Origin of the sequence: Vibrio rumoiensis, from assembly GCF_002218045.2 — a bacterium.
Taxonomy (GTDB): domain Bacteria; phylum Pseudomonadota; class Gammaproteobacteria; order Enterobacterales; family Vibrionaceae; genus Vibrio; species Vibrio rumoiensis.
Map to the genome: position 1 here is coordinate 1,436,695 of NZ_AP018685.1, position 57,671 is coordinate 1,494,365.

The 57,671-nt window shown below is 41.0% G+C and carries 51 protein-coding genes (2 of these 51 only partly in view); 32 read left to right on the forward strand and 19 right to left on the reverse strand.

All coding sequences use genetic code 11. The annotated features are described in order from the left end of the window. A protein-coding gene (locus tag VRUMOI_RS06700) for a D-alanine--D-alanine ligase (protein ID WP_089138214.1) crosses the window boundary here: on the forward strand, positions 1–152 show its final stretch. The gene continues 847 nt to the left of window position 1, outside the view; 152 of the gene's 999 nt are visible here — the last part of the coding sequence; the start codon falls outside the window, past its left edge; it ends in the stop codon at positions 150–152. A 39-nt stretch (positions 153–191) separates the two neighbouring features. Here the strand turns inward: VRUMOI_RS06700 and VRUMOI_RS06705 are convergent, their stop codons facing one another. Beyond that, on the reverse strand, positions 192–1,160 hold the full coding sequence (locus VRUMOI_RS06705) for a tyrosine-type recombinase/integrase (RefSeq protein ID WP_089138213.1): 969 nt from the start codon (positions 1,158–1,160) through the stop codon (positions 192–194). A 123-nt stretch (positions 1,161–1,283) separates the two neighbouring features. Between VRUMOI_RS06705 and yciH the strand changes: the two genes are divergently transcribed. The 7 genes from yciH (at position 1,284) to phnE (VRUMOI_RS06740) (ending at position 7,492) form a co-directional block, all read left to right on the forward strand. After that, entirely contained in the window at positions 1,284–1,595 is a 312-nt protein-coding gene (yciH, locus tag VRUMOI_RS06710) for a stress response translation initiation inhibitor YciH (protein WP_089138212.1), read from the forward strand. 35 nt (positions 1,596–1,630) lie between these two features. Next, the gene (locus VRUMOI_RS06715) at positions 1,631–3,049 is read left to right on the forward strand and encodes an MATE family efflux transporter (protein WP_089138211.1); all 1,419 of its coding nucleotides are present in this window, start codon (positions 1,631–1,633) and stop codon (positions 3,047–3,049) included. Positions 3,050–3,093: 44 nt separating this feature from the next. Next, on the forward strand, positions 3,094–3,501 hold the full coding sequence (locus tag VRUMOI_RS06720; protein ID WP_089138210.1) for a cystatin domain-containing protein: 408 nt from the start codon (positions 3,094–3,096) through the stop codon (positions 3,499–3,501). Between the two features lie 276 nt (positions 3,502–3,777). Continuing rightward, positions 3,778–4,653: a phosphonate ABC transporter ATP-binding protein gene (gene phnC, locus VRUMOI_RS06725; protein WP_089138209.1), complete on the forward strand. Its 876-nt coding sequence runs from the start codon at positions 3,778–3,780 to the stop codon at positions 4,651–4,653. 46 nt (positions 4,654–4,699) lie between these two features. Continuing rightward, entirely contained in the window at positions 4,700–5,620 is a 921-nt protein-coding gene (gene phnD, locus VRUMOI_RS06730) for a phosphonate ABC transporter substrate-binding protein (protein WP_089138208.1), read from the forward strand. Between the two features lie 98 nt (positions 5,621–5,718). Further along, complete coding sequence (gene phnE, locus VRUMOI_RS06735) at positions 5,719–6,594, forward strand: phosphonate ABC transporter, permease protein PhnE (protein ID WP_089138207.1); 876 nt, start codon at positions 5,719–5,721, stop codon at positions 6,592–6,594. Position 6,595: 1 nt separating this feature from the next. Further along, entirely contained in the window at positions 6,596–7,492 is an 897-nt protein-coding gene (phnE, locus tag VRUMOI_RS06740) for a phosphonate ABC transporter, permease protein PhnE (protein ID WP_089138206.1), read from the forward strand. 35 nt (positions 7,493–7,527) lie between these two features. Here the strand turns inward: phnE (VRUMOI_RS06740) and VRUMOI_RS06745 are convergent, their stop codons facing one another. Next, positions 7,528–8,202 (reverse strand): glutathione S-transferase, encoded by a 675-nt coding sequence (locus tag VRUMOI_RS06745; protein ID WP_089138205.1) that lies wholly within the window; start codon positions 8,200–8,202, stop codon positions 7,528–7,530. Between the two features lie 108 nt (positions 8,203–8,310). Here VRUMOI_RS06745 and VRUMOI_RS06750 point away from each other — a divergent pair, with 108 nt between their 5' ends. From VRUMOI_RS06750 to phnP, 11 genes are all read left to right on the forward strand, one after another. Next, positions 8,311–10,608, forward strand: coding sequence for a peptidase U32 family protein (locus VRUMOI_RS06750; protein ID WP_089138204.1), 2,298 nt, complete (start codon positions 8,311–8,313; stop codon positions 10,606–10,608). Positions 10,609–11,040: 432 nt separating this feature from the next. Continuing rightward, complete coding sequence (gene phnF, locus VRUMOI_RS06755; protein ID WP_089138203.1) at positions 11,041–11,736, forward strand: phosphonate metabolism transcriptional regulator PhnF; 696 nt, start codon at positions 11,041–11,043, stop codon at positions 11,734–11,736. Beyond that, positions 11,737–12,198 (forward strand): phosphonate C-P lyase system protein PhnG, encoded by a 462-nt coding sequence (gene phnG, locus VRUMOI_RS06760; protein ID WP_089138202.1) that lies wholly within the window; start codon positions 11,737–11,739, stop codon positions 12,196–12,198. It begins immediately after the preceding gene. A 54-nt stretch (positions 12,199–12,252) separates the two neighbouring features. Continuing rightward, complete coding sequence (phnH, locus tag VRUMOI_RS06765; protein ID WP_089138201.1) at positions 12,253–12,933, forward strand: phosphonate C-P lyase system protein PhnH; 681 nt, start codon at positions 12,253–12,255, stop codon at positions 12,931–12,933. After that, positions 12,924–14,033 carry a carbon-phosphorus lyase complex subunit PhnI gene (locus VRUMOI_RS06770; protein ID WP_089138200.1) on the forward strand — a complete coding sequence of 370 codons (1,110 nt, stop codon included), beginning with the start codon at positions 12,924–12,926 and terminating at the stop codon, positions 14,031–14,033. The genes phnH and VRUMOI_RS06770 overlap by 10 nt, the downstream gene beginning before the upstream one ends. Continuing rightward, positions 14,026–14,907: an alpha-D-ribose 1-methylphosphonate 5-phosphate C-P-lyase PhnJ gene (locus VRUMOI_RS06775; RefSeq protein ID WP_089138199.1), complete on the forward strand. Its 882-nt coding sequence runs from the start codon at positions 14,026–14,028 to the stop codon at positions 14,905–14,907. Before VRUMOI_RS06770 ends, VRUMOI_RS06775 begins: the two co-directional genes overlap by 8 nt. After that, positions 14,901–15,758 (forward strand): phosphonate C-P lyase system protein PhnK, encoded by an 858-nt coding sequence (gene phnK, locus VRUMOI_RS06780; RefSeq protein ID WP_089138198.1) that lies wholly within the window; start codon positions 14,901–14,903, stop codon positions 15,756–15,758. Before VRUMOI_RS06775 ends, phnK begins: the two co-directional genes overlap by 7 nt. 6 nt (positions 15,759–15,764) lie before the next feature. Further along, complete coding sequence (phnL, locus tag VRUMOI_RS06785) at positions 15,765–16,511, forward strand: phosphonate C-P lyase system protein PhnL (protein ID WP_231897427.1); 747 nt, start codon at positions 15,765–15,767, stop codon at positions 16,509–16,511. A 12-nt stretch (positions 16,512–16,523) separates the two neighbouring features. Further along, complete coding sequence (gene phnM / locus VRUMOI_RS06790) at positions 16,524–17,657, forward strand: alpha-D-ribose 1-methylphosphonate 5-triphosphate diphosphatase (RefSeq protein ID WP_089138197.1); 1,134 nt, start codon at positions 16,524–16,526, stop codon at positions 17,655–17,657. Then, a complete protein-coding gene (gene phnN, locus VRUMOI_RS06795) occupies positions 17,657–18,292 on the forward strand; it encodes a ribose 1,5-bisphosphokinase (RefSeq protein WP_089138196.1) in 636 nt (211 codons plus the stop codon). Before phnM ends, phnN begins: the two co-directional genes overlap by 1 nt. Next, complete coding sequence (phnP, locus tag VRUMOI_RS06800; RefSeq protein WP_089138195.1) at positions 18,289–19,071, forward strand: phosphonate metabolism protein PhnP; 783 nt, start codon at positions 18,289–18,291, stop codon at positions 19,069–19,071. Before phnN ends, phnP begins: the two co-directional genes overlap by 4 nt. Before the next feature lie 106 nt (positions 19,072–19,177). On the opposite strand, the gene VRUMOI_RS06805 is transcribed toward phnP, so the two are convergent. After that, complete coding sequence (locus VRUMOI_RS06805; protein WP_089138194.1) at positions 19,178–19,546, reverse strand: DUF3693 domain-containing protein; 369 nt, start codon at positions 19,544–19,546, stop codon at positions 19,178–19,180. Between the two features lie 170 nt (positions 19,547–19,716). Here VRUMOI_RS06805 and VRUMOI_RS06810 point away from each other — a divergent pair, with 170 nt between their 5' ends. From VRUMOI_RS06810 to VRUMOI_RS06845, 8 genes are all read left to right on the forward strand, one after another. Then, on the forward strand, positions 19,717–19,935 hold the full coding sequence (locus VRUMOI_RS06810) for a hypothetical protein (RefSeq protein ID WP_089138193.1): 219 nt from the start codon (positions 19,717–19,719) through the stop codon (positions 19,933–19,935). Next, entirely contained in the window at positions 19,935–21,194 is a 1,260-nt protein-coding gene (locus tag VRUMOI_RS06815; protein WP_089138192.1) for a replication initiation factor domain-containing protein, read from the forward strand. Before VRUMOI_RS06810 ends, VRUMOI_RS06815 begins: the two co-directional genes overlap by 1 nt. Then, complete coding sequence (locus VRUMOI_RS06820; RefSeq protein WP_089138191.1) at positions 21,184–21,489, forward strand: hypothetical protein; 306 nt, start codon at positions 21,184–21,186, stop codon at positions 21,487–21,489. The genes VRUMOI_RS06815 and VRUMOI_RS06820 overlap by 11 nt, the downstream gene beginning before the upstream one ends. A 330-nt stretch (positions 21,490–21,819) precedes the next feature. Then, positions 21,820–22,062: a major coat protein gene (locus VRUMOI_RS06825; RefSeq protein WP_089138190.1), complete on the forward strand. Its 243-nt coding sequence runs from the start codon at positions 21,820–21,822 to the stop codon at positions 22,060–22,062. A gap of 69 nt (positions 22,063–22,131) precedes the next feature. After that, positions 22,132–23,661: a hypothetical protein gene (locus VRUMOI_RS06830; protein ID WP_089138189.1), complete on the forward strand. Its 1,530-nt coding sequence runs from the start codon at positions 22,132–22,134 to the stop codon at positions 23,659–23,661. A gap of 4 nt (positions 23,662–23,665) precedes the next feature. Continuing rightward, positions 23,666–24,031 carry a DUF5455 family protein gene (locus VRUMOI_RS06835; RefSeq protein ID WP_089138188.1) on the forward strand — a complete coding sequence of 122 codons (366 nt, stop codon included), beginning with the start codon at positions 23,666–23,668 and terminating at the stop codon, positions 24,029–24,031. Then, on the forward strand, positions 24,031–25,107 hold the full coding sequence (locus VRUMOI_RS06840) for a zonular occludens toxin domain-containing protein (RefSeq protein ID WP_089138187.1): 1,077 nt from the start codon (positions 24,031–24,033) through the stop codon (positions 25,105–25,107). Before VRUMOI_RS06835 ends, VRUMOI_RS06840 begins: the two co-directional genes overlap by 1 nt. Beyond that, on the forward strand, positions 25,088–26,296 hold the full coding sequence (locus tag VRUMOI_RS06845; RefSeq protein ID WP_089138186.1) for a secretin N-terminal domain-containing protein: 1,209 nt from the start codon (positions 25,088–25,090) through the stop codon (positions 26,294–26,296). The genes VRUMOI_RS06840 and VRUMOI_RS06845 overlap by 20 nt, the downstream gene beginning before the upstream one ends. A 326-nt stretch (positions 26,297–26,622) precedes the next feature. Here the strand turns inward: VRUMOI_RS06845 and VRUMOI_RS06850 are convergent, their stop codons facing one another. The 3 genes from VRUMOI_RS06850 to matP all read right to left on the reverse strand — a co-directional run bounded on the left by VRUMOI_RS06850 (position 26,623) and on the right by matP (position 28,371). Beyond that, the gene (locus VRUMOI_RS06850; RefSeq protein WP_089138185.1) at positions 26,623–26,997 is read right to left on the reverse strand and encodes a phage protein; all 375 of its coding nucleotides are present in this window, start codon (positions 26,995–26,997) and stop codon (positions 26,623–26,625) included. A gap of 474 nt (positions 26,998–27,471) precedes the next feature. Continuing rightward, positions 27,472–27,774, reverse strand: a complete 303-nt coding sequence (locus VRUMOI_RS06855) for a c-type cytochrome (RefSeq protein WP_089138184.1) — start codon at positions 27,772–27,774, stop codon at positions 27,472–27,474. Positions 27,775–27,921: 147 nt separating this feature from the next. Beyond that, positions 27,922–28,371: a macrodomain Ter protein MatP gene (matP, locus tag VRUMOI_RS06860; protein ID WP_089138183.1), complete on the reverse strand. Its 450-nt coding sequence runs from the start codon at positions 28,369–28,371 to the stop codon at positions 27,922–27,924. A gap of 225 nt (positions 28,372–28,596) precedes the next feature. Between matP and VRUMOI_RS06865 the strand changes: the two genes are divergently transcribed. Continuing rightward, the gene (locus tag VRUMOI_RS06865; RefSeq protein ID WP_089138182.1) at positions 28,597–30,270 is read left to right on the forward strand and encodes a S16 family serine protease; all 1,674 of its coding nucleotides are present in this window, start codon (positions 28,597–28,599) and stop codon (positions 30,268–30,270) included. Positions 30,271–30,334: 64 nt separating this feature from the next. Beyond that, positions 30,335–30,859: a bifunctional 3-hydroxydecanoyl-ACP dehydratase/trans-2-decenoyl-ACP isomerase gene (fabA, locus tag VRUMOI_RS06870; RefSeq protein WP_089138181.1), complete on the forward strand. Its 525-nt coding sequence runs from the start codon at positions 30,335–30,337 to the stop codon at positions 30,857–30,859. Between the two features lie 178 nt (positions 30,860–31,037). Here the strand turns inward: fabA and rmf are convergent, their stop codons facing one another. The 13 genes from rmf to VRUMOI_RS06935 form a co-directional block, all read right to left on the reverse strand. Further along, positions 31,038–31,211 carry a ribosome modulation factor gene (gene rmf / locus VRUMOI_RS06875; protein ID WP_027695907.1) on the reverse strand — a complete coding sequence of 58 codons (174 nt, stop codon included), beginning with the start codon at positions 31,209–31,211 and terminating at the stop codon, positions 31,038–31,040. Positions 31,212–31,355: 144 nt separating this feature from the next. Then, entirely contained in the window at positions 31,356–33,317 is a 1,962-nt protein-coding gene (locus VRUMOI_RS06880; RefSeq protein ID WP_089138180.1) for a DUF3466 family protein, read from the reverse strand. Positions 33,318–33,336: 19 nt separating this feature from the next. Beyond that, positions 33,337–35,265 carry an ABC transporter ATP-binding protein gene (locus tag VRUMOI_RS06885; RefSeq protein WP_089138179.1) on the reverse strand — a complete coding sequence of 643 codons (1,929 nt, stop codon included), beginning with the start codon at positions 35,263–35,265 and terminating at the stop codon, positions 33,337–33,339. Continuing rightward, on the reverse strand, positions 35,243–35,566 hold the full coding sequence (locus tag VRUMOI_RS06890) for a glutaredoxin family protein (protein WP_089138178.1): 324 nt from the start codon (positions 35,564–35,566) through the stop codon (positions 35,243–35,245). Before VRUMOI_RS06890 ends, VRUMOI_RS06885 begins: the two co-directional genes overlap by 23 nt. Before the next feature lie 47 nt (positions 35,567–35,613). After that, complete coding sequence (gene rlmKL / locus VRUMOI_RS06895) at positions 35,614–37,752, reverse strand: bifunctional 23S rRNA (guanine(2069)-N(7))-methyltransferase RlmK/23S rRNA (guanine(2445)-N(2))-methyltransferase RlmL (RefSeq protein WP_089138177.1); 2,139 nt, start codon at positions 37,750–37,752, stop codon at positions 35,614–35,616. Positions 37,753–38,395: 643 nt separating this feature from the next. After that, positions 38,396–38,938, reverse strand: a complete 543-nt coding sequence (locus VRUMOI_RS06900; protein WP_089138247.1) for a cell division protein ZapC — start codon at positions 38,936–38,938, stop codon at positions 38,396–38,398. A 164-nt stretch (positions 38,939–39,102) separates the two neighbouring features. After that, entirely contained in the window at positions 39,103–40,113 is a 1,011-nt protein-coding gene (gene pyrD / locus VRUMOI_RS06905; protein WP_089138176.1) for a quinone-dependent dihydroorotate dehydrogenase, read from the reverse strand. Positions 40,114–40,278: 165 nt separating this feature from the next. After that, a complete protein-coding gene (locus tag VRUMOI_RS06910) occupies positions 40,279–45,123 on the reverse strand; it encodes an NAD-glutamate dehydrogenase (RefSeq protein ID WP_089138175.1) in 4,845 nt (1,614 codons plus the stop codon). 469 nt (positions 45,124–45,592) lie between these two features. After that, positions 45,593–48,199 carry an aminopeptidase N gene (gene pepN / locus VRUMOI_RS06915; RefSeq protein WP_089138174.1) on the reverse strand — a complete coding sequence of 869 codons (2,607 nt, stop codon included), beginning with the start codon at positions 48,197–48,199 and terminating at the stop codon, positions 45,593–45,595. A gap of 289 nt (positions 48,200–48,488) precedes the next feature. After that, positions 48,489–49,163: a hypothetical protein gene (locus VRUMOI_RS06920; protein WP_110410652.1), complete on the reverse strand. Its 675-nt coding sequence runs from the start codon at positions 49,161–49,163 to the stop codon at positions 48,489–48,491. Positions 49,164–49,342: 179 nt separating this feature from the next. Continuing rightward, positions 49,343–51,349, reverse strand: coding sequence for a carboxy terminal-processing peptidase (gene prc, locus VRUMOI_RS06925; RefSeq protein ID WP_089138172.1), 2,007 nt, complete (start codon positions 51,347–51,349; stop codon positions 49,343–49,345). Between the two features lie 16 nt (positions 51,350–51,365). Then, positions 51,366–52,001, reverse strand: coding sequence for an RNA chaperone ProQ (gene proQ, locus VRUMOI_RS06930; RefSeq protein WP_089138171.1), 636 nt, complete (start codon positions 51,999–52,001; stop codon positions 51,366–51,368). Positions 52,002–52,171: 170 nt separating this feature from the next. Beyond that, a complete protein-coding gene (locus VRUMOI_RS06935; protein WP_089138170.1) occupies positions 52,172–52,642 on the reverse strand; it encodes a GAF domain-containing protein in 471 nt (156 codons plus the stop codon). A gap of 68 nt (positions 52,643–52,710) precedes the next feature. Between VRUMOI_RS06935 and VRUMOI_RS06940 the strand changes: the two genes are divergently transcribed. The 3 genes from VRUMOI_RS06940 to VRUMOI_RS06950 form a co-directional block, all read left to right on the forward strand. Further along, positions 52,711–54,531 (forward strand): ABC transporter ATP-binding protein, encoded by a 1,821-nt coding sequence (locus VRUMOI_RS06940; RefSeq protein WP_089138169.1) that lies wholly within the window; start codon positions 52,711–52,713, stop codon positions 54,529–54,531. 73 nt (positions 54,532–54,604) lie between these two features. Then, positions 54,605–55,876 (forward strand): PqiA/YebS family transporter subunit, encoded by a 1,272-nt coding sequence (locus VRUMOI_RS06945; protein WP_089138246.1) that lies wholly within the window; start codon positions 54,605–54,607, stop codon positions 55,874–55,876. After that, positions 55,869–57,671: the 5' portion of an MlaD family protein gene (locus tag VRUMOI_RS06950; RefSeq protein ID WP_231897429.1), read on the forward strand. Its footprint extends 834 nt past the window's final position; the window shows 1,803 of its 2,637 coding nt (coding positions 1–1,803); it begins with the start codon at positions 55,869–55,871; the stop codon falls past the right edge of the window. Before VRUMOI_RS06945 ends, VRUMOI_RS06950 begins: the two co-directional genes overlap by 8 nt.

Below are 57,671 nucleotides of genomic sequence, written 5' to 3' on the forward strand. Positions count from 1 at the left end.
TTTTCTTAACTGAAGATGGCGAAATCTACTTAAATGAAGTCAACACCTTCCCGGGAATGACGCCAATTTCTATGTTCCCTAAATTAATGGAGCATAACGGCCACAAATTCAGCGACTTTTTAGAAAGCTCGATTAAAAGAAGCGTAAAATAAGCAAAATTATCGACGTATTGCGTATCAATAAAAAGCTGGTTAATCCCAGCTTTTTATCTTTTTAAACAATAATTGTTCTGACTCAGATAGCGCATGCTTACCAATATATTGAGCAGGCATTACCGCGCTGGTCCAGCGGCCTAGTTGCTGAATCTGACGCAAATTATAACCTTTTTTGTATAAATCCTGAGTTGCGCCCACACGACTAGATTGCCCAGAAAAAGCTAAATGATCCGGCAACTTTAAAATCTCACTCGCTCGTCGAAACACACGATAAATAGACGAATCATTTAATGATTCACTCCCTAAATTGCCATGTTTATCAATTCGGCAAAATAATGCCCCTTGATAATCATCACCCAATACCGCAAACCAGCGTTTAATCAATAAGCTCGTTCTTCGACTCAGTTTATATGTATTTTCTTCCACTAATAATTGAGCACATTGTTCCGATATTAAATCGATTTGATTAACCCTCAGATCTCGCAGCTGACCACGCTTTAAAATGCATTCAAACATCAAGCTATAAATCAACAAGTCACGTAAATCTTTCACCGAATCACTTTTTTCTAAACAGTGGAAAATCTCATTTAGATGTTTCTCGGTAAAAGGTGTCGCTTGGGCCGCATCACCTTTTTTCATATTGCGTAACGCAGATAAGGTAAAGTGAATTTGTCGGTGGTTCACTGGATCTGGCAGTGAATGTAGCCGATGAACTAAACCGATGGTTAAGCTATAACGACGTATCGAAGCAAATTTTCGCTGTCGACTCTCTTGCTCCAAAAACAACCTAATTGCGGTAATAGAAGCCGGTAAAGGACTCACATGACGAGAAGAACAAAATGCAACGAAGCGATTCCAATCATTGACCATTGAAAGTAACGAATTATGTGAATATAAGTCATGAGTGATGTCTAGAAAATCCTGATAACCAATAGGGTTCGAAAACAATACGGTACTTTTCTTTATTTCAACCGGATCAGACATCAATGGAATATTCTTTCTCATCACTTCACCTTACTAAATGGATGGTTCAAATACGGTTTTATTGATACTGAAAATAGCATCTTGTAGTGACTTCTTATACTATTAGTGCATAGAGAAAATCAAAAAATCGTAATTAGAGGTTCTATGTCACTCGTATATTCTACCGAAGTCGGTCGTATTAAACCGGAAGAAGAAATCAAACAACGTCCAAAAGGCGATGGGATTGTTCGAATCCAGAGAGAAACAAAAGGACGTAAGGGCAAGGGCGTTTGTATTGTCACAGGTCTTGATATGAGCGATACCGAACTCAAGTTAATAGCCGCAGAACTAAAAAAAGTGTGTGGCTGCGGTGGCAGTGTCAAAGATGGCACGATTGAAATCCAAGGGGATAATCGTGAAAAAATCAAAACTCACTTAGAGAAAAAAGGACACACCGTTAAACTCGCTGGGGGTTAACAGCGCATTTATTCTTTTCACGGACACCCCATACTATGAATCGTCAGCACATCTTTGAAGGCTCTATCAATAGAGCCTTACTTTCCTTAGCTGTTCCAATTGTTTTTGCCCAAATTCTTCAGTCTGCTTATCAACTTACCGATGCGTTTTGGGTTGGACGACTTGGCGCTGCAGAAGTGGCGGCAGTCTCAATTAGTAACCCTGTCACTTTTTTGGTTATTGCACTCGGTGCAGGACTTGCTATGGCTGGGGCAACCTTATCCGCTCAATATATGGGGGCGGGTAACAAAAAAATGGTCAACCATGTAGCGGCTCAAACTATGTTGATGGTAGTGGTCACCGCTATCCTTTTAGGCTTAACGGGTTATGCACTGTCTTCTTCCTTTTTAATTCTGCTTGGCGTAGAAGAAACCGTATATCAAGACGCATTAAATTACATGCATGTTTCATTTATAGGCGTCATATTTGTTTTCACTTATGCGATGTTCCAATCCATTATGCGTGGAATTGGACAAGTAAAAATCCCACTTATTATCGTATTCGGTACCGTTTTATTAAACTTTATACTGGATCCTTTATTCATCTTTGGCTTTGCTCAATTTGACGGATTAGGCGTCATGGGCGCGGCATTAGCGACTCTCGTCACTCAAGCGATCGCGGCGACGGTTGGGATGTATGTTTTCTTTCGTGGTAAACATGGAATTCATTTAACTTTAAAAAGCTTCAAGCCCGATCTGTCATACATCAAAAGGGCATTCTTTTTAGGGGCACCTGGTTCTGTTGAGCTATCGGCTAGGGCATTAGGATTAATGATCATGTCATTTTTGGTCGCCAGTTTTGGAACGGTCACTATTGCGTCTTATGGCGTCGGTTCGACCATCCTACAAATTGTCACCATACCTGCGATGGGGCTATCAATGGCGGTATCAACGCTTGTTGGACAGAACATTGGCGCTAAAAACATTGAAAGGGCATCTAAAATTACCATTCTAGGTACTGTTTGGGGATGGGTAGCATTAACCATACTGGGTATCATCGCCTATCTTTTAGCACCGTTATGCGTAGCGTTTTTTATCCCCGATGATCCAGAAGTGATAGAGCACGGTGCGCAATTCGTGAGAACGATGTGCTTAACATGGGGCTTTATTGGAGTACAATTATGCGTGGTATCAGCATTTAGAGCATCAGGTAACATGTTGAATACCATGCTTATTTCATTATTATCTCAATGGGTAATTCAATTCCCTCTCGCTTATATACTTTCAAAACATACGCACCTAGAAGCATCTGGAATTTGGTGGTCATTTGCGATTACCAATATTCTTGTCGCGTTATTCTCCATTTCATGGTTTGCAAGAGGAAGTTGGAAAAACAAAAATCTGACCGAAGATGATAAGCAAATAGCTAAAATCACCGACGAAGCGTATATAGAAATCGATGAACATCGTCCATAATGTTTAACAATATTAATTAATGAGAAAAATTTAAGGTTTTTACTATGTATAAGAAGTTATTTGCTGTGTCTGCAGCAGCACTTGTTTTATCTGCGTGCAGTTCAACAGAGCCGGAGACTAATACAGAATTGAAAATTCAATGTGAAACGACTCAGTCATTAGTCGGTGGCTGGAAAAACGCTGAGGTTACACCTGAAGCCACACAATCAGCACAACTTGCGATTGCCAGTATGGAAGGCACACACACTCTAAAAGATATTCAATCAGTACAACAACAAGTTGTCGCAGGCATGAACTATCGAGTGACATTCACCATCGAAGACGATACCGCCTATGTCGCAAAAGTATTCCGTAATTTGCAAGGTGAATACAAGATCGCAAGCCTTCAACCAAAAACGCTGGTTAACGAATGCACTCAAGAGCAATCCAAAGACGCTCAAGACCAAGAGTAAAAATAGCCTCTTCTAAAAAGAATAAAGCCTAGCGATGAGTTAGGCTTTATTACTTCAGTGCTGAATATCACAAAATCATTCATTTTTACGGCAAAATATTCAAAAAATATATCCATCCGCTCACTCATTAGCTTTCCTCACTTACCCAGTACTTGTCGATCTAATTTCTCTACTCACAACACTTAACATTTCAATTTATTCATTTTTTTGTATTCAAACTGTCACAGTTATTCTTCTTAATTCATACTAGGTTTAAGCATTAAGAAGAATGAAATCATGTACCAATCTAACAATAACAGCGCGCGAAATTACTTTATCGCCCCCGAACCATTATTTGAACAAAAAATTGAATGTAGTGACCTAAAATCACCAAGCATTAAAACTAGAAAACAAGTATTGAGCGTCAAGCAACTGACCAAAGCCTACAAAGGCGGAAAGAATGTATTAAACAATATTAGTTTTGACTTGTACGAAGGTGAGTTCGTTGCCGTTATTGGTCGCTCTGGGGCTGGAAAATCGACAATGTTGCACACACTCAACGGGACAATCAGTGCCAATTCAGGTGAAATTTTAGATGTCAGTGGTGAACAAGCCAATGTCGTGACGATGCCGCGTAAACAATTACGACACTGGCGTAGCCAATGCAGCATGATTTTCCAAAACTTCTGCTTAGTGCCTAGGTTAGATGTTATTACAAATGTATTGCTTGGGCGTTTGAGCTATACCCCAACGTGGAAATCCATGTTTAAAATCTTTGATGATAAAGATCGCGTCAAGGCCATTGAACTCTTGAAGTGGTTAAAGATCCTTCCTCACGCTCTGCAACGAGCTGAAAACCTATCCGGCGGCCAACAACAACGTGTCGCCATTTGTCGGGCATTAATGCAAGAGCCTAAAATTCTACTGGCAGATGAGCCAGTGGCATCACTCGATCCTAAAAATACGACCCGCATTATGGATGCCTTGCAAAAAGTGAGTAATGAAGGGATTGCCGTGATGGTGAACTTACACTCTATCGAACTAGTAAAACAATATTGCACCCGTGTGATTGGTCTTGAAAAAGGCCAAGTGGTGTATGACGGTGCCCCAAGTGGGTTGACCGACGACATTCTACATGCGCTCTATGGTGATGAAGTTGAGCAGTTATCTTAATTAATCATTTACTACACACTTAAATTCAATTGGAAAGGAACACACAATGAAAAAAGTATTACCCCTTGTCGCGCTCATCTCTGGAATATTCGCCGCATCAGTGCAAGCGGCACCAGAAATTAATCTGGGCGTATTAGGAGGCGAAAACTCGACCGCTCAAGTAGGGAATAATCAATGCGTAAAGTCATTCCTTGAAGAGGAAACCGGGGCAACGGTCAATATTCGTAATGCTTCTGATTACAGTGCAGTGATACAAGGCTTACTTGGTGATCAAGTCGATTTAGTTTTAAACATGTCACCAAAATCATTTGCCTCAGTCTATTTAAAAGACAAAAGTAAAGTCGAACTCGTAGGCATCACTACCGATGATACAGACAACTCAAAAGGCTATCACTCGGTCATTCTCGTCAAAGCCGACAGTCCATATCAAAAGCTTGAAGACTTAAAAGGTAAAGTGTTCTCCTTTGCAGATCCCGATTCAACCTCAGGCTTTTTAATCCCAAACAATCAGTTTGAACAAAAGTTAGGTGGCAACATGGATAACCGATTTAATGGCTTCTTCAAAAAAGTCGGTTTTTCTGGTGGTCATGAACAAGACATTCTCGGTGTACTGAATGGCCAATTTGATGGGGCAGTTACCTGGACATCAATGGTTGGAAATCGTGAGGATGGCTATTCAGCAGGCGCATTGCGAAAAGTCAAAAACAATGGTTTCGATGACCTAATGTCTAAGGTCCGTATTATTTGGGAATCGCCTTTAATTCCTAATGGACCAACTATTGTCCGTGGCAATATGGATCCTGCATTAAAGCAAAAACTCGTTACCGCCGTTAAGAAGTTGGATAAAGAAAACCATTCTTGTTTTGTTAAAGCATCGGGTGGCAAGTTGCACCTAGAAAATACATCCATCGAAGAATACCAATCGGTGATTGATTTAGTCAAAGCACAGCAAAAAACGGTTCGTTAATCACACTGAATCTGGCCACTTATTCATTCGTCTGATAATAGGACATTTGTTAGTGGCCAATTTTTCATACCTAATAACATTACAACGGAAAGACTATTTTGGATAAGCAGTTTGAACATTATTATCACCAGGTGCGTTCAAAGCAAAAACGTGATGCTTTAATGTGGTCAGGTTTATTTATGTTGTTTTATCTGACATCTGGTTATTACGCTGAATTTAATTTGGTAAAAGTGATCAACAGTGCACCACATTTCTTTGATTACCTCACCGATACCATTCCAGTTCTCAAGTGGAATGTTCTATTCGATGGTCGCGATGCTAACGGTCATGCGGTTCAGGGATCGCTACTGTATTGGGGATATAGGTTGCCAATTCAGCTTCCTTTATTGTGGGAAACATTTTGTGTAGCTATCGCTGCAACCGTCGTCTCTGCGATTATCGCAAGCTTTCTGGCTTTCTTTGCAGCCAATAACACTTACGCACCAGCAGGGCTTCGCTGGGCGGTACGTTCCTTTGTCGCCTTTTTACGTACCATGCCAGAGTTAGCTTGGGCGGTGATGTTTGTGATGGCCTACGGTGTTGGTGCTTTACCCGGTTTTATCGCGTTGGCGCTACACACTGTAGGCAGCTTAACCAAACTTTTCTATGAAGCGATAGAAACCGCATCAATGGAGCCAGTAAGAGGCTTACGTGCATGTGGTGGCAATCGCTGGGAAAGTGTTCGCTTTGGTATTTGGCCGCAAGTAAAGCCCATTATCATGTCATACAGCTTTTTAAGACTAGAAGTTAACTTCCGCTCCTCCACAATTCTTGGTTTAGTCGGAGCGGGCGGAATAGGCCAAGAGTTAATGACCAATATAAAACTCGACCGCTACGATCAAGTTAGTATGACACTACTACTCATTATCATTGTGGTATCGGTTCTCGATTCCGTTTCAGGGTATTTACGCCAAAAAGTTTTAGAGGAATCATAATATGATAATCAATACTCCACTCGCTAATGATGCAAACCTAGATAGTTGGCGTGAAGAGCATCGAGTCATTTTTTCTCAGCAAAAATGTTATCTCAATAAGCTTGCAATAATTAGTGTTGCCATTGTGCTGTTCTACGTGTTCTTTTTTAACTACTTTGGGGTCAGTAGCCAAACCTTTATCAATGGCAGCAAACAGTTAATGCGTTACTTTTCAAATATGTTTATTTGGAAAGATTTCATCAATTGGCCATTTAGTTATTATTACAGCCAGATCTTACTCACTTTAGCCATTGTTTTTGGTGGAACGATTACTGCCTCGTTAATCGCGTTACCACTCTCATTTTTGGCTTCACGCAACATCATGAAAGGGCCATTTTCGATTATTGCTTATGCGATGCGTAAATTGTTCGATGTGTTGCGCGGCATTGATATGGCAATATGGGGCATGATTTTTGTTCGAGCGATTGGTATGGGGCCGTTAGCGGGGATCATGGCGATATTTATTCAAGATCTGGGGTTACTTGGTCGTTTATACGCCGAAGGCCATGAAGCGGCTGATGAAAAGCCTTCACGCGGATTAACAGCCTTAGGCGCGGCAAGTTTACAGAAACACCGCTTTGGTATTTTTACGCAATCATTTCCAACATTCTTAGCCCTAAGCCTATATCAAATTGAATCAAATACTCGCTCTGCCGCTGTACTTGGTTTTGTTGGAGCAGGTGGCATTGGTTTAGTTTATGCCGAGAATATGCGTTTATGGCATTGGGATGTCGTGACTTTCATTACCTTAAACCTAGTGGTGATCGTGATGACGATGGATATGATCTCATCCAAACTGAGACAGAAATACATTGTCGGGGAAGACGTTCCTCTGTTTGAAAGAAAAAAGAATCAATAACCGATATCCGAGAGAGGTATATTCCTCTCTCAACCTTAACTCGATTTTGATTCCATCAGCACATCTTGCCGATTCACAAGCCATAACTCATGCTTTGCCATCACTTTACTGAACATTCTGCTTTGTAGATATTGATTGAGCCATTGACGGAGCTTTGGGTAGGGCGATTGTAAATACCACTGTCTTTCCACTCTGGCAAACTGACGAATAAAGGGCAATAGCGCTAAATCAGCAAGGCTTTCTCGATCGGCCATTAAAAAGGAATGCTGAGTTAACCGGTCTTCTAATTCATCAATATAATGCTCACAAGCTTGGCGACATTCCACCAGGTTTGGTTCGTGGTAACGCTTGGCGGCTCTGTAGGCTTCAAGGCAAGGTTTAAATCCCGTATCAAATTGATCAATCAAGCCCCGCATCGCACTTAACATATCAAGATCGGTGCTAAGCAATAAATCGTCAGGATCACTTTCGCTCAATGCCCACAGCATCACTTCAGCACTTTCTTCAATCACAGTGCCATTACGGGTCACTAATACCGGTACCGTGCCTTTAGGTGAGACGGCTAACATTTCGGCCGGCTTGTCACTCAAAACAATATCTCTCAATAATACCGGGAGTTGGGAGCGGTAGATCGCAAGCCTTGCACGCATGGCAAAAGGGCAGTTTCTTAGAGAGTAGAGAACGGGTAACGAACTCATTTTATTTGTCATGATTGCTTTTTCCTCTACGCTAAAATATCGATTATCTTAATTAATTCCCTTAAATGGTACTCAGTCAGGTATCATTCCGCCTTTAAATGTAAAATGAGACCCTTTGTGATGACCCAAAAGATTGAATTATTAGCTCCTGGTGGTGATATTGACGCCATTAAAGCCGCCATTATTGCTGGCGCTGATGCCGTGTACTGCGGCCTTGATACGTTTAATGCCCGTAATCGTGCGTCTAATATTTCCTTCGATCAACTGGTTGGTGCCATCCGACTTGCTCATCAATATGATTGCAAAATTTTCTTAACACTTAATATTGTGATTTTAGAAAGCGAGTTCAAAACGGTCGTTAAATTACTTAATCGTTTAGTGAATACCACGTTAGATGGGGTCATTGTACAAGACATCGGTTTATTGTACGTATTACGTGAATATTTCCCAACGCTGGATATTCATGCTTCAACCCAGCTCACAACGCATAACGCAGGGCAAATTCCGTTCCTCAAAAAACTAGGGGCGAGCCGCGTTAACTTATCACGTGAAATGAACCTACGTGAGATCACCACGCTAGCAAAAGTCGCACATGAACATGATACGTTACTAGAAGTCTTCGTGCATGGCTCGCTGTGTATTGCTTTCTCGGGTTTATGTTATTCAACCTCAGCCAGCGCCGGCAACTCAGGTAACCGCGGACGTTGTAGCCAGGCTTGTCGTGAAGAATATGAAACCACCGAGTCAGGTAACAACTTCCCACTGAACATCAAAGACAACTCTGCCTTTTTTGATTTACCGGCATTGATTAATGCCGGCGTTTACTCATTTAAAGTAGAAGGGCGCATTAAAGGCGCTAACTATGTTCATACGGTGATTGATAGCTTCCGTAAACAAATTGATGGTTACGTGGAAACCGGCGAATTAACTCAAGACGGTGAGCGTTTATACAAAGTCTTCAACCGTGACTTTACGAATGCCTTCTTACGTGGCGACTTAAACCAATCTATGTTTATCGATAATCCACGTGATAATTCAAAAAATCACGCTATCGACAAATTTAAAGCCGATAAGAATGAAATCATTTCTGTCGTGCAGATCTTTGATGTGAAAAAACAATTACACGAAGATAAACAACAAATTAATGCAACCGTTGATGAAAAGATCGCTCAATTAAGCATTGAAAAAATTAGCCTTAAGTTGCACTTTAGCAGTCAAAAAGATAAGCCATTAACGTTAACGGTAATAACGGAACCCAATAGCGGACTTATTGGTGACAATGTAACTGAAACTAAGACTGCCGTGTTTACCTCTAGCAGTCAGATGGCTGTCAGTGAAAAATTAAGCGTTGATAAAGAAGCAATAGAGAAACGCTTTAAGAACATTAATAACGCTAATTATGAATTGGTGGATTTCAATGTAGATCAGGTAGAAGACGGATTAAGCATCCCATATCGTGAAATCACCACCTTGAAAAATGACTTATTGGCCTACTTAAACGAAGGCATTAAGCCAGTTGCAGAAGTCACATTACCTAAACTGGATCGTTATGCAAAACCTGCCGATCTGAAACCTGAACTGTCGATTTTAATTTGTGATCAAGAAGATGCCGCGTTGGTAGATGAAACCGATGCTGACATCTACTTTAAACTACCGGATGCCTACAAACGTGGTTGCACAAAATTTGTGGCATTCTTCCAAGAGAATCCACGCTTAATCCCATGGTTTCCGCCAGTGCTAATTGGTAAAGATTTCGATGTAGCACTGAACATTTTAGAAGAAGTGAAGCCTGCGCTGATTGTAACCAACAACACAGGTATTGCGTATCACGCGCAGCGATTAGGTATAAAATGGATTGCTGGGCCATTATTGAACACCACCAACTCTTATGCGTTATTATCATTCCAGCAAAACTTTGGCTGTAGCGGTGCATTTATCTCGAACGAGATCAGTCGTCAGCAGATCCGTCACATAGCTAGACCAAAGAATTTCAAAATGATGTACAGCATCTATCATCCGATCTTGTTAATGGCAAGCCGTCAGTGCTTCTTCCAGCAAAGTGTCGGTTGTGAAAAGCCGCGTATCGATAATGGCTGTATGTTGTCGTGCGATAAGAAAACCAGTATCAAAAATTTAAAAGGTGATTCTTTCGCCATTGATAAGCAAAAGGGCGGATATCCAAGCATTTACAACCAAGATCAGTTCTTAAACACCGAGATTATCGATGACTTGAGCGACCTGTTTGATGGCTTCATGATTGACCTCACCGAGATTGGTGCAGGTGACAAACCGCTGCCAAATAAAATAGAACTGATTAAACAATTTGAAGCCGCGCTTGAGGGTGAAACAAAAGCGAGTAAAACACTTTATGAAATGGTGCCAAGCTCGACTAATCTGCAATACCACAATGGGCTATAACCTATAAACCTATAAACCTATAAACCTATAGATTAGCGTTTAACCATACTTTGTAAAAATAGAAAGCCAGTGACCAAATAGGTGCTGGCTTTTTGTTGTTTGAATATATAGCGAAAGTAAATCCTACCGTTTTAATTTTTTAATCCCTCTAACTCTCATCAAAACCCACCAACATTAATCTATCTTATGAATCTTGTATGACATAGAGATCTAGACAAGTTGATCAAAATGACTACACATAACCATCTAAATAAATTAAATCAAATAGTTAGCCATACCAACAAGTCACCACTCGACATTATTTCGACATAAATCAGCCATGTAATTGTCATATTTCGTCATCAATATGGACATTAACAGCAAGTGAGAATCTGTTTTATTTTCACTTGTCTAGATGAATAGCAAGGTCTATGGCCTTAGGGAGCAAGCGCCATGTCGATGTATTTAGATATTGCCCACACATTGGAGCAAGAGATTAGCAATCAATATTCGGGTGGGGATTATCTTCCCTCAGAAAAAATGTTAGCTGAACGATTTGAAGTAAATCGCCACACGGTGCGACGCGCGGTAGATGAGTTAATCATGATTGGTAAAGTACATCGTCAGCAAGGTAAGGGCTGCATGGTTTTAGCCCAACCAATGAGTTATCCAATTCATGCTAAAGCCGCTTTTACGCGCAACTTATTAGACCAAGGCTCCCAGCCACGCAGTGAAGTGCTAAAAGCCCATTTAATCACCGCCAATTCTGATTTGGCTCAGCAGCTTAATGTTGAACTAGATAGTCGCATTATTCACATCCGTACACTACGTAAAGTCAATGGCCGCCCAATGGCAGTGATTGAGCAATACCTTGCCAATCTTAACTGGTGGCCAGTATTACAAAACTTTAAGTCGGGCTCTTTACATCAATTTTTACGAGACCATTTGGGGGTGAACTTAACACGCAGTAAAACCCGTATTAGTGCTAATCCGCCCAATAATCAATCTTGTCGACTATTGCAAATGACACCTTCATTGCCGTTACTGACGGTAAAAACCCTTAATGTGATCAGCGGAACGGAAACTGTCGCGGAATATTCCTGCTCCAGTACACGTTCTGATCTGATGGAACTTGTTGTGGACCATTAAATGAAAACTGATGAATTAACCACCCAAAATCAACGCCAGCAATGGATGTCTACCTTGGCGACAGCAGATTTCGAGCAATTGAATCAGCTATGGAAAACCCAATCTTTTACGCCGAGTTATCAACTGATCCGCGCACCAGAAATCGGGTTAGCTCAAGTTCAGGCTCGTATGGGCGGAACCGGCAACCGCTTTAATGTTGCTGATGTCACCGTGACTCGCTGTGTAGTCAAACTAACAAGTGGCGTTCTTGGTTACAGCTACTTATCAGGCCGTAATAAACCCCATGCAGAGCTCGCGGCAGTGATTGATGGTTTGATGCAATCGAAGCGCTACCAACAAGAACTCATGCTAAGTATTATTGAGCCATTACACGCCACTCGCATGCAAAAGCATCAAATGCGCCAGCAGCAGGTAGCCAGCAGTAAAGTGGATTTCTTCACTCTGGTTCGAGGGGAAGACTAAGCACCCGTGAACACTAAAAAACGAAATACAGACACTTATTAATGAGGAATCCACATGAGCGCAATAGCCGCTGGTTTTAGCGACACGATACATGACAGTCAATACTGTTTTAGACACTTGCTCACCGCAATGTCACAACCCGGTACTTTGGTTGAACTGAATTTAGCACAAGGGTTTGGCAGTATGATGCCAGCATCTACTCAGGTGTTACTCGCGCTGGCCGATAACAGCACACCGGTATGGTTATCAAATCAATTTGCCAATGATATAGCCGTTAAAGAGAATCTAAATTTTCATCTCGGTTGTTCCATTTTATCAAGCCAAAAGAATGGCGTTCAATTATCAGGAATTCAACAGAAGCCGAGCTTTGGTGTGATTAGTCAGCAAGATTTGGTGAACTTTGATTGGTCACAAACCTCATTTTTTGTCGGATGTGAAGAATACCCAGACCGTAGCACTACCGTGATCGTAGAGGTTGCCGGGTTATCGACTGTGCCTTGCTCGTTACCTGAAACTGATGCTGACTCTCCAGTCGTTCTACGCCTTTCAGGGCCAGGAATTGAACACGAGGCCAGGGTAGTCGTGCAATCTTTATCCTCGACAGTCATTAGCGTCATGTTATCGCAGCGAAAAACGCACAAATTCCCACTAGGGTTAGATTTTATCTTGGTTAGTGGCGAGAAAGTCGTTGCTCTGCCTCGCTCAACGACTGTGGAGGTGATGCCATGTATGTAGCCGTTAAAGGGGGCGAAAAAGCGATTAAAGCCGCCCATCATTTACAAGCACAAAAACGCCGTGGTGATACCTCAATTAATGAATTATCAGTGGCACAAATTCGTGAACAGTTATCCGGCTCCGTTGATCGAGTGATCAATGAAGGGGGTATTTACGATAAAGATCTTGCCGCATTAGCCATTAAACAGGCTGCCGGTGATTTAGTCGAAGCGATTTTCCTATTACGTGCCTATCGAACTACTCTGTCTCGCGTGATTGTCTGTCAGCCGATTGATACCACTCAAATGCGAATTGAACGTCGAATTTCCGCCGCTTATAAAGATATTCCCGGTGGGCAAGTACTTGGGCCTACTTACGATTACACTCATAGATTACTCGACTTCTCGCTCTTAGCTGAAGGGGAAACCTCACAAGCCCAGCAGGGTGAAATTCACTGCTCTCAAGAACAAGCTCCAGAAGCCGCCCCACAAGTATTATCCATCTTAGAACATGCTGACTTGATGGTTACAGAAGCCGATAATCAGCAAGCACCTGAAGATATCACGATGCAGCCGGTCAATTATCCAAGTGATCGTTCGGCGCGTTTGCAAAATCTAGTACGAGGCGATGAAGGTTTTCTACTGTCGCTCAGTTATTCCACTCAACGTGGCTATGGGCGCAATCACCCATTTGCTGGTGAGATTCGTAGTGGTGAAGTCACGTTGTCGGTTTGCCCAGAAGAACTCGGTTTTAATATTGAAATTGGCGATATTGAGTTAACCGAGTGCCAAATGATTAACGGCTTTGTGGGTAATAAACAAGACAAAGCGAAATTAACGCGAGGTTATGGATTAACGATGGGATTCACCGAGCGTAAAGCTATGTCAGTCGCGCTGATGGATCGTGCCTTACAAGCGCCAGAATACGGTGAAGCGGTTGATGGGCCGGCTCAAGATGAAGAGTTTGTATTAGCACATGCCGATAACGTTGAAGCATCAGGGTTTGTATCGCACTTGAAACTGCCTCACTACGTCGATTTTCAATCTGAGTTGTCATTATTACGTGAAATGCATAGAGAGTACGAATCCAAGTCACAGCAAGGAGACAAGAATAATGTCTAATCAAATCAGTTCGCTAACCGTGACTAAAAGATCCCAAAACTCTGGTTATAACTATGGTTACTTGGATGAGCAAACTAAGCGAATGATCCGTCGTGCATTACTAAAAGCGGTGGCCATTCCTGGTTATCAAGTGCCGTTTGCTGGCCGTGAAATGCCGATGCCTTATGGTTGGGGAACCGGTGGGGTACAAATTACCGCGACTATTATTGGTCAATCCGATACTTTAAAAGTAATCGACCAAGGCGCGGATGACACCACCAATGCGGTTTCGATTCGCTCATTCTTTGAAAATATCGCCGATGCCAACACCACAGAAAAAACGGTTGAAGCGAGCATCATTCAAACCCGCCACCGTATACCTGAAACGCCATTACAAGCTGGGCAGATCCTAGTTTATCAAGTGCCGATTCCTGAGCCTCTACGGTTTATTGAACCAAGGGAAACGGAGACTCGAAAAATGCATGCATTACAAGAATATGGCGTGATGCAAGTAAAGCTATATGAAGATATTGCTCGCTTTGGTCATATCGCGACTTCTTATGCTTATCCGGTGAAAGTCAATGATCGTTACATTATGGATCCTTCACCGATTCCTAAGTTTGATAACCCGAAAATGGACAACATGCCTGCGCTGCAATTATTTGGTGCAGGACGTGAAAAGCGAATTTATGCCGTTCCTCCTTTTACCAAAGTGCAAAGCTTAGATTTTGATGATCATCCATTTGAGATTCAGCAGTGGGATGAGCCATGCAGTATTTGTGGTGCTACCGATACCTTCTTAGATGAAATCATTATTAATGACCAAGGGGAAAGTACCTTTGTTTGTTCTGATACCGATTACTGCCGTCAAAATGGAGAGCAAGCGCCATGTTAACTTCAACTCAGTCTCAAGATTTATCAAAGACCCAGGTTTCATCAAAGAGCAGCTCACCAAGCTCTGAAAGCGCGTTATTACGCGTGCATAAACTCAGTAAATTATACGCACCCGGCAAAGGGTTTAGCGATGTGTCTTTCGAGCTTTATCCCGGAGAAGTGCTAGGCATTGTCGGTGAATCAGGTTCAGGTAAAAGTACCTTATTACAATCAATATCAGGTCGTTTAACACCGGATAATGGTGAAGTTTTATACCTACAATCCGGTAGTGAAGACAGCATAGAACAACTCGAAAGCTTATATCAAATGGCAGAAAGTCAGCGTCGCCATCTACTGCGTACCGAATGGGGTGTAGTGCATCAACATCCAATGGATGGTTTACGTGCGCGTGTTTCAGCCGGTGGCAATATTGGTGAGCGATTAATGGCCGTCGGCGAACGTCATTATGGCGACATTCGAGACAAAGCATTGCAGTGGTTGCAGGATGTTGAGATCCCAGCGGATAGAATCGATGGCATGCCAACCACTTTTTCTGGCGGTATGCAGCAACGGTTGCAAATTGCTCGTAACTTAGTCACTCACCCTAAATTGATTTTTATGGATGAACCGACCGGAGGCTTAGATGTTTCCGTACAAGCGAAGTTATTAGATCTATTGCGCCGTTTGGTCAATGAACTCGATTTGGCAGTAGTGATTGTTACCCATGATTTAGCCGTGGCTCGTTTATTAGCACACCGCTTAATGGTGATGAAACAAAGCAAAGTGGTGGAAAGCGGTTTAACCGACCAAGTATTAGATGACCCACAGCATCCATATACCCAATTATTAGTCTCTTCAGTATTACAGGGATAACGGCACATGAAGAATCAAAATACAATCATGCTTAAGGTCAATGATGTCAGCAAAACCTTTGTGCTGCATAACCAAAGTGGGATCCGTTTACCCGTATTAAACCACGCAAGCCTCAATGTAGAGCAGGGCGAATGCGTTGTGTTACACGGTCACTCTGGTTCCGGTAAATCGACATTATTACGCGCTTTGTACGCCAATTATTTAGTTGATAGTGGTTCGATTGAAGTTCGCCATAACCAGCAATGGATCGATATGGTTCAAGCATCTCCACGCCAAGTACTTAATATTCGTCGCCATACTATTGGCTGGGTCAGCCAGTTCTTACGAGTGATTCCACGCATCAGTGCGCTTGAAGTTGTGATGCAACCTATGATGGAGATGGGCGGTGATCGCATTGAAGCAGAACAGAAAGCCAAAACTTTATTAAGTCGTTTGAATGTTGGTGAGCATTTATGGCATTTAGCGCCAGCCACGTTTTCTGGTGGTGAGCAGCAGCGAGTGAATATTGCACGCGGCTTTATTTGGGATTATCCCATTTTATTACTCGATGAACCCACCGCCTCACTAGATGCAAAAAATAGTGCAGTCGTGGTGGAATTGATTCAAGAGGCTAAGCAACGTGGCGCGGCAATTGTGGGCATATTCCATGATGAAATAAACCGTAATCAAGTCGCGAATCGCTTATATCACATGAGTACTCAGGCTGTTTTTCACACTAATCAAACCAATGCGACAACGACTACGCCAGTTTAAGGACCAAATAAAATGATCATTACCAATGTAAATTTAGTGCTCAAAGATGAAATCGTTAAAGGTTCAGTTGAAGTTGTAGATGGTGTGATTCGCAGTATGTCGAATACCTCAAGCCAATTACCACAAGCGATTGATGGTAATAATGGCTTTTTAATGCCGGGCTTGATTGAGCTGCACACTGATAATCTTGAGAAGTATTTTGCTCCTAGACCCAAAGTGGATTGGCCACCATTATCAGCCATGAAAGCCCATGATACTCAACTTATTGGCGCAGGAATTACTACGGTATTAAATGCGCTTTCCTTAGGAGACCACCGCGGTGAACTTCGTCATGAAATTCTCGATAGTCAAATTGATACCGTAGTACAAAGCCAGAAAAATGGTACTAATCGCGTTGATCATCGTCTGCATTTACGTTGTGAAGTACCACATGACACTACCGTTGGTATTTTTGAGCGTTATATTAATACTCCTGGGGTACAGTTAGTGTCTTTGATGGATCATGCACCGGGGCAGCGTCAATTCGTCAATATAGAGAAATATCGCACCTATTATCAAGGTAAATACGGTTACAACGATGCCGAAATGGCCGAGTTTGAAGCCATGCAACGAGCATTTTCCGAACGATGGTCTGCACCGAATCGTGAAGACATTTGTGGGCAATGCCGTGAACGTAATATCCCAATGGCCAGCCACGACGATGCAACATTAGCTCATGTTACAGAATCAAAAGATCTCGGTATGGTGATAGCAGAGTTTCCTACCACATTGGAAGCGGCCAAAGCCTCAAGAGATCTTGGTTTGCACGTGTTAATGGGAGCACCAAATGTTATCCGTGGAGGCTCACACTCAGGCAATATTGCCGCGCATGAACTGGCGAGTATAGGCGCGTTAGACATACTTTCCTCGGATTATTACCCAGTCAGTTTGCTCGATGCCGTGTTTAATTTAGCCAATGATTCGCGTAATTCATTAACGCTTTCTGATGCGGTTAAACTTGCAACCTTTAATCCAGCTCAATCACTGCAACTGTTTGATCGTGGTGTCATTGAAGAAGGAAAACGAGCGGATTTATTACTCGCGCAGTATAAACACGGTCAAGCCTATATCGATGGGGTTTGGCGTGAAGGGATAAAGGTATTTTAATGGAATCTAGTTATCCTCATGCAAGGTCAAACGCTTGTTTATTCTACGTCATTGGAGCATCTGGTTCTGGCAAAGACAGTGTAATGAATCGAATTCGTGAGCATTGGCCAAAACACATAATGATTGCTCATCGTTACATAACACGCTCTGCAGATGCGGGAAGCGAAAATCATGTGGCGCTGTCGTCACATGAATTTTTACAGCGCAAAGACAACCAGTTTTTCGCTTTAGATTGGCATGCCAATGGACATTATTATGGTATTGGTTGTGAAGTAGATGTGTGGCTAGATAAAGGCGTCGATGTCATGATTAACGGTTCACGGGCACATTTGGAACAAGCGAAAAAACGTTATGGCTGCACCTTAATTCCTGTGGTGATAAGCGTTGAAAGCAGCATACTGAAAGAGCGACTAATTTCCCGAGGAAGAGAAAGCCTTGAGGAGGTTGAACAGCGTTTGATTCGTTCTAATCAATTGAATTTACAACCAATAAAAGGCGCAATACAACTCGATAATAGTGGTTATTTGAATGAAGCCATTGAACCTTTTAATCAGTATTATCAGCAGCGACTTTTATCTATTCAATCATGTACTGTAGATAAAAACAGTAGCCAATTAATGGATGAAAAAGGATGAAGCTAACCTTATTAGGTACAGGCAACACCAGTATGTTGCCTGTATATGGCTGTGATTGCCAGGCTTGTCAGCGTGCAATAGAAAATTCACAATACCGTCGACAAAAAACCTCTGCATTAATTGAACATAATGGTAAGCAGCTCTTACTTGATGCTAATTGTGATGATCTTTTACAACGTTTTCCAAGTGGCTCTATCGATAGAATTTTACTCACGCATTATCACATGGATCATGTTCATGGCTTGTTTGATTTGCGCTGGGGAGTCGGGGAAAGCATTCCAGTCGATGGTCCACCTGATGAACAAGGCTGTGATGATTTATTCAAACATTCTGGATTACTAGACTTTCAAACGCCATTAGCTGCATTTGAAGCGTTCACATGGCAAGACATTACGATAACACCTTTACCAATGCAGCATTCTAAGATCTGCTTTGGATATTGTTTTAGTTACCGAGATTTAAAAACTGGAAACACAAAACGATTAGCTTATTTAACCGATACCATTGGTTTGCCAAAAGACACTCAAGTATGGCTAGAGAATAGGAGTATCGATATTTTACTTATCGATTGTAACCATTCACCGGAATTCAACAATCCGAATAGAAACCATAATAATCTAGACGATGCTGTCGAGATAGTCACAGCGATCAAACCAAAGGTAACTCGGCTAATCCACATCAGTCATCAATTAGAATGTTGGGCAATGCAAAACCCAAACTATTTTAGTTCAGAGTTTTGTTTAGGGATGGATAATGAAACATTTGATTTGGGCGACTAAGCGACTAAAAGATCGAAGCATTGGGATAACAAAAAAGAAACCGTATGACGATTCAAGGGAAATAACAGGGTATATAGACTAATTATCAATAAACGCAGTATCTTATTTAACATAAGATACATAATGCGTACTTACTTACTATTTCTGTAGGGCTTGAAAATACCACGGCCAATGCTCCGCAACTCATTGAAATTGCAGATAATCCCAAGCCATTATATTTTTTTGCGATGTTCTCCCACATGGCTTTGATGGTCGGATTCTCGTTGCGGTCAGCGTGACACGCTAATAATGCTAGCTCTGGATCAATTCCTGCACCCTCGGCTAGAAAAACCGCTTCTGAATCAGTGACATATCGCATGCCTTTTCTTATTTTGCTTAACTTTTGTGGAGTTAGATTCAAATCATGGGCAATTTGTTTGTCTTGTACGTAGTTTTTCGCCTTTTTGTAGGCATCTAATAGTTCATTGGCGTTCATGTTTACCTCCAAATTTTTCTAATTGTAGCTTGTTATTCCCCATTTATCGCTACTAGCAATCCCCATTAAAGGCAACTAGAATCCCCATTAATCGCTATTTGACTACCTTGGCCGTTCGCCCTTGACGCGCTCGGCTTTGGTGGTCACTCCCTCAATCAGTCAGGTGATTTATGTTCTCAAGCGTCAAACCAATAAAAAAACGACCTGTGTACTTCGAATGTCACAATGATGGCTATTGGTGTTCGGTCGATGGCGTGCCGGAATACTTCAAAACTAAACACGAAATGTATCTTTTCGCTTGTGAAGATGATCGCGAAATCATCGAAATCACGCACGAAAATGAAGCCGAACTACGCGCCTCTGGTGCTTTCAGACCGGAGTTTGATTAATGGCTCACACTCTTATTGATTACGTCAGTTTCTCGGGGACGCCTATTTTATTGCAACGTTGCAAGGAAATGGCGAAAGCTCGCTTTTCTATCAATCAAACGCCTAACACCTTTGAATCTCAAAACGTTGTTGCAACTGCCTCACGCGAACAGACCCAAATCGCCTACTTTGCGGAAAATCTTGCCTCCGTTCTGGGCTGTGTTGAGCGTGAAGATTTTGCCAATAAAGATCTCTATTTTTCTGCCTTAGATAAAGAATTGGTCAATGCCGAGTTAGAAATTCATTCTGATGTGTCATTCAACGACTGCTATCAAGATTTAATTTCTAACATTGGTATCGATATGTTGGACGTCCTTTGTCACGGTGAAATCGAGAACTTTTTGGACATCTTAAATCATGAAATCTCTGTTTCTGGCAACGTCTGGACAATTGAACGTCGCGGTGGTTATTCCGGTTATCGTTACAGCGCAAAATTAATGTGCAACGGTACACAAGCCGGACTTGTCGCATGGGGCGCGGAAAACTTCGGTTTCTATGTGTCTTTTTCTGGCACAGGTTGTGCGGCTATCCATATGGATGTTCTGCACAAATGTTTAAAACAAATGCCGGACGCTAAGTTAACCCGTGTCGATTTGGCCTTTGATGATTTGGAGGGGCTAACCTCCGTTCCTATGCTGCGTGAACAATACGAAGATGGGATGTTCATTACTCGTGGCGCGCCACCTTCTTACTGCTACATCGAATCTGGCTCACTGGTTCGTCGTGAAGATGCCAAGAAATATGGCACCAAACCGACCGATGGCCGTACGTTATATGTCGGCAACCGTCAAAACGGCAAGCTGTTTCGCGGCTATGAAAAAGGCAAACAACTCAAGTCGATTGAATACCCTGACTGGGTACGTCATGAGGTACAGCTAGGCAATAAGTCGCGCGTTATTCCTCTTGATATTCTGATTAACCCTGACCCGTATTTTGCAGGCGCATACCCTGCTCTATCACTGCTAATCAAAGATATTGAACCTAAACGCATTGTCATTTCTCGTGTGATTGCTCATGCCGGACTTGATAGTTTTATCGGTCATGCTCGTAAGCAATACGGCAAGCTGATTAATTTCTTGCAACTCATCCATGACGACCACACGCACATTATTGAGACCTTAACCAAAGGCTTAACTATTAACGATATCCCCGACCGATTAAATATTCCTGTCTGTCGGGACGAAAACCAAAAAACAGGAGATTTACATTATGGGACTTAAAGTAATCGTAACAGGCTGCGAACACTCACAAGGCTTATCCAAAAATGGCGACAAACCGTATAACTTTGCACAAGTGAATTACCTTGCACCTAATGAGGGCTGGACATCTCAAAAAGGTTCTTGCTCGGCCGTTGGCCTCACTCAAAAACAAATCGCCATGAATCCCAAGCCGGAATTATTCAGTGCATTCGCCTCAATGGAATCAGAGTTCCCTTGTATGGCTGAATTGATTTTAGATATCGATCCAAGTAATCCACAGCGTAATTATGTTGTCGATATCAAACTTATTAAATAGTGGTTTTGTGTTGGGGGTGCGCAGCTGCCCCCGACACAAACCGCGTATTTATCCAATTTCTTGAAGTGATTTTTTATGACTGATTTGCAATTTATTGAATTATTAGAGCGCCTAGAAAACTTCCAGCTTTTAGTTTTCATCGGGTTCGCATTTTTGCTAGTTGCTATCGGTTGGTTAATCGGAGGCCAACGCTAAATGTTATCTATTGAGATTATGACAGGCTCTTTTGCGACTGCATTTATCCTTGGCTTTACGGCGGGCAAACAAATACTTGTTTTCAAACGTGCAGTCGAGATTTCAACAAGTGGTTAATTTATAGGAGATAAAACCATGAAACATTTAAACATTGTAAAAAAACATGTGAACACTAAAACACTTTCTGTTGTGGCTGTTGCTGCACTTGGCTCTGTTGGTGCTCATGCCGAACTTCCTGCTGGCGCTGCCACTGCAATGGCAGAAGTTCAAACAATGGTAACTGATATTCTTGCTGCTGTTTGGCCAATTGTAACCGCTCTAACGGTTGGTTTCATTGGCATTAAACTATTCAAAAAAGGCGCAAACAAAGCAAGCTAACACCTTTTTTACACTCACTCTATGGACGGTCAAGGCGTCCATTTCCTTTTTGATATATGGACTTATCTCATGAGCATAAAAACAAAAATCATACCCTTTCTTTTCTTTCTAGGTTATGGCCTTTCTTTTTCTGCTCCCTCTTTTTCTTCTATTTATCAAGTTAGCTCTCACTTAGGATTGTATAACGATAATCAGGGGGATTATTGCGGCTTGTCGGTTGGCAAGTATTTCGAATCTAATAACGCATCGTCTTTGTGTTCTGGTGAATCTTGGTCCTATAAAGGTATAAATTATACAGCAACTAATGCCTATGTTTCACAAGGACAACTTAAAGTTTTTGATAATAACGCGGCAAAAAACTTTCGAGCTTATAGCGTCGGCGTTTATTCTTCTTCGTGTAGTTCTGGTTCACAAGTTAACCCTGATACAGGCCAATGTGAGGATACCCCCCCAACGTGTGAGAACGGTCAAGAATACAATCCCGATTCTGGTCTATGCGAAGACCCAGCGCCTTATTGTGAGCAGTCATCAACCCTTGATTCCATCTTTTCGGCTGAACAATCTTGCGCGGCTGACGGTGGCGTTTTTAGTTATCAGTGTCATAACGGTGACGATTTAAATTCACCCTCATTAGAGACCACTTGTAACGAACCGCCTGAGGCTTGCGTGATGGGCTTTCCAAATTGGCCGGAATGCTTAAACGATTATAACCCGACCGACCCAATTGACCCACCTAGCGGTGGTTTTGTTAATCCTGATAGTTCAACGGGCAATAGTCCCGACCCAAGCTTTGACAAGCCCGAACCCGACCCCGTTACGCCAACCGACACAACCGATACGGCACTATTAGAAGCCTTTCAAAATATGAACCGTGATAACAATCAAGCGTTAGGCCATATCAATGAAGATATTAACAAGGGTAACGCTGATATTAAGAACAAGCTTGATGATGTTAGAAATAGTACCAATGCTCTCGGCCAGTCGATTGTTGATCAAATGAATCAAGATTATCAAATTTCCTTACAACAACGCCAAGCCATGACTCAACAAAATAAAATTATTGGTATGGCGGCTAAGGGCGTATCTGATTCGGTGATGGCGGGTTCTGGTGACGTGGTTGACGCTGTGAATTTACAAGGTACTCGTATTAACGACACGCTCAATGGTATTGCCGATAAAATTTGTGATCCAACATTACCAGATACTAACTGTGAGGGTGAGCACGGTTTAAGTCCTACGACTGTTAGCAATATTGTTTTTGATGTGGCCGATTCTGCTGATTCTGCCAGCGATATAGCTTACGGTAATGTCGTTTCTGCCGCGCAAGGTTTTGTTAATGATTCAGGAACTAGTGAAATTGAAAGCGTAATCAATTCGGATATTGGCTCTTTTATTAACGTGTTCCCGACTGCCGGAACTTGTACCCCCTTTTCTTTGCCAACGCCTCAAGGTGAAGTTACTTTCGATTGTGATTTTTCAGACAATGCAAAAACATTGATTAGCTTTATTTTCTACGTGTATACCGCATGGTCTCTAATTAGCATTTTCCTGTCTGGTATCACTCCCGTTCCTGCACAATCTTCAAATAATAAGGGTTAGTTCTATGCCTATTTTTTTATTGCCTGTTATAAGCGGCATTTCAAATTTACTTCGCTTGCCTGCATTGGCTATCTTCTTAGGTCAATTGGCAGCAACTATCTTGGGCTGGTTAGCCACTCGCATTACTCGCAGCGTGGCAATTAATTTAACTGTTTTGACGATGGTTTTAGGTTTGGCACTGACCACCGCTTTAGCGTTAAGTGCCATTTTTAATGGCTTATCCTATGTTGTCCCCCCTGAACTCTCTCAAGGCTTTGCTTTCTTCATGCCTGATAACGCTATTCCTTGCATTAGCGCGATTTTCTCCGCGCGTGTTATTCGTTTTGTTTGGCAATGGCAGTTTTACGCTATTACTAAGGTTTCAAGCTAATGGCGGTCTATTTTGTGACGGGCAAGCTTGGCGCGGGTAAGTCGCTGACCTCTGTTGGCCGTATTCGTGATGCCTTTATGCGTGGCGCTCCTGTCGCAACCAATCTCGATATCAACCTTAGATTTATGCTAGGTCGCAATAAGAAAAACACTCGACTTTTGCGCGTACCGGACAAACCTAGCCTTGCTGATTTCCAAGCCATTGGTAAAGGCAATACCACTTATGATGAACGTAAAAACGGTTTGCTTGTACTCGATGAATGCGGCACATGGTTTAACTCAAGAACATGGAACGATAAGAGTCGACAAGATGTGATTAACTGGTGTTTGCATGCTCGCAAACTCGGTTGGGATATCATTTTCATTGTTCAAGATATTTCGATAGTTGATAAACAAGCAAGGCTTGCACTGGCTGAACATACTGTTTTTTGTCGCAGACTCGACCGCATGCAAATTCCGATTATTTCGACCTTGATTCGTATTGCTACACTTGGACAACTCAAACTACCACTTCCAAAACTTCACATTGGTATAGTGAAATATGGTGACAATGTAAATTCACTTACTGTCGATAATTGGTATCTATGGGGCACTGACCTTTACGCCAGTTATGATACGAAACAAGCCTTTTCAGACCACTACGAACACGGCACCTATTCAGTGCTGCCCCCTTACTACACACATGGCCGTTATACGGTTACCTATACTGCGAGAAATATCATGCGAATTACTAAAATTTACGCGCGTAAATATTCGCGTGTGATGGCTTTTGGTGTGGGCGCTTTACTCTCTTGTGCCCTCACCTTTTTTATTGCTCCAAGTTTTCAAACTGCCGAGCCTGAAAGCATTCAGACAGTCGAAGTAAAAACAGAAAAACCACAACCGCTTAACCTATCCGGCTTTCGTATTGTGAGTTACATGCACCTACCCGATGAACCGACTTTTTTTGAATTAGATAGGTCAGGTAAACGCATCAACTCTCACGAACTTAGCGCCCTTGGTTATACCTTTACCCCACAATCACGCTGTAACATCACTATCAGTCAAGGTGAACAACATGAAACGCTTACTTGTTAAATTAACCGTCATTCTCTGCCTGACCGTTTCGCCCCTCGTTCTTGCCAGTGACGAACCTATTTATGAAACTTCTAACCTTTCCATTTCTGAGTTTGTTGCATGGGGCGCACGAAAACTAGACCGCCCCATTGTTTTAGCTCAAGGCGTTACCGGAACGGTGAGCTTTACCGCTCCTAATTTGCAGCCCTCCGAGTATCCATCTTTTTTTAATAACGTTTTGAACTCTCACGGCTACTTTGTTCAATATGAAAATGGCCTGTACGTGGTCAAACCTAAAGAGGAAGAAATACAAGAAATAGAGCCCTCCCTGGTCAAGCTCTATCGGCTCAATCATGTTCGAAATTCAAAGGTGGTTGATTTGCTTAAATCCACCTTATCGGCCACGGTAACACAAACCATTAAGGGGAATTCTGCAACGGGTTTTAGTGCGGAATTACTCCCAACCACCAATGCGGTGATTGTCTCAGGAACGGCTGACCAACTCGCCAAAATTGACGCGCTTGTATCCGGCATTGACCAACCGCAACGCCAGATTTTTATTGAGGCGGTTATCACTGAAACGGCTTTAGACAAATCTCACGAAATCGGCGTGAATATGCAACTCGCGTTAGATAAAGCCGGATTTGTTACCAATACCACTGCTATTGATTTGTTGACCGATAACGCGGCTATTTTTTCAGGTGGGGATTTTAACGCGCTAGTTAAGGCGGTATCGACTGACCAAAACACGGAACTGTTATCACGGCCAAACATGCTCATTATGGATAGGGAGCGCGGATATATAACAGTCGGTCAGAACGTGCCCTTTTTGACTTCAACCGAAGCCACTGAAGGTGGCAACATTATCCAGTCTATTGAACGTCAAGACGTAGGCGTATCACTTGAGGTTGTACCGCATGTCATCAATGATGAAATTGTCTTGCAAATCAATCAAGAATCGCAGTCCGTTAGTAATTCGTCTATTGCATCGGACATCATCACCAACAAGCGCACATTGCAAACAGTCGTTAAGGTCAAAGACAAACAAACTATCATGCTAGGTGGTTTGATTTCCAATGATGAACGCACCACACAAAGCGGTGTTCCTGTATTGATGGATATTCCCTACCTTGGCGCATTGTTTCGCTCGGACAGAACCGAGAAGACGCAGCGTGAACTTAGAATCGTAATTCGTACCACTATTTTATAATTTCATTAGGTATGTCATTTTTAACGTATAAAATGACATACCGCTTTTTATGGCGTAGCCATTCAAGCCCCCCGTTCAAGTTTTTGCATCCGCTTCATTCAAATGGGCGGAAACTTGCATACTCGATGCAGAAAAAAAACACCCTCCTTACTCTAGAATAAAGCCTCGCAGAGCCTATCCGCATCAATGGCGCTTCATGCCACTGCAACTCGATAACCTACCCACTTTTTATACGTGTTTTATATACAGTTAAATAAATCGAGAAATTCAAAACGCGCGCACCCCGTATAGTAATACGGGGTGAAAGTCTCACCCCGTATTACTAATTACTTTCCTTTCTTTATAACGCTAATAGCGCGTGCGATCTTTAAGATTTTTGATGAGGTCTTTAGTTCTAGCTCGGATTTAATTTCTACTAAACCTAAGCCTAAAAGTATTTGTTGAGGTGTTACTGACTGTTGATAGGGAGTTATAAGGTATTGCTTATTCATTTTGAACCCTTCCCAATCATTTGAAGTGCCCAATTCTCGACCACAATATAAGCGCATTAATCTTTTGCACTCTGGAGGAATGGTTTTCCCCCTATCCCATTCTGTGATAGTTCTCACAGTTTTAAAGCAAAGTTTTGCCGTTTCTTCAATGGATAATCCGCATTCTAATTCACGAAAAATAAAGTTTTTAGTCATTTCGTGATACTTCATAGCTATAACTCTCTAAAGAGCCATAGTTTAAGGTTATGAAATTTAACAGTCTATTGACCTTAACCTGACATAATGCGCACTAGTGTTAAGTTGTTAAATAGCAGGAAACGGTTTAAATCACGACTATCATTTCAGACATTCTTAACCAAAAATTTTGCTGGTATAAATTACTACATGATTTTCTTGTTGGTCTTATATCCACTTCATTAGGATTGCCGACTAACTTATCCAGTTTTTGGACACAGATTAGATTGTCAGAAATTATTTCTTCAGCTAACTAACTAATGATTAAGCTCAACATCTTTCTTAATCACAACACCATCTAAAAAATTTAAAGCTGGTAATGAATGACTCTTTTACTAACAATGCTATGTTCTGTGAGTAAACGTTTCATTGCCGGTAACTTTAAAACCTACCGCACCTGTATCATTCGGCGCGGTAATATGGCGAATATAGTAGATAAAGGCTTGTGCATTACTTCAAACTTTCAAAGTATGCTGCTATATCAGCAATATCGGCATCATTAATAGTCGCTGCCATTGGTGACATCACTGGATCTTTCCGTTCGCCACTTTTAAATGCTTTGATAGATTTCTCAATATATGCGGCATTTTGCCCTTTAAGATTTGGGTAGGTTTTGACTATCGCAACACCGTCTGCACCGTGGCATGAAGCACATATTGCGACTTTATTTTTACCTGCAGCTGGATCGCCAGCAATAGCAAAATGGGAAGACGTTGCAAACAAACACAAAGATAAAATAGCAATCTTTTTCATAAAGCACCTCAAAATAGGAAGACAAATGTGAACATCACTGTATACAATCTAGCAATTTAATCGACAATATCTAGGATTGAGAATAAAAAATTTAATCTCGATCACTTACTATTACGAAATTTGACTCAATAGATGATGGTTTATAGATTAAAAGTCGAGTAATTTACTGAGATCGGCTTTTATACTATGTACCTTTTTACTTGCTTTCTCGCTTCGAGACGCTTCAGTTACTAGATACTCAATCGCTTCTGATAATGTACAACCTAATTCTTGCGCCCTATCCGACAGCTTTTCCCAAACAGCATAATCTAAGTCGATAGATTTTTTCTTGGTATGGATGTGCTCGGCATTAAAGTGGCGTTTTCGCTTGGCACGAATGGCTTGCTTTAGTTTGTTATCGAGCTCTGGATTCATATGCTCATCAATCCAATTTAGTACTTGTGTTGGTTGGTGTTCTAATTTTTGAAGCCCCATTATAGCGGCATGAGATTCACTCGAGTCTTGGTAACGAGTGATTGATTCCCCATCTTTCCATTTCCGAATTAAATATTGCCACTTCCACCCACATTCCAGGTTTTCAAGCTGTTGATATTTCATTAGTCTTCCCTATAGACGATTAACAGTGACAGCGTAACTAAAAACCATCACATTCTCAACTGTTTTCACTCAAGATAAAATAATAGTCTAGCTAAGTTTCACTTTATGATAACGGCCTCTCAAATCCATTGATTAAACAATCAGTATCATTTCATAAACAGGTATAAGGTTAAGCTATTTTTCTATATACTTCTGTCCTTCTAACAACATATTGAATTTTTTATAATGATCAAAGAGTCTTGGCAATCTGCAACACCCAACTTTTCACAATATGAAGATATCCTTTCGCAAAACGACCCTGATAGTCGTCTCTCCTTTTTGGATCTTCAGCCTCGACTCAAATCTTCTATTCTGCATTTTGCGCAAATGGAAAGCTTCCCACGCTTTTTATTAGTGAATTCACCGGATAACTTCATATACCGCCAAACGATTCATAATGCTTACTTAATGCTAATGAATATTGGTGAGCTCGACCGCGCGCCTGTTATCACGAGTGAGAGCATTGAACTTGAAGACCTGTTTGGACAATATCAAGTAGAAAATGGTCATGTGGTTCACAATAGCCAAGGATTATTGGATAAAGCCGATGGTGGATATCTAATTATTTCTTCTAATCTAATCTTAGCGAACCCGCGAGCATGGCCTAAATTAAAAGCAGCGGTTTTAGGTAATGCCTGTTCTGGGATATCTTCAGATTCAAGACAGGTTATCGAATCTCCACCAACAAAGAACTACGATATAAAGCTCATTGTTATTGGCGATAGAATGCAGTTAGGTGATTTAGATTTATTTGATGCGGACATGAGAACCCACTTATGCTTATTTGCTGAAGTGGAATTAGACACCAAGCTTAATTCAGATACACTCATCTCCTATATCCAATATATCAACGGTGTTATTGATGACTACAAATTACCTAAACTTTTAGATTTAAATGCATGGTCATTTTTACTTGCTCAAGGCGCACGTGAAACCGAAGATCAAGAAAGGATGCCTCTGTGCCCTATTTGGCATCGAACACTGTTATCAGAAGCCGCATTAATCTCTAATGGACAAGCTATCTCTAAATCAGATATGCAAAAAGCTTTAGCGGAACGGACATATCGGCAAGAATATCTACCTCAAAGAGCTTTGGCCGATATATTAGAGGGGCAAGTAATCATTGAAACTCAAGGAGAGCGAGTTGGCCAAGTCAATGGTTTAACCGTCATTGAAGTGCCTGGTCATCCTGTAATTTATGGCGAACCCGCTCGTATTTCATGTGTGATTCACTTTGGTGATGGCGATATTGCCGATGTTGAACGCAAAGCGGAACTTGGTGGCAATTTACACGCAAAAGGCATGATGATCATGCAGGCCTTCTTGGGAAGTGCTTTAAACTTAGATGACCCATTACCATTCGCTGCTTCTATTGTTTTTGAACAGTCTTATTCTGAGGTTGATGGTGACAGTGCTTCTCTTGCCGAGCTGTGTTCTCTGGTAAGTGCATTATCTGAGTACCCTATCAATCAACAAATTGCAGTCACTGGTGCTGTAGACCAATTTGGGCGTGTACAAGCAGTCGGTGGTTTAAATGAAAAAATTGAAGGCTTCTTCCATATATGCCAGCACCGTGGACTGACAGGAAACCAAGGAATTGTTTTACCGAAAACAAACTTAAAGCACTTATCATTACATCACGATGTCGTTGAAGCAATTAAAAATGATCAATTTCACCTCTGGTCAGTTGAGTCGGTTGATCAAGCGTTACCTATTATATTTGGTAAAGCTTTCCGTGGTGATGAAGAAGAAGAAACGATATTGAAAAAAATCTCAGAGAGAATAGAACACTTCGATAGGCATGAATCTGCGCCTTGCAGCTTATTAAATAAGATCAAAAGTTTACTCGGTATCCACTGATCGGACTTGTTTAGCTTACACCTGTTCTCTAAGATACACAGACTATTTCTGGAGTGATTATACAATGCAAAACAAACGTAACTCATATACTCGTGAAGACCTTCTAGCATCAAGCCAAGGTGAACTTTTTGGCCCAGGCCGTCCACAACTTCCTGCACCAAACATGTTAATGATGGATCGCATCTCAAAAATCACAGACGCAGAAGGCGAAGGTGCATTTGGTAAAGGTGTGATTATTGCAGAATTAGATATTACTCCTGACCTATGGTTTTTTGACTGTCACTTCCCTGGAGACCCTGTTATGCCAGGTTGCCTTGGTTTGGATGCAATGTGGCAACTCGTTGGTTTCTTCCTTGGTTGGGTCGGTGGCGAAGGTAAAGGCCGTGCATTAGGTGTTGGCGAAGTGAAGTTTACTGGCCAAATTCTACCAACAGCAAAGAAAGTAACGTATGAAATCAATATCAAACGTGTTGTTAATCGTCGTCTTGTTATGGGACTAGCTGATGGTCGTGTATTAGTTGATGGTAAAGAAATCTACGTAGCAAAAGATTTGAAAGTAGGCCTCTTCCAAGATACCTCTTCTTTCTAGAATAAAATTATCGTCTACATTTAATAAATCAGCCATTTGCTGATTTATTTTTCTTAAATATATTTAGTTATAGTGCGTTATATGATGTAAATAAAGGCTCCAAAGTCGGAGCCTAATTTTTTATACTCATATTTTAACCAGAGATGAAATGATACTGTTTTATTTATCCAACTCTAGGTTACTTAATAAGTCCAGATTGGCGGTCGTCTCTCGCATCACGCCAACCTCCTAACCAATTCGATTTAGCATCCATTTGCTGATATGGACAGTCATCCATCGATCTCCCATTAAGACCAGCTTTATAACCTTGAGATTGCGCTCTTTCTAGGCGATCGCGTTTCTGTCTCTTCATAGTACAGTCCTCTTAACTCTGATAATTACTAAAACGACCATCTGTGGCAATTTTATGACACCACCTATTAAGCATCGACCAAAGATCACATTTTCTCAAGGCGAAAAAAAACCGAGGCTCAATTTTGTGAGCCTCGGTTTAGTCTTACATTTTAATTTTCTTTTTTCGGAAACCTAGTAACCCTAATAAGGTCAAAGCAAAATATCCTAAACTGCCGCCTTCTCTTTTAACATCAGGTTTGCCACCTTTCCGCTGAACGATGTCATCAGCGGTCGCGCCGGCAATAGGAACCAATTTAACCGCCATTAATGTCTCTTCACCATTACCATCACCACAATATGAATTGTGATCGGTGCTATCATAACCACCAGCACAATAGTTCGCGGTTGCAGAAATAACACCATCATCATTAATACCAGTTGCATTCACAATTCGATAGGCATTATTGTCATCAGAGAACTTACCACCATTGGTTAAATTATCTAACCACCATGCTTTACCTTGGAATAAGGCCAAACGATTAGAGTCTGTACCTGATAGGTTTAGCGGGTCGATAAAACCACGGCGACGACGTTCCTTGCCTTTCATTTCGCGAGCATTTTCTGCATCGATCGAACCAACCATCTCATTGTAATTATTGATCGCGTTAGCTTCACCACCGGCACTGCTAAAGAAAATATCACCCGATAAATATTTAGCGGTAGGTTGAGTCGTCGTGCTGCCTTCAGATGCATCTGTATAGAACAATCGATTACTTGCGGCCCCATCTTTCGCGTAACGACCACTACGTTTAGCTTCACCAATCGCAATAAGGTTTTTGTTCATATCTTTAATCAGACTGTTGCTGTAGATATAATCGCCACCATCTTCCACTTCCGCATCTTTAACAAATACTGAATCCCATTGATTTTCAGCCGTTATATCAAACCCGGCTTTAGGGTAAAAGATAGCCGCTTGCATCAATAGATTATCATCATCACGACGAGTATTAAATCCAGCCAACACTGGTAAATCTTTGTATTTAGATGAAGTTGTATCACTCACAACCCCAGTTCTTGCACTACCTTGAGCGGCCGCATCGTCACGGTTAGGCGACGTTGTGCTTTGACCAATCCAGCCAGAAACCGCTTCCCCTGATGCTCCATCACTACTATCCCAAACATACGCTTGAGTGGCAAAGGCAAAGTTTTGACAATCCGCTAATAAAACTGGATTCGGGGTGGTTGTCGTGTCGGTACACTTGCTTAAATCACCCCAGTAATTTTTATCATCATCGTCATTATCAAAAGGAGCAACTGAAGCCGAGCCCACGACATAAGTTTTACTATTATAGTCAAAGGAATCATAAGCAAAGGTGCGTCCCATTTGCATCACAATAGGCTGGCCATCTTGCTTCGGAAGCATAAATTTTGTGCCATAGAAACCACGCTGACGATAAGTTAGAACATAGTTGCCGCTAACATTATAATAACCACTGCTCGCAATGCCGATAGGTGTGCCATCTTCTAATACTTTATTAATAACTGTATTAGCCGAATCATCAACTCTAGAACCACCAGGTGGTGTATAGCTAGTTTCTGCTGGGGCGGAAATTTCTGACCCATCAATAATTCCAACCGCATTACGACCGTTATAGCCTTGAGAGAACGCCCTACGCTCTTGGCATAATCCACCAGTTAAGCTGTAATCGCAACTCTCTTCATCATTATCGGAATAAGCGCCAAACCACTTATTTACCGCCCATGTATCACAAGTTTTATAACCTAATTCTCTATCGCAATAATTACGAAGATCTCTCAAGTCTAAATATGTAAAGGTATTATCATATTTAAAAGGCACTTCATCACGATAAGAAATACCGTCTTCACCTAGACGCGTATCTCCACCTAGTTTGTAATTACTTTCATCACAACTTGCACTACTCGCAAAACATCCTAATGGATCGGTATCTGAAGCTATTGATGAGTCACTAATTGCACTTGAATACACCTGATTCGCAGTAACATTAGCCTTAACAGGGACAATTTTGTATAGCGCAGCATTCGCTGAACTGGCCGCCATTAATGCAGCCGCCACCATCGATAATTTAAACATTTTATTTTGCATTAAGTTAACTTCTAATCCGTTAGCCCTGCATTGAATCAAGCTCTTCCCAACGCTCGAATGCAGTTTCTAATTCTTGTTCAGCAGCGCTCAATCGATCCAAGATCGCTTGAGTTTTATCGCTACTCTGTGTGAAAAAATCAGGCTGGTTAACCTGTGTTTGTAATTGTTCAATTTCAACCTCAAGCGACTCTAACACTTGAGGCAAAGACTCTAACTCTCGCTGCAGTTTATAAGATAACTTTTTCGGTTTGTTAGCGCTTGGTTGAGTTTTAGGCGTTTCCACAACCCCTTTGTCAGCTTTCGCTGGTTTTTCACTCACCGAAGCTTCTATTATGCCGCGAGATTGTAGTACTTGAGCCCTTTGCTCTTGTGCATCATGATAACCACCGACAAACTCTTCAATCTTACCGTTGCCTTCAAATATCCAACTGGTTGTCACAGTATTGTCGACAAATTGACGGTCATGGCTCACTAAAAGCAATGTGCCCTGATAGTTGGCAAGAATTTCTTCTAAAAGTTCCAATGTTTCGATATCTAAATCATTGGTTGGTTCATCAAGAATCAATAAATTATTCGATTTCAAAAATAATCGAGCAAGAAGTAAACGGTTTTTCTCACCACCAGATAATGCTTTAACCGGTGTACGCGCCCTTTTAGGCTCAAATAAGAAATCTTGTAAATAACCAAGTGCATGGCGTGTTCTTCCACCGACCGTAACCTCTTGCTTACCATCAGCTAAATTATCCATCACTGTTTTTTCAGGATCGAGAACTTCACGGTACTGATCGAAATAGGCAACTTCTAATTTGGTTCCACAATGTAAACGCCCCGAATCCGGTTGTAATTTACCAAGTAGTAACTTGAGTAAAGTACTTTTACCACAGCCATTTGGTCCGATTAACGCAATACGATCACCACGCATAATATTGAAGCTAAAGTCATCTACGATGGTTTTACCATCTATTTGATAGCATAGATTTTCTGCTTCAAAAATAATTTTACCTGAACGATTTGACTCATCGATTTGAATATTGGCTTTACCTTGCACTTCACGACGATCAGAACGTTCTTCACGGAGCTTTTTAAGTGCACGTACGCGGCCTTCATTACGAGTACGTCGAGCCTTAATACCTTGACGAATCCAGACCTCTTCTTGAGCGAGCTTTTTGTCAAACTCAGCGTTTTGCATTTCTTCGACACGCAACGCTTCTTCTTTATCGATTAGGTACTGTTCATAATTGCCAGGATAAGAGCTTAGCTTACCGCGATCCAAATCAAGAATACGTGTCGCCATCGATTGAATAAAGGCACGGTCATGCGAGATAAAAACAATCGAACCACGGAAGTCTTTTAAAAAACCTTCTAACCATTCAATGGTGGTCACATCTAAATGGTTTGTAGGTTCATCAAGCAGCAATACATCTGGATCACAAACCAAGGCGCGAGCTAAAGCCGCTTTACGCTGCCAACCACCCGATAAGCTCGTCAATAATGAATGCTCATCTAAAGCAAGAGACGTCAAAATATTTTTAATACGGTCTTCAAGACGCCAGCCATCATTATGATCAAGCTGCTCTTGAATTTTAGACAAACGATTGATGTTTTTTTCCGATGGATCTTCCATCATGATATCAAGTTGATGCTGGTAATCTTTTAATAACTCACCAACTTCCGCAAGCCCTTCGGCTACATAATCGTAAACGGTGCCTTCTGCATTTCTTGGTGGATCTTGCTCTAAACGAGACACGACCACATCTTGTTCGATCTGCATTTTTCCATCATCCATAATAATTTCGCCCGAAAGGACTTTCATCATGGTTGATTTACCTGCGCCATTACGGCCAACAAGACACACTCGTTCATTCTGCTGAAGCGCAAAATCTGCTTTATCTAATAATGGGTGATCGCCAAAAGCCAGCTGGCCATTATGAATGGTAATTAATGCCATTGTGTTTTAACCACGCTTGTAATTCGTCTAAGTTGAAGGGCCAGAATAACTCACTCACTATATGTTGTAAGTCGTTCTGATGTTGTAAGTCGTTCTGGTCATTTTGTGTATCTTTTGAATGCAAGGTAAGCACAGGAATAGTGACACCGTAACGAGAGAATAAGACATCATCAAACGCAATATCAATCACTTGTACTTTACTCGCTAAGGATTGTTGAGAATCTTCCAGCCATAAAGCATCAAGCTGTTGATAAGCTAATTCGCATAAATGACACCCCGAAGTTGAGTACAACGTCAGCATTTCTACTCCCTATCCCTGTGCTATTTAATATGTTTTACCATGCTTTTTTAATTGCGGTGAGTGATGACCCAACAGTTATGGATATGCTTATTACGCGCAAAATCCATAGGTAATGTTTTCGATGAAATATTTTCAGCTTTCAGGCCTAATTGTTCTAAACCATCAAGATCCATCTTAAATAAGCGTTTGTTATTCGAAAACACCACGATTGCATCTTCGCGCATTAGGCGCTTTAAGTTCTCCATTAACATTAAATGATCTCGTTGAATATCGAACGTTTGCTCCATACGCTTTGAGTTGGAAAACGTCGGTGGATCAATGAAAATCAGATCAAAGGTTCTATCTTCATGTTGCAACCACTGTAGACAGTCAGCTTGCTCAAATTGGTGCGCGTCGCCCGTAAAGCCATTAAGCTCCATATTGCGTTGGGCCCACTGTAAATAAGTGTTCGACATATCAACTGTAGTGGTAGTTTTTGCCCCACCAGCGGCAGCATGTACGGTTGCACTACCGGTGTAAGCAAACAAGTTAAGGAAGTCTTTACCTGCTGCCATTTGCCCTAAACGGCGACGCGTTAACTTATGATCTAAGAATAAACCCGTATCAAGGTAATCTTGTAAGTTAACTAATAACTGCACGCCATATTCATTCACTTTTAAATATTCTGAATCTTGCGATAACTTCTGGTATTGACGCTTACCCTTTTGCTTTTCACGCGTTTTAAGTACCACCTTATTCGCATCAACCCCTAATACTTGAATAGTTGCACGGATGATATCGGTTAAACGACGTTTAGCGACCTCTTCAGGAATCGTCTTCGGTGGCGCATATTCTTGAATAACAACGTGATCTAAATACAAATCAATCGCTACATTGTAATTCGGTAAATCAGCATCATAAGCCCGATAACAATCAAGTTGCTCACGCTTAGCCCACTTACCGATTTTGGATAGGTTTTTCTTCAAACGATTCGCAAAATCAGGAGCAATTTGCACTTCTTCTTTTTCTGAATGACGCAGGGTTTCACCATTTGGATTAACTCGAGCCGTGATTGAGTAGTTTTTTTGGTGACACGGTAACGCACCATTGCTCAATTTATATTGTTTATCAGCTCGCATGCGTAAACAGCTCAACAACTCTTCGCTTGAAGAGAAAATCGATGCTTGACTACCCGCAAATTGGCTTTTTAACTGAGCACCAAATTCCGTATACAAGGCAATAAGGCCGGGCTCAGTCCCTAAGCGCTCACCATAAGGAGGGTTACAAATGACCACACCTTCAGTAAAGCCTTGTGGTTTTTCAAGTTTTGCAGCATCACCCAAACTGAATTGGATAACCCCTTCTAATCCTGCGCGTTTTGCGTTGTCTTTCGCCGTCTGCAACACGCGGCGATCATTATCAATACCAAAGAAGCTATTTTCACCAAGCGCTTTAATGCCCTTACGTCCTTGAACACTTGCTTCGGCTTTAATTTCAGCCCAGGTTTCTACTTCAAAGTAATAAAGTGATTCAAAAGCCCATACTGGACGTTGAATACCTGGCGCGACATTCGCAGCCATTAGAGCCGCTTCGATAAGCAAAGTCCCTGAGCCACACATAGGATCGAGTAAAGGCTGAGCTTTATCCCAACCACTACGACTTACGATTGCACAAGCGAGTGTTTCTCTTAGCGGCGCGGCACCAGCTTGAATACGGTAACCACGTTGATGCAAACCTCTCCCCACCATATCAATACCTAAGATGGCTCTATCGCGATGTAAGCGAACATGGATTCGAAGATCTGGTTGATCTTTGCTGATCTCAGGGCGCCCCAGATCTTTTTTGGTAAAGCTATCAACGATGGCATCTTTCACTTTCATCGCACCATACTGACTGTTGCGAATCTCTCGATTAGTACCATTAAAGTCAACGATGAGGCGCTTATCGACAGAGAAGTAAGAAGACCAGTTGACTGCTGAAGCCGATAAATAAAGGTCCATATCATCGTTGCAGTAAAACTCAGAAAGAATTAATACGAAACGAGAAGCCAAACGGCTCCATAAACAACAACGGTATAGTTGTGCATTCGAAGCAGTGAAACGAACCCCTGCTTGTACTGGCTTTGCATCGGTAACACCTAATTGTGTCAGCTCATCAGCGAGCAAGTTTTCAAGGCCATTAGATGTTATCGCTAAATATTGATTCATTATAACTTTCAGTACGGTAATAAATGGAGTCAGATTATATAACGAAACCCCTACCTTATGCGACCACATACACGCTTTAACCAGCGAATATCAACAGAAAAAATACCATATCCTTTGCCTGCGACATAAATCCTCTTGCCAACCTATTTATCTACGCTGATTTCAATGATTAGCATTCCAATCAATTTATAAAAACGACTACAAAACAATCTAACCAGCCCAAGATATGCATGTTGCGCATAATAAAAACGAACCCAAACGCATAAATATTCACCCACAAAACCACCCAGCCTGGCCTATACCAGTGGTCATTTTACACTGTAAATTTATTACGAAATTAAGGTAAATAGGGAATTTCTTTTAATTTATAAGGAAAAGGCAGGCAAATTAGCCATAAAAAAACGTTCATTTTTATCCAATAAAGGTCTTTTTATTGATTTTATTTTGCTCAATTTAATGTGTGGAATGATGATTTCGGACGTTTAGTCACCAAATAAGTGAATACAGAAAAGAGAATTTTGTACCTATTAGGGAAATTGGTGGGGATTTTATGAATGCATTTTGGTGGTTTGAAGGCAAAAAAAAGCCGGCGCTAAGGCCGACCGAATGAACAACAAGGAACGAACAGGTTTAGATAAGGTAATTACCCTACCATTGCATAGGTTTCAAAATGAGTATGTAAGTTGGCTTTGGCAAAACGGTCATGCATGACTTTAATCGGCTCGCCAAATTTAAGTGCTTTGGACTCTGTAAGACTGAAATCACGCAAAGAAACAGAGACGCAAATACTGGCACTTTCTCCAACTTCGACCACCATGAAGTGGCCCTCAGAGAAACAATTACGTAAATGGACTATTTCCCCCTCTTCTGGCGTGAAATCACCACCCTGTGAAGAGAAGAACCAACTCTTAGGTTGAACCGGCTTATGAAAACGTCGAGCTGCTACGCTATTCAACGCTAATTCTGCCTTTCGTGGCTCAGATAAAGGGAGTGCATCTACTTGTTGTTTAAATTTGTGGTAACTCGACGCATCATCAACAGAGAACTCATTGTCCTGAAATGCGCTGTTTACTAAAAGCTTTTGAGGAAGATTTACGCTGAAAACCATGTCCCGCCCAAGATCCAGCATAAGGGACTTGTTGGTCTCATTGTAATACCATTTCCATGTATCACTTGGTTTAAGCATTGTTTCAGCCTCTTCAAAAATAAAGCGAAATAGACACTTCACTTCTTCGTCTATCCATAAGATGTTATTTAGATTGTACAAACAGATAGGCAAAAAAAAAGAGGAAAACATATTCCTCTTTTCAGGCTGAAATTGATTTTGAGCTTAGATCTTTTACTTGATCTTTAGATATTTTTAACGATGTCTTTGATCAAGTTAGGTCCGTGATAAATAAACCCTGAATACACTTGTACAAGTTTTGCCCCGGCCATCATTTTCTCTTTCGCAGCAATATATGAATCAATACCACCAACACCAATGATCGGGATCTCTTCACCTAGCTCTTTATATAACTGGCGGATCACTTCCGTGCTTTTCGATTGAACAGGTCGGCCACTTAGTCCCCCCATTTCACTTGCATTTTTCATCCCTTCAACTAAAGAACGGTCTAATGTCGTATTGGTGGCAATAACACCATCAATTTTATACTTCTTCAGTGAATCACAAATTTGCTTCAATTCTTCATCAGTCAGGTCTGGCGCAATTTTTAAAGCTAGCGGAACATATTTATCATATTGCTTAGCCAGCTCAGTTTGTTTATCTTTTAATGCAGAAAGTAATTCATCCAAAGCTTCGCCATATTGTAATGAACGTAATCCAGGAGTATTTGGAGAAGAAATATTGGCCGCAATATAACCGGCGTATGGGTAGACTTTTTCCATACAAATTAAATAGTCTTCTGTACCCTTTTCTATCGGTGTATCTTTATTTTTACCAATATTGATCCCAAGTATGCCATCGAAATTCGACTGCTTAACGTTTTCGATTAACTCATCAACACCGTCATTATTAAACCCCATACGGTTAATGATCCCTTCAGCTTCCACAATTCGGAAGCAACGTGGTTTATCATTACCAGGTTGTGCACGCGGTGTTACCGTTCCAATTTCTAAAAACCCGAACCCCATGGCGCCAAACGCGTCAATGCATTCGCCGTTTTTATCCATACCGGCCGCTAAGCCGACTGGATTTTTAAAGGTGAGTCCCATCACTTCCACAGAACGCATTGGTAAACTTTGGCGGAAGAAAAAATCTAAAGGTGTTCCATTCAGTCTTTTTAAATTCTTAATAGCTAATTCATGTGCTGTTTCTGCGCTGAATTTAAACAAGCCAGCTCTGGCGATACGATAAAGCATACTTCCTCCAAATAAGATCAAAAAAGCCCCGAAATTCCGGGGCGAAGTATACCTTTGTTATAGCGCTTATACTAGTTGCAATCGTTTGCACTGGATTGCTTCTAGACAAGGCCTTTAATCTAACTCACCACAACATAGGATAATTAAATCAAAGGCATAATCACTTTACTGGTTTGCTGCACAATTTAAGTTCAATAGCATCAATTCACGCAATGCGACCGAGAACTTAGCAAATTCATGTGCAGAACCGACTTTGAATTCATTCAAAATACTCTCCCAACGATCTAATGAAATTTGGTTGGATTCGATCCACTCATTCAGTGAATTCTCCACTTTCCAATCTTTCTTTTCTTGATCGACACATGACAGAACTTGTAGCGTTAATTGACGCTGCTGCCAATCCAGATCTTCACGGAATGTCGCTCTCGCTAAGGCTTGCCAGTGATTATCAATAGGTTGGTTATTGATTTGATTCAAGAACCAGTGCAATGATAGTCGATCCCCTAAAGTGAAATACATCTTAGCGGTTTGATCGATAGAGACTTTACATTCTGTCGCAACCGTCGAAATATCCAACGCAGAATATAAGCTTGTTAAGCGAGAAATCTTATTCGCTAATTCTGCACTCACCCCCTGTTTTATCCAAGATTGTGCTTGCTGGTTATGCTCCTTCACTTCGTCTTTTACTAAGTAATCATCCACACCCGTTTGTACTGCTATTACATCCGCTTGATAGTGCTCAATGATTTCATTAACACTCAATTTCAGCATGCGATTTCTCAATAACCAACGAGATGAGCGGCGTAAGATACGACGTAAAGACATCAATAATTCATATTGAACTGCGGCCGTCGCGGTATTATCAAGGCCCCGCACTTGATCAAACATTGAATCGGCAGAAAAAATCACTCTTGATGCCACATAAGCATTGGTAATATCAATGACACTTGCTCCTGTTTCATCATGCAAACGTGATACGAAATTACAGCCCATTTCATTAACCATTTGGTTGGCAAGTGAGGTCGCAATAATCTCTTGTCTCAATGGATGCGCATCCATGTGAGCACTGTAGTTACGGCGTAACTTGGTTGGGAAATAATTCGTTAATAATTGTGCATTAAATGGATCATTAGCAATTTCATCACATGCAAGTTGTTCTTTCAGTACCATTTTAGCGTAAGCAATCAATACTGAAAGCTCAGGCCGAGTGAGTCCTTTACCCTGCTTTTCCCTTTCCAATAGTGTTTCATCATCTGGGATATACTCTAGTACTCGATCCAATTTACCTAGCTTTTCTAATGCATGGATAAAACGAATCTGCTCTTTAACTTGCGCAGTTCCTTGATATTCACTCACCGAAATAGATTCGGATTGGCAATATGCATCTTCCAGTACAATCTCTCCGATCTCTTCTTCCATACTATTAAGCACTTCATTACGTTGCTTAAGTGTGAGATCACCATTACTCACGAGTGTATTTAAAAAGATCTTAATGTTCACTTCATTATCAGAGCAGTCAACACCACCAACATTATCAACAAAATCGGTATTCACACGGCCGCCAGACAAGGCATATTCAATACGACCTAACTGCGTCATCCCTAAGTTTCCGCCTTCCCCAATGACTTTCGCTCGTACCTCTTGACCATCAATACGCAGACTATCATTGGCTCTATCACCCACATCAGTATGATTTTCACTCGACGCTTTAATATACGTGCCAATACCACCGTTCCAAAGTAGATCAACATTCATTTTCAATAGTAATTTGATCAATTCGGTTGGCGTAACGGATTGTTTCTGTGTCCCCACCATCTTTTGGATCTCAGGCGTTAGCGAGATCGATTTAGAACGGCGCGAGAAGATCCCACCACCTTGCGATATCAAGGATTGATCATAATCCTCCCAGCTCGATCTTGGTAACTTAAACAAGCGATCTCTTTCAAGCCAGCTCTTAGCGGAATCAGGATTTGGATCAATGAAGATATGCATGTGATTGAAAGCGGCTTGTAATCGAATATGTTTCGATAACAACATACCGTTACCAAACACATCCCCCGCCATATCACCAATCGCAATACAGGTAAAATCTGTTGTTTGACAATTAATTCCCATTTCACGGAAATGTCGTTTTACTGATTCCCATCCGCCTTTTGCGGTGATCCCCATGGCTTTATGGTCATAACCATTTGAACCACCAGACGCAAATGCATCCCCTAGCCAAAAGTTATATTCAGCCGAAACTGAGTTCGCAATATCAGAGAATGTTGCCGTGCCTTTATCAGCCGCAACCACAAGGTACGCATCATCGGCATCATGTCGAACAACATTCGTTGGAGGAACAATTTGTCCTTCAATAATATTATCGGAAACATCGAGCAAAGCACGAATGAAACGTTTATAACAACGTTGTCCTTCCGCAAAAATCTCATCTCTTGTTGTGAAATTTTGCTGACGTTTACACACAAAACCGCCTTTCGCCCCTACAGGAACGATAACCGTGTTTTTCACTTGTTGCGCTTTAACTAACCCTAAAATCTCGGTTCGGAAATCTTCTTGACGATCTGACCAACGTAACCCACCGCGTGCCACTTTACCTGCGCGTAAATGCACACCTTCAACATCCGGCGCATAAACAAAAATTTCAAATTCAGGCACTGGTGCGGGAATTTCTGGAATATTACGTGGCATTAATTTAAGCGATAGCCAAGGCTTCTCGATGCCATTTTCATCCGTCTGATAGAAATTAGTTCTGATAGTTGCCAGGATCATTTCCATGTAGCGACGAATAATACGGTCATCATCTAAACTTTCTACTTTTTCAAGTTGCTCTTTAATCGATACAACCAGTTTATCTTCCGCTTTTGCTCTGGCCTTCACTTTTGGATCAAAGCGTTTTACAAATAAAGCAACTAAAGCTTGTGCTAATTTAGGATGGTTAGAGAGTGTATCTTCAATGTATTGTTGACTGAATGGAAAACCAACTTGACGCATATAGCGCGCATAACTACGAAGAATGGTCACTTCTCTTCCAGTTAAACCTGCCGAAAGAATCAATCGGTTAAAGCCATCACTCTCAAGATCACCAGACCAAATAGCCGCAAAGGCTTGTTGAAAACGCTCCCTTGCTTCACGTAAATCAACCTTTTGGTCGCCACGGTGTAGCATAGAGAAATCTAAGATCCAAAATACTGTGCCATCGGCTTTTTCGATCTCGTATGGGGATTCGCCGATCACTCTTAGCCCAAGATTTTCAAGCATAGGCATAACATCAGAAAGGTGAATTGGCTCATCACGATGATACAATTTTAAACGCACCGCTTTTGAGTCAGCCCTTTCTTCTTGCGGGCGATAAAACAACATGCCTAATTTATTGTGTTCATTTAAGGACTCAAGCTGCTCGATATCCGCGACCGCTGTACCACCGGCTAAAGTGTCTTCTTTGTATGAACGAGGAAAGGCATTTTGGTATGCTTTTGCTAATGCTGTTCCTTGGTTCTCGCCAAAATTACTCATGATAGATTGAGAAAGGCGATCATCCCAAGATGAAGATGCTTCCATTAGATTCCTCTCGATGCTCTTAACATTGATGTCTTGATTATTATTATCAACACGCACGATATAATGAGTTCTAGCCAGCGGGCTTTCTGAAAAAAACGTTGTAAACTCAACATCTTGATCACTTTTAAAGTAATTTTTAAAAATTTGCTGAGTTTTAAAACGTAACTCCGTGTTGTAGCGTTCTTTCGTTACATACACCATACAACTAAAAAAACGGCCAAATGGGTCTTTGCGAACAAACAAGCGTAATAGGTCACGGTCTTGCATTTGCACAACCCCCATACCCACTTCAAGCAATTCAGATTCTTTCGCTTGGAGTAGTTCATCGCGAGGGTAATTTTCTAAAATATTATGTAGAGCCTTCCAGGAATACGATCCTTTTAAGTAACCACTGGCATTTAGGATCCGAATCACTTTATCGCGGATCAAAGGGATACTTTCCACACTTTGGTTATAAACTGCTGAAGTATAAAGGCCTATAAATCGGTGCTCACCGATCACATTACCTTTCTTATCGAACTTTTTGATCCCAATATAGTCGGTATGTGCAGGTCTATGAATGGTTGAAGCACTGCTTCCTTTGGTCAAAATAAGCAACTCAGGTTTTCTAGCTTCTAATCTTGCCGACTCAATAAAATCTGACAATTTATGGCTGCGAATACGGTGGGGTTGTGTAAATAAGCCCAATGCTGGTGAGTCAGATGGCACTAGCTCAAAATCTCCTTCCGTCGGGTTAAGATCAAACTCTTTGTATCCCATGAAAGTAAAGTTATGCTCACCTAGCCAACGTAAAAATGCTAACCCTTCCTCCATTCTTTCCGCTTCAATTGGGATATTGCCACGATTTGATTCAATATCTTGAATAACGGTATTAATTTGTTTTGTCATAGAATGCCAGTCTTCTACAACTAATCTCGTGTCTTTTAATACCGTTAGCAATTCTTGTTTCAGAGCAATCATGCGCTCTTTATCATTAACACGATCAATTTCAATATGGAAAAGAGATTGCATCTCCCCTTTACCCTCATTAATTGAGGCTATATCCCCATTGACCCTTTCAATCTGTGTCGGACCGTTTGCCATAAAGTGGCTCGTAAATCCTTGGCGAGTTAATGCCATTTTAATTGAGTCGACCAAAAATGCAGAATCAGGAACCACTACTTCAACAACAGTATGAGTTGACTGCCAACCTTGGCGACTCAATGTAGGGTTAAACACTCTGACGGACACTTTACTGGCATCTTTTTCTAGGATGTGATGCCACAAGCTGACAACCGCACCATAGAGATCGGATTCATTCCTTTGAAACAGATCATCCTGCGAAATATTACTGTATAGATGTTCAGCTAACTTGCTGACTAAAGGCTGAGCTTTTGTTTCTAGTTTATCCTGTATAAGTTGATACACCTTTTCAAGTAATACAGGGATGACTTTTTCACTCGTTGGCATCTTTACACTCCACAAAATGGGTACTTAGAATTATTTATTATTCATCACGTTATTGTTCGTATCTCACACACACTTTTCATTTAGTCAGCGTTACCGTTTGTTAAATAGTCAGCCAACCGTGTTACTTGGATACAACCATATTGTAAGAGTAGTATTGATAGAAAGTTAAATGGTTTCCTGATGATATACAGGATAAAAGTCGATTATGTGAACTAGATACTTATTAGAAGCACTTCAAAATATTCAATGTAAAAATGAAACATCTGTTTAAGGGAGAAATGTTAGGTAGTTTTACTATTAAAGAGGTATTAAGAAAGGCATTTTTATTATAAAAAAGAGACATTGAATAGTAGTAATGGTGGTTAACGCATCGAGGAGCAAATAAAAAGCAGCCCGAAAGCTGCTTATTTATCATCCATCGTTATTTTCAATGGTTTTTGCCTAATCGTTTGATTACTCAGGCTAACGTTTATGCTTCTAGCGCTTTGTTGATTTTCTCATAGAGATCTTTCGCTAAATTTTCAAGAGTCGATAATTTTTCTAACTCAGTACGAATCATCGCTTGGCGAGTCTCATCGTATTGGCGATATTTCAATAAAGGGTCAATCATACGAGAAGCAACTTGAGGGTTACTTTCATTTAATGTGGTTAAAATCTCACTGGCAAATTGATAACCCGAACCATCGATAGCATGGAAATTCACTGGGTTTTGCCCAAAGAAAGCCCCTACTAAGCTTCGTGTCCTATTAGGATTTTTTAGGCTAAATGCAGAGTGAGACATCGTCTGCTTAATCACATCTAAAGCATTGCTCGCAGGATTTGTTCCTTGCAACATGAACCATTTATCCATCACCAATCCATCATGGCTCCACTTATCACTGAAATCTTTCATTAACGTTTCACGACATGATAATTGTGCTTGGTTAGCGGCGCTCATGGCGGCCATCGTATCTGTCATATTATTGGCAGATTGATATTGCGCTGAAACTAATTCTTCACCTTCATCGGTGACGGCTAAATAAGACAAACATGTATTGCGCAATGCACGTTTGCCAATGCAATCATGTTGAACTGAATACGTTTCTTGTTTCAGGTTATGATAGATCGCCTTTAATTCTTCCTCGAGATCAGCGGCAATTGCACGTTTCATAAAGCCAAGTGCTTCCGCGATAGCATCCACATCAACAGGTTTAAACCAACCGGCTACTTCATTTTGACTCGGCAAAGTTAACATTTCAGCGATAAAGGCAGGTTCTAAAGTCTCACTTAGTAATATCCCTTTAAAGGCATCGAGCACCGATTGAGGTAAAGACAACTCTAACCCATTTTGGAAAGCCGCAATATTCTGACGTAAGTATTTAGCAATCAAATTTTGTCCAGCATCCCAACACGCAAATTCATTCTGAGCTTTAACCATAAGGAACATGAGCTCCTCATCAGAATAATCATATTCCAACTTTATTGGCGCCGAAAATTCACGTAATAATGAAAGCACCGGTTGTTCTAGCACATTCTCAAACACAAAACTTTGTTCATCTTGCGTGAAATTCAAGACATTACCGACCGCTTGTCCATCAATGATCATCGGAATAATGCTGCCATCTTGAGCATATAATTCAACATTCATTGGTATATGTAATGCTTGTTTTTCCGGTTGATCTAATGTCGGAGCAGTACTTTGAGTTAGGGTTAATGTAAAAGTTTGCTTTTGTCGATCATAGGCAGTGACCGCTTTTACTTGTGGCGTACCAGATTGGCTATACCACAAACGGAATTGTTGTAAATCAACGCCAGAAGCATCTTCCATTGCCGCGACAAAATCATCGCAAGTCGCCGCCGTTCCATCATGGCGCTCGACATAAAGTTTCATGCCTTTTTGGAATTTATCTTCACCTAGCAATGTGTGAATCATGCGGATCACTTCACTGCCTTTTTCATAGACTGTCAAAGTATAGAAGTTATTCATTTCTATTACTTTTTCAGGGCGAATTGGGTGTGACATTGGGCTAGCATCTTCAGCAAATTGCGGGCCACGTATAATACGAACGTTATTAATTCGATTTACCGCGCGCGAGCCTAGATCAGAAGAAAACTCTTGATCACGAAATACCGTTAAGCCCTCTTTCAGGCTAAGTTGGAACCAATCTCGACAAGTAATTCTATTACCGGTCCAATTATGGAAATACTCGTGACCAATCACCGCCTCAATGCCTAAATAGTCAGTATCCGTTGCAGTTTGGTCATTTGCTAATACGTATTTAGAGTTAAAGACATTCAATCCTTTATTTTCCATTGCGCCCATATTGAAGAAATCAACAGCAACAATCATGTAAATATCAAGGTCGTACTCTAAACCAAAGCGCTCTTCATCCCACTTCATCGCATTGATTAAAGATGTCATCGCATGGGGTGCACGATCTAAATTACCTTGATCAACAAAGATTTCTAAGTCCACTTTACGACCTGACATTGTCGTATATTGATCTCTTAAGACATCAAACTCCCCAGCAACTAAAGCAAATAAATACGATGGTTTTGGATGCGGATCAGACCACTTCACCCAATGACGACCGTTTTCAAGATCGCCGCTATCCACTCGGTTACCATTACTCAACAAGTAAGGATTGGTCGCTTTATCAGCAATCACGGTGGTGGTGTATTTTGCTAAGACGTCAGGGCGGTCAAGAAAATAAGTAATACGTCGGAAACCTTCAGCTTCACATTGCGTGCAGAATGCACCACCAGATTTATACAATCCTTCAAGTGCCGTATTCGCGGATGGGTTAACCTTAGTGACAATAGTTAATTCAAATTCTTTCGGTAAATCATGAATATGAAGATGAGTATCAGAAAGCTCATAAGCTAACCACTCCACTCCATCAACTTGAATACCAGCCAACTCCATGTGTTCACCGTCTAAGGTAAGCGTCGAGTTATCTTTTTGCTTGATTACTTTAGAGACAGCGGTAACTGTTGTGTCTTCATCGAATAAATCAAATGTTAAATCAAGATCGCTAATCGTAAAATCTGGAGAAGTATAATCTTTACGGTATTTTGCTTGTGGCTGGTGACTCATATTCAATCCTTTTCATGTGCGAATGATCGGGACTATTCTATACCCAAGTAACCTAAAGATGCGAGTTCCAGCAAGAATAAAACAAGCATTAGAAAGCAAAATTACACATGATTATTCTTACCCTATCGCGATTCAATTTTACGACTCAGATGATTACTCTGAATTCTTCGCTTTGAATTCACCTAGACATAAATAAAATACTAATATTTTGTCTTAGTTCATTGGATAATTTCAGATTGTATACCAATACAGAGTATTTATGACTGCTTTCAAGCTGAGCTTAATATTTTTAAGGCTGAATAAGCGTACTGCGTTGAAAAGCAATATACATATCTTCATCTTGGCTACTCAACACAAGTTGATGTGAGTTGAGTGCATATTGGGAAGCTTGTTCACCATCGTTATATATGAAGTAAATATAATTATCTTCAATATAATAAATGCCATCACGATACTTATTACCGCCTTTCGTTGTAAATGATTGAATTGAAAAGTAAAAATTAGGGTGCAACACTAAATCAATATCTGATACCAAGCTAGATTTTACATCGGTTCCTCGAACTTCAGTGCTCCTCCAATAGCCCGATAAATGTTCAGGTACCGTTTTACTGAACGCTACACCGTTTAATGACAGCTGATTAGCATTCACACTATATTCATATATTTGAGGAGATTTAGATTCGACGCCAAGTACCATCTTAGCTCCATCTACAGAATATTCCCCAGACCAGGAATGTACGGTTCTATCTTTACGTTTAATTTGAATTTCAAATTGGTAGTTAGATTCTAGCTGTAAGGTTATCGCTAAAAAGTCTTCTGGGATGGTTTCAGGAGAAGGATTGATAACATGCCACTGACCAATTAAGAATGGGTTATCGAACAAAAACATATCGTATTTTTTAGGTGAATCAAATGCTGAAGCCCCAAGAGTCAGGCTACTTAATAACATTATGAAACTTTTCATCTGCTTTTCTCCCCATACCATTATAACCGTGGCATAAAAGCTCTTACTTGGGTATTTAGAAAAGCTTAACCCTATTTGTTAAAGCGTAGTTGTATGTCGCAAAGGGAGCAAATTGTATTGGAGTAAAAAAAACGAGGCCACATTGGCCTCGTTTGATATTTATGAGTTAGATCTATTCACTAACCATTTGATAAATCGGCTGTAATTGCAACAGCCTCATCTAGATAAGCATCCGGAGCTTCATAATCTTTAGGAATATCATCTAACGACTTAAACTCAGGCTTTTTAGCCAGTTTTTGACGCATATTGATACGTTCCAATTTCTCTTTATCCGCTTTATCGACTTCAGCTTCACGATACTTTTCATTTAAAGAAATTGTCGTATCGTCTTTTTCAGCTTGGTATTTTTCAATATTTTGCTGGATAAACTTGAACTCAAGATCATTAGCAATACGTTGCTTATGTAAAGCCGTTAGTTTAGCGACTTCAGCCTGCAATGCATCTTTCGATTCAACTGGAGTATAGTTTGCTGCCGGGATCTGATCCCATGGCAATGCGTTATCTTCTACACTTTCACCAGTATCTTCAGGAGCAATCGCACTTGGGAATGGGATATCTGGCGATACGCCTTTTCTTTGTGTACTGCCACCACTAATACGGTAGAATTTTTGAATCGTATACTGAACGTAACCTAACTCTTGATCGAAAGTATCATAAATATGAGTGAGTGAACGGTGTTGTTGAACCGTACCTTTACCATAAGAGTTTTCACCAAGAATAATCGCACGATCATAATCTTGCATCGCAGCAGCAAAAATTTCAGATGCTGAGGCGCTATAACGATTAATTAAAACCGTTAATGGTCCGGTATAATGCTCAACGGCATCAGTATCACTATCCACATTGACACGATCATAGCTATCACGAACTTGAACCACTGGTCCTTGAGTGATAAATAGGCCAGATAAATCAATGGCTTCTGTCAGCGCACCACCGCCATTGTTACGTAAGTCAACAACGACCCCATCCACTTTCTGCTGATTAAACTCAGCTAATAGTTTATTGGTATCTTTTGCTAAACCAACATAAAAGCTTGGGACTTCAAGCACACCAATCTTCTTGCCATTCTTCTCGATCACCTTCGACTTAACCGCGCGGTCTTCTAGACGAATTTTATCGCGAGTAATAGTGACAACGTGACTTTTTGCATTCTTACCTTCAGGCAATATCTGCAAGTTAACTTTGGTACCTTTCGGGCCCTTTATCAGTTGCACTACATCATCAAGACGCATTCCGATGATATCAACCATCTTCTTACCATCTTGACCAACCGCAATGATTTTATCCCCTTCAGAAAGCTCCTTAGAACTTGCTGCTGGCCCCCCCGTTACGAGTGAACGAATAATGGTATAATCATCTTCCGATTGTAAAACCGCACCAATGCCTTCTAGCGACAAACTCATCTCTGATTGAAACTCATCCGCAGAGCGTGGAGATAGGTAGCTAGTATGTGGATCGATTTGGCGAGCAAACGCATTCATGTAGATTTGAAAAGCATCTTCACTATGAGCCTGAGTAATTCGCTTGATGGCATTATTATAACGTTTAGTTAATAGCTCCTTAATTTCCGGCCATTTCTTGCCCGTTAATTTAAGGTTTAATGCATCATATTTAACTCGTTGACGCCACAGTTCATTCACTTCAGCAATATTTTTCGGCCATGCTGCCTTAGAGCGATCAAGTTCCATTTTCTCATCGGTATCAAACTTGATTTCATGATCGAGTAACGTCAATGCATAAGAAAAACGTTCGTAACGGCGCTTCATTGATAAATTAAACATATCGAATGCAGCTTTTGTATCACCGGATTTCAATTGGTCATCAATATCCGTTTCAAACGGTTTGAAGCTATCAATATCACTTTGGGTGAAAATATTACGATTGTAATCAAGAGATTCTAAATATCTATCGAAAATGCCTTTAGAAAAAGCATCGTCAAGATTGAAGTGTTTGTAATGAGAACGAGTAAAACGCTTAGCAACCCGCTGACTTGCAATAGCATGCTGAGACTCAGGAGCCAGAGTTGGTATCTGCGACTCACTTATTGTCGGCTGTACAGCAAACGCTGAGTTTGCTGCTAGCGTTAAGCTAGCAGCAAGTAATGAAACTTTTAATCGGCAATTCATGCGTAGGAATATCCTTTTATACGCGCAAGTGCTCCGCTTTCACGACCATTTGTAAGCCGTTAGCAAGACGGACACGTACATCGTCTTTATTAATCTCAACAATCGTTGCAGCCATATTGCCTTGCCCCATGTTCACATTGATATCTTTACCGATGACGATCTCATCAGATTTCAATTCACGAGTTTCAACAACTGGCGCTTTTTGAGCTGGTTTCTTAGAGTCTGTTTTTGGCTTACGTGGTGCTTTCGGTGTCGCTTTTGCTTTCGCTTTAGCGGCTCTTTCTTCACGATTTTTATCAGCTTGTTCTTTGCGACGAGCTTGAACACGAGCTTTACTTTCTGCAAGTGTTGCTTGAGCATGTTCAACATGTTCAGCTTCTAATTCACCGCATGCATTACCGTCAAGGTCAACACGAGTTGCGCCTAATTTCACGCCATGAAGATAACGCCAAGAAGACGTATATTGACGTAAAGCAGCACGTAATTGAGTTTTACTTACTTTAGGATCTCTGTTTAGACGCTCGGCAAGATCTTGAAAGATACCAATTTTTAAAGGCTTTGCTTCACCTTCTAAAGTAAAGCATTGTGGGAAACGTTCAGCAATATAGGCGATGACTTCTTTGCTGTTCTTTAACTTTTCAGTGTTTTCCATGAGGGTTCCTGGTTGGTGCGGTCTCATCCGCACGGGTGTTCGTATAAATAATTCACGCTATTATAGTGAGATGGAAACGAAAAACCACCAACACGTGCAAATTAACATGGGTTATTATGCCCATATGGCATTAAAAAGTTTATTTTCACTCAGAAAAAGCACTTTTAACACTATTTACTAAGATGCGTTTGTAGTAATAATTCCACTTCTTTCATCATTGCGACCAAACCTTGTTCATCTTCCTCAGAAAAACGACCAATAGTTGGGCTATCGATATCTAAAACGCCTACCACTTCATTATTGACAGAAAATGGGATCACAAGTTCAGAATTACTTTGAGCATCACAAGCAATATGCCCTTCAAATTGATGAACATCATAAATGCGCTGTACACTATTCTCTGCCGCGGCTGTACCGCACACACCCCTTCCTAATGGAATACGAACACAAGCTGGTAATCCTTGAAAAGGACCAAGTACCAATTGTTCATCTTTTAATAAATAAAAGCCAACCCAGTTAATATCTTCTAATTCCATGTTCAATAACGAGCTAATATTAGCTAAGTTAGCAATAAGATCGGGTTCAGATTCAATCAATGCTTTCACCTGAGCAGTAATACGCTGGTACATCTTTAGACTCATGCTTTGTCTTCCATCTTTTTTCAATTTACGTACAATGCCAACACCGAAAATAGGGATCATTATCAAATATGAATAACGACGATAGGCATATAATTAACCAGAGTTGGTTACTCACTCAAGTTAAGAAGCACAAGGGTAAATTAATCTTTGCCAATGTGGTAGCGATTTTAGCCACTATTATCAGTGTGCCTATCCCATTATTAATGCCTTTAATGGTCGACGAAGTTTTGTTAGATAAACCCGCGACTGGCATTGAGTTAATGAACGCCATTTTGCCTAGCGCACTTCATAACCCAACAGGGTATATTGGGTTCGTATTTTTATTAATCGTATTAATGCGCACAGCAAGTCAGTTACTTAACATTATTCAAAGTCGGCAATTCACTCTCGTATCTAAGACGATTACCTACCATATTCGAGCCAGAATGTTGGATAAACTTGGCCTTATCAGTATTCAACAATATGAAACTTGTGGCAGTGGTGGCATTAACTCACATTTAATTACCGATGTTGAGACCATTGATTCTTTTATTGGAACCACTCTTAGCAAATTTATTATTAGTTTTTTGACCGTATTTGGTACTGCCGTGGTTTTACTCTGGCTAGATTGGCGATTAGGCTTATTTATCCTGCTAGTAAACCCTATTGTTATTTACTTCTCTCGCAAGCTAGGAAGTAAAGTTAAACATTTAAAACAACGAGAAAATCATTCTTTTGAACGCTTTCAAAATCGATTGATTGAAGTGCTCGATGGCATTTACCAACTACGTGCGTCGAATAAAGAAAAGCTTTATCTTGAGCAACTAAAAAGACAAGCCGATGAAATTCGTCAAGATGCCGATAGGTTTGCATGGCAATCTGAAGCGGCTGGACGCTTATCTTTTCTATTGTTTTTACTTGGCTTTGAATTATTTCGCGCTGTCGCAATGTTAATGGTGTTATTTAGTGATCTTACTATTGGTCAGATCTTTGCTGTTTTTGGCTATTTATGGTTTATGCTCGGCCCTGTTCAAGAATTACTGGGGGTACAATTTTCATGGTATAGCGCGAAAGCGGCCTTACAACGCATCAATTTATTACTACAAATGGAAGAAGAATATCGTCCAGTTTCTACTGTTAACCCATTCACACAACATGTTCCTGTCGATATCCAAATAAACGATGTTTGCTTTTCTTATAATGATGAATCCCAAGTATTAAACCATTTAAGTTTAACGATTCCTGCTGGGAAAAAAGTGGCGCTCGTTGGCGCAAGTGGTGGCGGTAAATCAACGCTAATACAGCTTCTCATTGGTGTTTATCGCCCACAAAGCGGCACCATTAAATTTAATGGTGAAAATGCAGATAACATTGGATTTGAAATAATTCGGGACCAAATAGCAGTTGTAATACAGCAACCTATCCTATTTAATGACACGCTAAGGAAAAACCTGACCCTTGGTGGTGACTTTTCTGATGCTGATTTATGGCATGTGTTAGAAGTTGCACAGTTGGATGATGTCATTACTCAGCTTTCTAATGGGTTAGACACACAAGTAGGAAGGCAAGGCGTTAGATTATCAGGCGGGCAAAGACAACGATTATCAATTGCTCGAATGTTGCTCACTAATCCTCAATTTGTGATTTTAGATGAAGCGACATCCGCACTGGATACCGCGACGGAATCAAAACTACATAAAGCGATGAATACCTTCTTAAATGGACGGACAGCGCTCATTGTGGCTCATCGACTATCCGCGGTGCAACAGGCAGATCTCATCTATGTTTTAGAAGATGGAAAAGTTATTCAGACTGGCACTCACAAGGAGCTGGTCGTTGAAGAAGGTCTCTATCAAACGTTATACGGTAACAATCAGACAGTAATAAATAACAACTTGGCCTATAAATAAACACCGTACTGGTCATGCAGAGGAATGAATGAGTCCAAAAAATGTTCGTGACATACACACCTTAAATGAAGGGATGGAGACTCAATCCAACCTTCAGGTTAATGATGCCCAAAACATTACTCATCGCCATCAAGCGTCTATCATTTGCCCATGCTGTGATATTAAAGTACACACTCAAGAACTTCCGACCGGAATAAATGCTCATTGTCCTCGATGTGATACACAATTATATAGAGGCAAGCAGTTCCTGCTACATACCAATTTAATGCTCGCGATTAGTGGATTGATCTTTCTTATCCCCGCTCTATTTTTACCTTTCATTACGATTAGACTCATCAATGTCAACTTTTCATCCACCCTCATGTCAGGGTCTTTTGCACTTTTTAATGAAGGTTTTTTTGCACTCAGTATTCTCATACTTCTATGCAGTACAGTGGTTCCTCTGCTCCTCTTCATATCAGTTATCAGTGCCCACTGGGGACTAAAACATAAACATTTTCCGATTTTTAAATACTCCTTACTGATTTACCAAAAAGTAAAACATTGGTGGATGATCGATGTTTTTTTATTAAGCATCGCTGTTGCTTCTTTTAAGCTACTTGAATACTCGACGGTTACTCCACAGATTGGACTTATCTGCATCACTTTTTCACAAATTATTGCCATTACTTTAATTATAAGGATGAGTGTGCGCCGATACTGGCAAGTATGGAGCCCTGCTGCAAGCTATGAATTATCTGAAATAGAATCACACTGCCAGCATTGCCATCTTTCTCAACCTAAAAGTAATAAATGCCGCCGTTGTCATAGCCCCATTATTCACAGAAAGCCTAACTCGACCCAAAAAACATGGGCTTTTCTCATTGCCGCCACCGTCTTTCTTATTCCCGCGAACTTTTTAGAAATCTCGATTATCTTCAGTAATGGCATTCGCTATGAAGATACGATTTTCTCTGGCGTCGTCACCTTGACCAAAGGGCATATTCCCATTGCCATCGTGATTTTTGTCGCCAGTATTTTAGTCCCCGTAGCGAAAATAGTCGGTTTAGCTTATATTTTGATCTGTATACAATTAAAATCTTCTACCGATCGATACCAAAGAATGAAACTCTATCTGTTTGTAAAATGGATAGGCAAATGGTCCATTTTAGACCTATTCGTTATTGCAACGACTATTGCACTCGTAGACCGAGACCAGATCCTTGATTTTTCCCCCGGCCCAGCAGCGATTGCTTTTGCCGCTGTCGTCGTTTTAACCATGCTTGCTGCTGAAAGTTTAGATCCACGCCTAATTTGGGATCAACCGTCTAAAACCAACAATAAGAATGAATCCTCTTATGAATAATGAGACACCAGAAAACCAAGTTAAACTCAAACAAGACCGTAAAATCTCCCCTTTATGGATTTTACCAATTATTGCTTTATGCCTAGCGAGTTGGCTTGGTTATAAAAGCTATAGTGAAATGGGCCAACGCATTCAAATACATTTCACCAATGCTCAAGGTCTTATCGAAGGTAGAACGACAATACGCTATCAAGGCTTAGAAGTTGGTATCGTGCGTAAGATTAGCCTTTCAGATAATCTAAAAGACATCTACGTCACTGCAGACATCTATCCTAAGGCCACTAAACTTTTATCAGACAATACACGTTTTTGGCTGGTAAAACCGAAAGCGAGTTTGAGTGGTATAACCGGCCTTGATGCCTTGGTATCGGGCAACTACATCGCGATTCAACCACCAGAAGATGTCATGAGCGGCAAAAAGCACCACTTAGAGACTGAATACACGGCACTGAAAGAAGAGCCGATGGATATACGTGCACAAAATGGTGTCAATATCACACTCACCTCAAAAGATTTAGGCTCTATTTCTGTCGGCTCTAAAATCATGTTTAGAAAAATCCCTATCGGTGAAGTGACTAACTTCACTCTTGCTGATGACGGTAGTTCAGTGAAAATTCAAACGTCTATCAAACAAGAATATGCGCATATCATCAATTCAGATAGCCGTTTTTGGAACGTCAGTGGGATTAGCACCAGCATTGGATTTAACGGCATTGATGTTCAACTTGAAAGCTTAAACTCACTATTAATGGGTGCCATTGCGGTTGATTCCCCAGAAGATGGGCAGCCTATCAATACTGATAAAGTCTATAAACTCTACCCTGATATCAAAACCGCAGGCCGGGGCATTAGAATAACCATGGACGTTCCTGATAATAGCAACGTGTCTGCCAATGCTCCTATCATGTACAAAGGCATCGAAGTCGGGCAAATTACTGATATCGGCTTATCTGATGACAAAACAAAAGTGGTTGCCTCTGCTGCCATTCAACCTGCGTTTTCTGATGCATTAAACAGCGGATCCCATTTTGTACTAGAAGAAGCCAAGCTGTCTTTGACAGATATGAAAAATGTCAGCAACTTCATTCGAGGTAACTACCTCAGTCTAGTTCCAGGAACTGGGCAGCGTGCTCGCCACTTTAGGGTCGTCAAAAAGAATGAGTTATTACGAGCGTCACATCAAACCACTCAAATCAACTTATCCGCAGATGATACTTACGGATTAGAAGAAGGTACGCAAATTCTTTATCGTGGTATTCCTGTCGGTAATATCAACAAAATTTACTTAGATGGCGAGCGTGTTCGTTTTGATGCTCAAATTGATACCCAATACTTACATTTAATTAAATCAAAAAGTCGTTTTTTCATTACCTCTAGCGTCAACGCAAGCTTTACCGGCACAGGGATTAATGTCTCTATGCCACCAATAAAGCACCTACTGGCTGGTTCGGTTAGCTTTGACAGCCTGGGTGAAGATAAAAGAAATTCCGAATATCACTTGTATGCAAGCCAACCTCTGGCCGATTTAGCCAAATATGAAACAGCAGGTTCCACAGGTTTAACCTTATTTGCAGACACTCTACCTCCAGTATCTATTGGAAGCCCTATCCTATATCGCAATTTAGAAGTTGGGAAAGTGTCTCATTTTTCTTTAGTTGATGGTGGTGTGAAAATTCAAATCCGAATTGAAAACCGCTATAAACATCTATTAACGAAACAAACCGTCTTTTGGAATCACTCAGGTGTTCAAGTTGATGCGAGTTTAAGCGGGCTAAAGGTGACCGCGTCACCTTTA

Bases quoted from the DNA above. Each gene is read 5' to 3' on its own strand.
- pepN (WP_089138174.1), bottom strand. From the start codon at position 48,199: ATGAGTCACCAGCCACAAGCAAAATACCGTAAAGATTATACTTCTCCA.
- phnF (WP_089138203.1), top strand. From the start codon at position 11,041: ATGTCGATGTATTTAGATATTGCCCACACATTGGAGCAAGAGATTAGC.
- VRUMOI_RS06845 (WP_089138186.1), top strand. From the start codon at position 25,088: ATGAAACGCTTACTTGTTAAATTAACCGTCATTCTCTGCCTGACCGTT.
- VRUMOI_RS06810 (WP_089138193.1), top strand. From the start codon at position 19,717: ATGTTCTCAAGCGTCAAACCAATAAAAAAACGACCTGTGTACTTCGAA.
- VRUMOI_RS06720 (WP_089138210.1), top strand. From the start codon at position 3,094: ATGTATAAGAAGTTATTTGCTGTGTCTGCAGCAGCACTTGTTTTATCT.
- VRUMOI_RS06840 (WP_089138187.1), top strand. From the start codon at position 24,031: ATGGCGGTCTATTTTGTGACGGGCAAGCTTGGCGCGGGTAAGTCGCTG.
- matP (WP_089138183.1), bottom strand. From the start codon at position 28,371: ATGAAATATCAACAGCTTGAAAACCTGGAATGTGGGTGGAAGTGGCAA.
- phnM (WP_089138197.1), top strand. From the start codon at position 16,524: ATGATCATTACCAATGTAAATTTAGTGCTCAAAGATGAAATCGTTAAA.
- fabA (WP_089138181.1), top strand. From the start codon at position 30,335: ATGCAAAACAAACGTAACTCATATACTCGTGAAGACCTTCTAGCATCA.
- VRUMOI_RS06900 (WP_089138247.1), bottom strand. From the start codon at position 38,938: ATGCTTAAACCAAGTGATACATGGAAATGGTATTACAATGAGACCAAC.
- VRUMOI_RS06935 (WP_089138170.1), bottom strand. From the start codon at position 52,642: ATGAGTCTAAAGATGTACCAGCGTATTACTGCTCAGGTGAAAGCATTG.
- VRUMOI_RS06835 (WP_089138188.1), top strand. From the start codon at position 23,666: ATGCCTATTTTTTTATTGCCTGTTATAAGCGGCATTTCAAATTTACTT.
- phnL (WP_231897427.1), top strand. From the start codon at position 15,765: ATGAAGAATCAAAATACAATCATGCTTAAGGTCAATGATGTCAGCAAA.
- VRUMOI_RS06855 (WP_089138184.1), bottom strand. From the start codon at position 27,774: ATGAAAAAGATTGCTATTTTATCTTTGTGTTTGTTTGCAACGTCTTCC.
- VRUMOI_RS06910 (WP_089138175.1), bottom strand. From the start codon at position 45,123: ATGCCAACGAGTGAAAAAGTCATCCCTGTATTACTTGAAAAGGTGTAT.
- VRUMOI_RS06945 (WP_089138246.1), top strand. From the start codon at position 54,605: ATGGAGACTCAATCCAACCTTCAGGTTAATGATGCCCAAAACATTACT.
- VRUMOI_RS06815 (WP_089138192.1), top strand. From the start codon at position 19,935: ATGGCTCACACTCTTATTGATTACGTCAGTTTCTCGGGGACGCCTATT.
- phnG (WP_089138202.1), top strand. From the start codon at position 11,737: ATGAAAACTGATGAATTAACCACCCAAAATCAACGCCAGCAATGGATG.
- pyrD (WP_089138176.1), bottom strand. From the start codon at position 40,113: ATGCTTTATCGTATCGCCAGAGCTGGCTTGTTTAAATTCAGCGCAGAA.
- prc (WP_089138172.1), bottom strand. From the start codon at position 51,349: ATGAATTGCCGATTAAAAGTTTCATTACTTGCTGCTAGCTTAACGCTA.
- VRUMOI_RS06750 (WP_089138204.1), top strand. From the start codon at position 8,311: ATGACCCAAAAGATTGAATTATTAGCTCCTGGTGGTGATATTGACGCC.
- phnN (WP_089138196.1), top strand. From the start codon at position 17,657: ATGGAATCTAGTTATCCTCATGCAAGGTCAAACGCTTGTTTATTCTAC.
- VRUMOI_RS06705 (WP_089138213.1), bottom strand. From the start codon at position 1,160: ATGAGAAAGAATATTCCATTGATGTCTGATCCGGTTGAAATAAAGAAA.
- VRUMOI_RS06940 (WP_089138169.1), top strand. From the start codon at position 52,711: ATGAATAACGACGATAGGCATATAATTAACCAGAGTTGGTTACTCACT.
- phnC (WP_089138209.1), top strand. From the start codon at position 3,778: ATGTACCAATCTAACAATAACAGCGCGCGAAATTACTTTATCGCCCCC.
- VRUMOI_RS06775 (WP_089138199.1), top strand. From the start codon at position 14,026: ATGTCTAATCAAATCAGTTCGCTAACCGTGACTAAAAGATCCCAAAAC.
- phnP (WP_089138195.1), top strand. From the start codon at position 18,289: ATGAAGCTAACCTTATTAGGTACAGGCAACACCAGTATGTTGCCTGTA.
- rlmKL (WP_089138177.1), bottom strand. From the start codon at position 37,752: ATGAATCAATATTTAGCGATAACATCTAATGGCCTTGAAAACTTGCTC.
- VRUMOI_RS06745 (WP_089138205.1), bottom strand. From the start codon at position 8,202: ATGACAAATAAAATGAGTTCGTTACCCGTTCTCTACTCTCTAAGAAAC.
- VRUMOI_RS06805 (WP_089138194.1), bottom strand. From the start codon at position 19,546: ATGAACGCCAATGAACTATTAGATGCCTACAAAAAGGCGAAAAACTAC.
- VRUMOI_RS06825 (WP_089138190.1), top strand. From the start codon at position 21,820: ATGAAACATTTAAACATTGTAAAAAAACATGTGAACACTAAAACACTT.
- VRUMOI_RS06830 (WP_089138189.1), top strand. From the start codon at position 22,132: ATGAGCATAAAAACAAAAATCATACCCTTTCTTTTCTTTCTAGGTTAT.
- phnE (WP_089138206.1), top strand. From the start codon at position 6,596: ATGATAATCAATACTCCACTCGCTAATGATGCAAACCTAGATAGTTGG.
- yciH (WP_089138212.1), top strand. From the start codon at position 1,284: ATGTCACTCGTATATTCTACCGAAGTCGGTCGTATTAAACCGGAAGAA.
- VRUMOI_RS06885 (WP_089138179.1), bottom strand. From the start codon at position 35,265: ATGGCATTAATTACCATTCATAATGGCCAGCTGGCTTTTGGCGATCAC.
- proQ (WP_089138171.1), bottom strand. From the start codon at position 52,001: ATGGAAAACACTGAAAAGTTAAAGAACAGCAAAGAAGTCATCGCCTAT.
- VRUMOI_RS06715 (WP_089138211.1), top strand. From the start codon at position 1,631: ATGAATCGTCAGCACATCTTTGAAGGCTCTATCAATAGAGCCTTACTT.
- phnH (WP_089138201.1), top strand. From the start codon at position 12,253: ATGAGCGCAATAGCCGCTGGTTTTAGCGACACGATACATGACAGTCAA.
- phnD (WP_089138208.1), top strand. From the start codon at position 4,700: ATGAAAAAAGTATTACCCCTTGTCGCGCTCATCTCTGGAATATTCGCC.
- VRUMOI_RS06770 (WP_089138200.1), top strand. From the start codon at position 12,924: ATGTATGTAGCCGTTAAAGGGGGCGAAAAAGCGATTAAAGCCGCCCAT.
- VRUMOI_RS06820 (WP_089138191.1), top strand. From the start codon at position 21,184: ATGGGACTTAAAGTAATCGTAACAGGCTGCGAACACTCACAAGGCTTA.
- VRUMOI_RS06890 (WP_089138178.1), bottom strand. From the start codon at position 35,566: ATGCTGACGTTGTACTCAACTTCGGGGTGTCATTTATGCGAATTAGCT.
- VRUMOI_RS06920 (WP_110410652.1), bottom strand. From the start codon at position 49,163: ATGAAAAGTTTCATAATGTTATTAAGTAGCCTGACTCTTGGGGCTTCA.
- VRUMOI_RS06850 (WP_089138185.1), bottom strand. From the start codon at position 26,997: ATGAAGTATCACGAAATGACTAAAAACTTTATTTTTCGTGAATTAGAA.
- phnK (WP_089138198.1), top strand. From the start codon at position 14,901: ATGTTAACTTCAACTCAGTCTCAAGATTTATCAAAGACCCAGGTTTCA.
- VRUMOI_RS06865 (WP_089138182.1), top strand. From the start codon at position 28,597: ATGATCAAAGAGTCTTGGCAATCTGCAACACCCAACTTTTCACAATAT.
- VRUMOI_RS06880 (WP_089138180.1), bottom strand. From the start codon at position 33,317: ATGCAAAATAAAATGTTTAAATTATCGATGGTGGCGGCTGCATTAATG.
- rmf (WP_027695907.1), bottom strand. From the start codon at position 31,211: ATGAAGAGACAGAAACGCGATCGCCTAGAAAGAGCGCAATCTCAAGGT.